Source organism: Aequorivita capsosiphonis DSM 23843 (genome assembly GCF_000429125.1).
Taxonomy (GTDB): Bacteria; Bacteroidota; Bacteroidia; order Flavobacteriales; family Flavobacteriaceae; genus Aequorivita; species Aequorivita capsosiphonis.
In genome coordinates this window covers 1-57,671 of the sequence record NZ_AUBG01000017.1, presented here as the reverse complement: position 1 = coordinate 57,671, position 57,671 = coordinate 1, and the positions used below count along the sequence as shown (strand labels likewise).

General features: G+C 37.5%; 53 protein-coding genes and 1 other RNA gene (1 of these 54 running past the window's edge). 23 read left to right on the top strand and 31 right to left on the bottom strand.

Annotation, left to right across the window (positions count from 1 at the left end; genetic code table 11):
* Positions 1-65, top strand: partial view of a 3-dehydroquinate synthase gene (gene aroB, locus G440_RS0114845; RefSeq protein WP_026452037.1) — the 3' portion only. It extends 1,006 nt beyond the left edge of the window; 65 of the gene's 1,071 nt are visible here — the last part of the coding sequence; the start codon falls outside the window, past its left edge; its stop codon occupies positions 63-65.
* A gap of 76 nt (positions 66-141) precedes the next feature.
* Positions 142-435: a hypothetical protein gene (locus tag G440_RS0114840; RefSeq protein WP_026452036.1), complete on the top strand. Its 294-nt coding sequence runs from the start codon at positions 142-144 to the stop codon at positions 433-435.
* 71 nt (positions 436-506) lie between these two features.
* Here G440_RS0114840 and G440_RS0114835 read toward each other — a convergent pair whose 3' ends face one another.
* From G440_RS0114835 to G440_RS20050, 5 genes are all read right to left on the bottom strand, one after another.
* The gene (locus G440_RS0114835) at positions 507-1,055 is read right to left on the bottom strand and encodes a type 1 glutamine amidotransferase domain-containing protein (RefSeq protein WP_026452035.1); all 549 of its coding nucleotides are present in this window, start codon (positions 1,053-1,055) and stop codon (positions 507-509) included.
* 113 nt (positions 1,056-1,168) lie between these two features.
* Complete coding sequence (locus tag G440_RS0114830) at positions 1,169-2,116, bottom strand: YihY/virulence factor BrkB family protein (protein WP_026452034.1); 948 nt, start codon at positions 2,114-2,116, stop codon at positions 1,169-1,171.
* On the bottom strand, positions 2,116-2,631 hold the full coding sequence (locus tag G440_RS0114825; RefSeq protein WP_026452033.1) for a DinB family protein: 516 nt from the start codon (positions 2,629-2,631) through the stop codon (positions 2,116-2,118). Before G440_RS0114825 ends, G440_RS0114830 begins: the two co-directional genes overlap by 1 nt.
* A gap of 72 nt (positions 2,632-2,703) precedes the next feature.
* The gene (locus G440_RS0114820) at positions 2,704-3,183 is read right to left on the bottom strand and encodes an Lrp/AsnC family transcriptional regulator (RefSeq protein ID WP_026452032.1); all 480 of its coding nucleotides are present in this window, start codon (positions 3,181-3,183) and stop codon (positions 2,704-2,706) included.
* A 36-nt stretch (positions 3,184-3,219) separates the two neighbouring features.
* The gene (locus G440_RS20050; protein WP_034259645.1) at positions 3,220-4,380 is read right to left on the bottom strand and encodes a M14 family zinc carboxypeptidase; all 1,161 of its coding nucleotides are present in this window, start codon (positions 4,378-4,380) and stop codon (positions 3,220-3,222) included.
* A 303-nt stretch (positions 4,381-4,683) separates the two neighbouring features.
* Between G440_RS20050 and G440_RS0114810 the strand changes: the two genes are divergently transcribed.
* Positions 4,684-5,103 carry a helix-turn-helix domain-containing protein gene (locus tag G440_RS0114810; protein WP_026452031.1) on the top strand — a complete coding sequence of 140 codons (420 nt, stop codon included), beginning with the start codon at positions 4,684-4,686 and terminating at the stop codon, positions 5,101-5,103.
* Between the two features lie 43 nt (positions 5,104-5,146).
* Entirely contained in the window at positions 5,147-5,521 is a 375-nt protein-coding gene (locus tag G440_RS0114805; RefSeq protein ID WP_026452030.1) for a hypothetical protein, read from the top strand.
* Here the strand turns inward: G440_RS0114805 and mscL are convergent.
* The 4 genes from mscL to lon form a co-directional block, all read right to left on the bottom strand.
* The gene (gene mscL / locus G440_RS0114800) at positions 5,518-5,946 is read right to left on the bottom strand and encodes a large-conductance mechanosensitive channel protein MscL (protein ID WP_026452029.1); all 429 of its coding nucleotides are present in this window, start codon (positions 5,944-5,946) and stop codon (positions 5,518-5,520) included. The two genes, G440_RS0114805 and mscL, sit on opposite strands and share 4 nt — an antisense overlap.
* A gap of 70 nt (positions 5,947-6,016) precedes the next feature.
* Positions 6,017-6,712, bottom strand: coding sequence for a (d)CMP kinase (cmk, locus tag G440_RS0114795; RefSeq protein WP_026452028.1), 696 nt, complete (start codon positions 6,710-6,712; stop codon positions 6,017-6,019).
* Between the two features lie 29 nt (positions 6,713-6,741).
* Positions 6,742-7,761, bottom strand: a complete 1,020-nt coding sequence (gene porQ, locus G440_RS0114790; protein WP_026452027.1) for a type IX secretion system protein PorQ — start codon at positions 7,759-7,761, stop codon at positions 6,742-6,744.
* Between the two features lie 205 nt (positions 7,762-7,966).
* On the bottom strand, positions 7,967-10,417 hold the full coding sequence (lon, locus tag G440_RS0114785; RefSeq protein ID WP_026452026.1) for an endopeptidase La: 2,451 nt from the start codon (positions 10,415-10,417) through the stop codon (positions 7,967-7,969).
* Between the two features lie 234 nt (positions 10,418-10,651).
* Here lon and G440_RS0114780 point away from each other — a divergent pair, with 234 nt between their 5' ends.
* Entirely contained in the window at positions 10,652-10,960 is a 309-nt protein-coding gene (locus tag G440_RS0114780) for a GIN domain-containing protein (protein ID WP_026452025.1), read from the top strand.
* On the top strand, positions 10,957-11,379 hold the full coding sequence (locus G440_RS0114775; protein ID WP_084426829.1) for a GIN domain-containing protein: 423 nt from the start codon (positions 10,957-10,959) through the stop codon (positions 11,377-11,379). The genes G440_RS0114780 and G440_RS0114775 overlap by 4 nt, the downstream gene beginning before the upstream one ends.
* 75 nt (positions 11,380-11,454) lie before the next feature.
* Here G440_RS0114775 and G440_RS0114770 read toward each other — a convergent pair whose 3' ends face one another.
* From G440_RS0114770 to G440_RS0114760, 3 genes are all read right to left on the bottom strand, one after another.
* A complete protein-coding gene (locus G440_RS0114770) occupies positions 11,455-12,843 on the bottom strand; it encodes a DUF6252 domain-containing protein (protein WP_026452023.1) in 1,389 nt (462 codons plus the stop codon).
* Between the two features lie 49 nt (positions 12,844-12,892).
* On the bottom strand, positions 12,893-14,212 hold the full coding sequence (locus tag G440_RS0114765) for an MFS transporter (protein ID WP_026452022.1): 1,320 nt from the start codon (positions 14,210-14,212) through the stop codon (positions 12,893-12,895).
* A 99-nt stretch (positions 14,213-14,311) separates the two neighbouring features.
* Positions 14,312-15,130 carry a M48 family metallopeptidase gene (locus tag G440_RS0114760; protein ID WP_026452021.1) on the bottom strand — a complete coding sequence of 273 codons (819 nt, stop codon included), beginning with the start codon at positions 15,128-15,130 and terminating at the stop codon, positions 14,312-14,314.
* A 222-nt stretch (positions 15,131-15,352) separates the two neighbouring features.
* On the opposite strand from G440_RS0114760, the gene G440_RS0114755 reads away from it, so the two are divergent.
* The 4 genes from G440_RS0114755 (at position 15,353) to lpdA (ending at position 18,315) form a co-directional block, all read left to right on the top strand.
* A complete protein-coding gene (locus G440_RS0114755) occupies positions 15,353-15,871 on the top strand; it encodes a hypothetical protein (RefSeq protein ID WP_026452020.1) in 519 nt (172 codons plus the stop codon).
* A 1-nt stretch (position 15,872) separates the two neighbouring features.
* Positions 15,873-16,370, top strand: coding sequence for a peptide-methionine (R)-S-oxide reductase MsrB (gene msrB, locus G440_RS0114750; RefSeq protein WP_026452019.1), 498 nt, complete (start codon positions 15,873-15,875; stop codon positions 16,368-16,370).
* On the top strand, positions 16,354-16,758 hold the full coding sequence (gene msrB / locus G440_RS0114745; RefSeq protein WP_026452018.1) for a peptide-methionine (R)-S-oxide reductase MsrB: 405 nt from the start codon (positions 16,354-16,356) through the stop codon (positions 16,756-16,758). The genes msrB (G440_RS0114750) and msrB (G440_RS0114745) overlap by 17 nt, the downstream gene beginning before the upstream one ends.
* A gap of 180 nt (positions 16,759-16,938) precedes the next feature.
* The gene (lpdA, locus tag G440_RS0114740; protein ID WP_026452017.1) at positions 16,939-18,315 is read left to right on the top strand and encodes a dihydrolipoyl dehydrogenase; all 1,377 of its coding nucleotides are present in this window, start codon (positions 16,939-16,941) and stop codon (positions 18,313-18,315) included.
* A 111-nt stretch (positions 18,316-18,426) separates the two neighbouring features.
* Here lpdA and aroQ read toward each other — a convergent pair whose 3' ends face one another.
* From aroQ to G440_RS0114715, 5 genes are all read right to left on the bottom strand, one after another.
* Positions 18,427-18,858, bottom strand: a complete 432-nt coding sequence (gene aroQ, locus G440_RS0114735) for a type II 3-dehydroquinate dehydratase (RefSeq protein ID WP_026452016.1) — start codon at positions 18,856-18,858, stop codon at positions 18,427-18,429.
* 39 nt (positions 18,859-18,897) lie between these two features.
* Positions 18,898-19,494: a porin family protein gene (locus tag G440_RS0114730; RefSeq protein ID WP_169718966.1), complete on the bottom strand. Its 597-nt coding sequence runs from the start codon at positions 19,492-19,494 to the stop codon at positions 18,898-18,900.
* Between the two features lie 108 nt (positions 19,495-19,602).
* On the bottom strand, positions 19,603-20,172 hold the full coding sequence (locus tag G440_RS0114725) for a porin family protein (RefSeq protein WP_026452014.1): 570 nt from the start codon (positions 20,170-20,172) through the stop codon (positions 19,603-19,605).
* Between the two features lie 524 nt (positions 20,173-20,696).
* Complete coding sequence (locus G440_RS0114720; protein WP_026452013.1) at positions 20,697-21,269, bottom strand: porin family protein; 573 nt, start codon at positions 21,267-21,269, stop codon at positions 20,697-20,699.
* 246 nt (positions 21,270-21,515) lie between these two features.
* Entirely contained in the window at positions 21,516-22,067 is a 552-nt protein-coding gene (locus G440_RS0114715; RefSeq protein ID WP_026452012.1) for a porin family protein, read from the bottom strand.
* Positions 22,068-22,224: 157 nt separating this feature from the next.
* Here G440_RS0114715 and xerD point away from each other — a divergent pair, with 157 nt between their 5' ends.
* Both xerD and G440_RS0114705 read left to right on the top strand, forming a co-directional pair.
* Positions 22,225-23,121 carry a site-specific tyrosine recombinase XerD gene (gene xerD, locus G440_RS0114710; RefSeq protein WP_026452011.1) on the top strand — a complete coding sequence of 299 codons (897 nt, stop codon included), beginning with the start codon at positions 22,225-22,227 and terminating at the stop codon, positions 23,119-23,121.
* Between the two features lie 347 nt (positions 23,122-23,468).
* Positions 23,469-24,422: an aldo/keto reductase gene (locus G440_RS0114705; protein WP_026452010.1), complete on the top strand. Its 954-nt coding sequence runs from the start codon at positions 23,469-23,471 to the stop codon at positions 24,420-24,422.
* Between the two features lie 118 nt (positions 24,423-24,540).
* Here the strand turns inward: G440_RS0114705 and rny are convergent, their stop codons facing one another.
* The 4 genes from rny to G440_RS0114690 all read right to left on the bottom strand — a co-directional run bounded on the left by rny (position 24,541) and on the right by G440_RS0114690 (position 26,916).
* Positions 24,541-26,106: a ribonuclease Y gene (gene rny, locus G440_RS0114700; RefSeq protein WP_026452009.1), complete on the bottom strand. Its 1,566-nt coding sequence runs from the start codon at positions 26,104-26,106 to the stop codon at positions 24,541-24,543.
* A 56-nt stretch (positions 26,107-26,162) separates the two neighbouring features.
* Positions 26,163-26,271, bottom strand: a non-coding RNA gene (gene ssrS / locus G440_RS21015) — 6S RNA.
* A 53-nt stretch (positions 26,272-26,324) separates the two neighbouring features.
* Positions 26,325-26,615, bottom strand: a complete 291-nt coding sequence (locus G440_RS0114695) for a cell division protein ZapA (protein ID WP_026452008.1) — start codon at positions 26,613-26,615, stop codon at positions 26,325-26,327.
* A 10-nt stretch (positions 26,616-26,625) separates the two neighbouring features.
* On the bottom strand, positions 26,626-26,916 hold the full coding sequence (locus tag G440_RS0114690; RefSeq protein WP_026452007.1) for a hypothetical protein: 291 nt from the start codon (positions 26,914-26,916) through the stop codon (positions 26,626-26,628).
* Between the two features lie 150 nt (positions 26,917-27,066).
* Between G440_RS0114690 and G440_RS0114685 the strand changes: the two genes are divergently transcribed.
* Together G440_RS0114685 and G440_RS0114680 are read left to right on the top strand one after the other, a co-directional pair.
* Entirely contained in the window at positions 27,067-28,758 is a 1,692-nt protein-coding gene (locus G440_RS0114685) for a M23 family metallopeptidase (protein ID WP_026452006.1), read from the top strand.
* Positions 28,759-28,767: 9 nt separating this feature from the next.
* Positions 28,768-31,227, top strand: a complete 2,460-nt coding sequence (locus G440_RS0114680; RefSeq protein WP_026452005.1) for a TonB-dependent receptor — start codon at positions 28,768-28,770, stop codon at positions 31,225-31,227.
* A 640-nt stretch (positions 31,228-31,867) separates the two neighbouring features.
* Here the strand turns inward: G440_RS0114680 and G440_RS0114670 are convergent.
* Positions 31,868-33,016 (bottom strand): cysteine desulfurase family protein, encoded by a 1,149-nt coding sequence (locus G440_RS0114670; protein ID WP_026452004.1) that lies wholly within the window; start codon positions 33,014-33,016, stop codon positions 31,868-31,870.
* A gap of 303 nt (positions 33,017-33,319) precedes the next feature.
* On the opposite strand from G440_RS0114670, the gene G440_RS0114665 reads away from it, so the two are divergent.
* Positions 33,320-34,204 carry a hypothetical protein gene (locus G440_RS0114665; RefSeq protein WP_026452003.1) on the top strand — a complete coding sequence of 295 codons (885 nt, stop codon included), beginning with the start codon at positions 33,320-33,322 and terminating at the stop codon, positions 34,202-34,204.
* A gap of 189 nt (positions 34,205-34,393) precedes the next feature.
* Here the strand turns inward: G440_RS0114665 and G440_RS0114660 are convergent, their stop codons facing one another.
* A complete protein-coding gene (locus G440_RS0114660) occupies positions 34,394-34,939 on the bottom strand; it encodes a Smr/MutS family protein (RefSeq protein WP_026452002.1) in 546 nt (181 codons plus the stop codon).
* A 263-nt stretch (positions 34,940-35,202) separates the two neighbouring features.
* Here G440_RS0114660 and G440_RS0114655 point away from each other — a divergent pair, with 263 nt between their 5' ends.
* The 3 genes from G440_RS0114655 (at position 35,203) to G440_RS0114645 (ending at position 37,841) form a co-directional block, all read left to right on the top strand.
* A complete protein-coding gene (locus G440_RS0114655) occupies positions 35,203-37,128 on the top strand; it encodes a T9SS type A sorting domain-containing protein (RefSeq protein ID WP_026452001.1) in 1,926 nt (641 codons plus the stop codon).
* A gap of 3 nt (positions 37,129-37,131) precedes the next feature.
* Positions 37,132-37,434 (top strand): DUF2752 domain-containing protein, encoded by a 303-nt coding sequence (locus G440_RS0114650; RefSeq protein WP_026452000.1) that lies wholly within the window; start codon positions 37,132-37,134, stop codon positions 37,432-37,434.
* 65 nt (positions 37,435-37,499) lie between these two features.
* Positions 37,500-37,841 (top strand): CCC motif membrane protein, encoded by a 342-nt coding sequence (locus G440_RS0114645; RefSeq protein ID WP_026451999.1) that lies wholly within the window; start codon positions 37,500-37,502, stop codon positions 37,839-37,841.
* A 152-nt stretch (positions 37,842-37,993) separates the two neighbouring features.
* On the opposite strand, the gene rocD is transcribed toward G440_RS0114645, so the two are convergent.
* Positions 37,994-39,238: an ornithine--oxo-acid transaminase gene (gene rocD / locus G440_RS0114640; protein WP_026451998.1), complete on the bottom strand. Its 1,245-nt coding sequence runs from the start codon at positions 39,236-39,238 to the stop codon at positions 37,994-37,996.
* Between the two features lie 145 nt (positions 39,239-39,383).
* Between rocD and rlmD the strand changes: the two genes are divergently transcribed.
* From rlmD to G440_RS0114625, 3 genes are all read left to right on the top strand, one after another.
* Positions 39,384-40,793 (top strand): 23S rRNA (uracil(1939)-C(5))-methyltransferase RlmD, encoded by a 1,410-nt coding sequence (gene rlmD / locus G440_RS0114635; RefSeq protein WP_026451997.1) that lies wholly within the window; start codon positions 39,384-39,386, stop codon positions 40,791-40,793.
* Between the two features lie 415 nt (positions 40,794-41,208).
* Positions 41,209-41,706, top strand: coding sequence for a DUF6452 family protein (locus G440_RS20780; protein ID WP_026451996.1), 498 nt, complete (start codon positions 41,209-41,211; stop codon positions 41,704-41,706).
* Positions 41,669-42,403, top strand: coding sequence for a DUF6048 family protein (locus G440_RS0114625; protein ID WP_245574868.1), 735 nt, complete (start codon positions 41,669-41,671; stop codon positions 42,401-42,403). Before G440_RS20780 ends, G440_RS0114625 begins: the two co-directional genes overlap by 38 nt.
* Before the next feature lie 624 nt (positions 42,404-43,027).
* Here G440_RS0114625 and G440_RS0114620 read toward each other — a convergent pair.
* Complete coding sequence (locus tag G440_RS0114620) at positions 43,028-44,185, bottom strand: THUMP domain-containing class I SAM-dependent RNA methyltransferase (protein WP_026451994.1); 1,158 nt, start codon at positions 44,183-44,185, stop codon at positions 43,028-43,030.
* A gap of 233 nt (positions 44,186-44,418) precedes the next feature.
* On the opposite strand from G440_RS0114620, the gene G440_RS0114615 reads away from it, so the two are divergent.
* Both G440_RS0114615 and G440_RS0114610 read left to right on the top strand, forming a co-directional pair.
* Positions 44,419-45,150: a class I SAM-dependent methyltransferase gene (locus tag G440_RS0114615; protein ID WP_026451993.1), complete on the top strand. Its 732-nt coding sequence runs from the start codon at positions 44,419-44,421 to the stop codon at positions 45,148-45,150.
* On the top strand, positions 45,150-45,818 hold the full coding sequence (locus G440_RS0114610; RefSeq protein WP_026451992.1) for a ZIP family metal transporter: 669 nt from the start codon (positions 45,150-45,152) through the stop codon (positions 45,816-45,818). Before G440_RS0114615 ends, G440_RS0114610 begins: the two co-directional genes overlap by 1 nt.
* A gap of 406 nt (positions 45,819-46,224) precedes the next feature.
* On the opposite strand, the gene G440_RS0114605 is transcribed toward G440_RS0114610, so the two are convergent.
* From G440_RS0114605 to G440_RS0114570, 6 genes are all read right to left on the bottom strand, one after another.
* Positions 46,225-48,645, bottom strand: coding sequence for a helix-turn-helix domain-containing protein (locus G440_RS0114605; RefSeq protein WP_034259640.1), 2,421 nt, complete (start codon positions 48,643-48,645; stop codon positions 46,225-46,227).
* 326 nt (positions 48,646-48,971) lie between these two features.
* Positions 48,972-50,024, bottom strand: a complete 1,053-nt coding sequence (locus G440_RS20040) for a metallophosphoesterase (protein WP_026451989.1) — start codon at positions 50,022-50,024, stop codon at positions 48,972-48,974.
* Positions 50,025-50,253: 229 nt separating this feature from the next.
* Positions 50,254-52,635 (bottom strand): S9 family peptidase, encoded by a 2,382-nt coding sequence (locus tag G440_RS0114590; RefSeq protein ID WP_026451988.1) that lies wholly within the window; start codon positions 52,633-52,635, stop codon positions 50,254-50,256.
* A 289-nt stretch (positions 52,636-52,924) separates the two neighbouring features.
* Entirely contained in the window at positions 52,925-54,937 is a 2,013-nt protein-coding gene (locus G440_RS0114585) for a M13 family metallopeptidase (RefSeq protein ID WP_026451987.1), read from the bottom strand.
* A 105-nt stretch (positions 54,938-55,042) separates the two neighbouring features.
* Complete coding sequence (locus G440_RS0114580; RefSeq protein WP_084426826.1) at positions 55,043-55,966, bottom strand: serine hydrolase domain-containing protein; 924 nt, start codon at positions 55,964-55,966, stop codon at positions 55,043-55,045.
* A 283-nt stretch (positions 55,967-56,249) separates the two neighbouring features.
* Positions 56,250-57,206 (bottom strand): serine hydrolase domain-containing protein, encoded by a 957-nt coding sequence (locus tag G440_RS0114570; RefSeq protein ID WP_245574867.1) that lies wholly within the window; start codon positions 57,204-57,206, stop codon positions 56,250-56,252.
* Positions 57,207-57,671 lie beyond the last annotated feature (465 nt).

Here is a 57,671-nt window from a genome sequence, read left to right as displayed (position 1 = left end):
AAATAGATTGCGTTATTGATAACGAGTTGATTTACAGTGCTTTCAATTACTATAAAAATTTCTAAAAAAGTTATTGAAATAATTTTTATGTCTTCTAATTTTGAATAGTTTTATAACCATAAATTAAAGATTGATATTTAAATGAAGCGTATTATTGTAGATTACCGAAAGTTGACCCCAGAGATACTTTCTTTATTAGTTGAAAAATATCCTGACGGGTATGATGATGATCATGTTATAACTTTTAAAAATGCCAAAAATGAAACTGTGGAGGCAGTTGAGGTGAAAACAGAAGACACTATTTATCTGGTGAAAGTAAGTTCCCGTCTTGAAATATCGATGGCCAACTTTGACGAAGATGATTATGTGGAGGCAGACTTCAACGAGCCAATAAGCGAAATTCCTGAAAAAAATAAAATGGAGGAAGAGGAGTAATTCAATCCTAACAATATTAAAAAAGAGGCTTTGCAAAGCCTCTTTTTTAGTTTAAACAAATTATATAGCTATTAAGCGTGTTGCCTTTTGTGCTTACCCTCTTTAATTTCTTCAATTAGTTTTGAATTAAAAGCAGGTAAATCATTTGGATTTCTACTAGTAACAAAACCCTGATCTACTACCACTTCTTCATCCACCCAGTTCGCACCTGCATTCACCAAGTCGTCCTTAATGGAACTAAAAGAAGTCATTTTTCTTCCTTTTACCACATCTGCCGAAATCAGTGTCTGAGGGCCATGGCAAATTGCTGCAACCGGTTTTTTCTGTTCAAAGAAATGCTTTACAAACGTCAGGGCGTCTTTATTTCTTCTTAATTTATCTGGATTTATTACACCGCCCGGAAGCATTAATGCATCGTAATCTGAGGCCTTGGCATTTTGAATGGTAGCGTTAACAGTATATTCATTGCTCCAATTACCATCTTTCCAAGATTTTATATTTCCTTCATTTTCGCTGATTATTTCAACGGTAAAACCTTCTTTTTCCAAAGCCTCTTTCGGCGACTTCAATTCAGATTCTTCAAATCCGTCGGTAGCTAATATTGCAATTCTCTTTTTCATATTCTTTTATTTTTAGTTTTTTAAGTAATTAATTAAAGATACCATGCCCATGGCTGGTTATCAAGATTTTGATATTAAGCTTTTACTAAAATTTGTTAAGAAACATATGAGAATCAATTATTTTCTAAGGCTTGCGCTTTTTTTTTATCCTTTTCCACTTTTTCTTTATAGGCTCGCAGTTCTTCCATCTCCAATTCATAAGAAAGGGTGGCATTGCTGGAAGGCTTAATTTTTATGTTTCGCTCAAGCGCCCAATGGACGGTAAATTCAGCCCCAAAGAATAAGATTAAACAAGTATAGTAAACCCATAGCAAGATTAAAACGACGCTTCCCGCAGCACCATAAACGGATGCAGGATCCGATTTGGAGAAATAAAAGCCTATAAGGTATTTACCAACTAAAAATAGCAAGGCAGTCATAGAGGCTCCAATTAGATTCGTCTTCCATTTAATCTTTACATCGGGAAGTAGCGTGAAAATTGCAGCAAATAGAGCGGTGACGATTAATTGTGAAATAATAAAATTAATAAATTGAATAAATCCTGGAGAAAATTCTGTAAAGTAGTTACCGATAAAATCACTCAAGGCATTGATGGCGGTACTTAAAACAAGCGATATAAGCATTAATAACCCAATAATTAGCACCATTCCAAAGGAAACAGCACGTCGTTTTAATGTATCCCAGATATTGTTCTTTTTGGAACGGACGCTCCAAATATCATTTAAAGCTTTTTGAAGTTGAAAAAAGACACCAGTAGCACCAAATATTAAGACACCGATTCCAAAAATTATAAATGGAATCGAACTATTTGAAAGAGCAGAATTAATAATCATGGTCTGAACAAGATCTGCACTGCCCTCTCCTATCATGCCAGCTATTTCTCCACTAATCCTACCTTCTACGGCTTCCCGTCCAAAAAAAACTCCTGCAAAATGTACTATAATAATAAGTAGTGAGGGTAAGGAAAAAAGTGCATAATATGCTATTATCGCACTTTTTGCCCAAGGGTCATTTTTGTCCCAGCTTAAATATGTTTCTTTTAAAAGATTTAAGAATTTCATTAGAGGTAACGTTCTTTAATTATATTACAATGATGTATTTCGTGGCCACAAACTACAAATCCAGTGGCTCTCACCGACATTTCACTAGCGTTTGCCATACCAACACGCTTCAATTGATTTTTGTTAAAACTTTTAAAGAGGGAAATTGTGGCAGATCTCACTACCATATAATCACCCAAAAGAATTGTTAGGGTCCTATTTGAGGCTTGTGCGTTAACTGCAAAGGTATTTTCATCAAATCCCATCAAGTTTGCTTTATCGCTTCGTGCAAAATACAATGCTCTGTAGGCAAAAACACGTTCCGTATCCATTATATGTTGCAAAATATCTTTTGGAGTCCATTTCCCCTCAGCATAGCGATAGTCCAATTTTTCTTCAGGTATAGCTTTAAAAAAAGATTGTATGTATTCCATTCCTTGAGCTAGGGCCTCATTTAAAGAGGAGTCTTCAACTAAGTCTACATATTTTTTATAAAAAGCATTGTATTCTGAAGGTGTCATTTCTGAAGACTTCATAAAAGTTTTTTTCTAAAGATAAAAAAGCCTTTGCTGAAGGGCAAAGGCTTTTGATTAATATTATAAGAAATTTTAGATCTCCTTAAATATAGAATGTAGCAACCTCTTTTTGTCGTTAATGCTTTCTTCCATTGAAATCATAGTTTCCGTACGGCTCACACCTTCTATATCATCTATCTCATAGATAATTTCCTTAGCGTGCGCTGTATCTCTTGCTCTGATTTTACAAAAGATATTAAACTTTCCAGTAGTTACGTGAGCCACTGTAACGAATGGAATATGACTTATTCGCTCCAGCACAAACTGCGTCTGTGAAGTTTTAAAGATAAAAATCCCAACATAAGCAATAAAAGAGTGACCAAGCTTTTTGTAGTCAACCTGTAAGGAAGAGCCTGTAATAATTCCAGCTTCTTCCATTTTTTTTACGCGAACGTGCACCGTTCCTGCAGAGATTTCTAGTTTTTTTGCAATATCCGTAAATGGGGTTCGGGTATTGTCAATCAAAAGATCAAGTATCTTATGATCTGTCTCATCTAATTTAAATTTAGGCATGTTTTTATATTTTTTGCAAAATTAAGTACTTTTAAACTAAAGTAGAAGTTTATTTGCGGAAAAGATTAACGAATTGGTCGATTTACCAAATATTTTTGAAATTTTCGCTCCAATTGTTAAATTATTCTGAGAATTTGTTAAAATTTCAGCGCCGTACATTTCTTTTTCAATATATCCGAATTTATCCCTGAGCTCCCCTATTTCATCAATGACAGCCTCAAACTCAATTTTGCCTTTCTTTAACACTTCTACATATTGAATTGCAATGGATACAGGTTCCAGATTTGCTTCCGAAGTAACATTTCGCAAGATAAAGTCATTATAATTTTTTCTGTTTTCAGGAATATCCAGGTACTTCTTATAATTTTCACCATCATTTTCCGCAGCGCTAATATCAAACAAGGAAAGCAATGAATAAAAAATAAATTCCCTTGTTTTCTCCCTTTGATAATCCTGCTGATAATGCCCGGCTTCAAACAAAATTGTTGGAACACCCAATTCTTGAAAAGTATCGCCAACACAATTAGAGTTAAAGCTATCATCATATCTTCCCACTTGATTGGGAATATAATTTTGCAGGGTACCATTCATTTTGTTTATGAGCTGCATGGCAATAAGTCTAGCATGGGTTATGGATCTTTCCGTATCTGCTGACGGAGATAAAAACGAAACCGTTGATGGTTTACCATCTGCAAAACCATAAATGGAACGTTGGTCGTGTAGGTTTAAACAAAGTTGTGGTTTTAAATCGTCGAAAACTTTCCGCAGACAACGACTTTCACTTTGGGATAAGTTTTTCGCATCGCGGTTAAGATCAATTTCGTTGGCGTTTTCGCGTGTATAGGATTTCGCGCCATCAGGATTCAAAATCGGTATTAGATATAAGGTGTAGTTGGATAGAAAAGTTTCGATTTCATTTTGAAAAAAATCTTTCTGATTCAAAAACTTTAAAAAATCAAAAACCGCCTTTGTTGTGGTTGATTCGTTTCCGTGCATTTGCGACCAGCCCAAAACCACTTTATTTCCTTTACCAATTTTAACCAAAGAAAGGGGAAGACCATTTTCAGAATAACCAGCTATCGAAATTTCGTAGGCTGTTTTATAATCCTCCAATAATGGTGAAATATGTTCTAGGTTTATAAACCTACCGCTTAATTTATCCTCAAAATTATCGTGATACCAAGTGTCTATTTTCATACTTAAATTTCCAAGTTTACAAAGTTAAACAAAGGATAGTTTACAATTGTAAACAACAATATTGCACTCTCTTGATTACAATGGTAAACAAATGAAGTCCATCAAACGTAAATTGAACAAGGAATCAATAAATTTTTATCACTCTTCTATTTAATATGAATCAATTTATTAAAAACTAGTGTTTTGCAACAACTTACCTAAAGCTTTAATCTATATTAAATAGAAATATATAGCTTCTATTATATATGATATTGAATAATATTTTACATTTGTAACCGTTATCTTATCTAATTAAATGTTACAATGGTAAACAGCGCTAGTTTTGTAAAACGACTGGAGAAAATCCTTGAATATTATCAATTAACGGCCACGGCTTTTGCGGAGGAGATTGATTTTAACCGCTCCACTATTTCACATTTATTGTCCGGAAGAAATAAACCGAGTTTGGAATTTGTGATAAAACTTCTTGAAAAATTTCCGGAAGTGGAAATGAATTGGCTGCTTTTTGGAAAAGGAAACTTCCCTGCTACTTCAGAAATAAAACCTGTAACTCCAGCTTCCAATCAAAAATCAAACTCGAGTGCAGGGAAAGCCTTAAATTTATTTTCGGAAGAAAGTAAGGAAGGAAAGAAAAGAAATACAGAAAACAATCAAAGTTCTAAGGAAGTAGCTAAAATCGTTATTTTTTACAAGGATGGCAGTTTTAATATATACGAAAATTGATCCATCTCAGTAATTTTTCGGAAATTCGCATAAAATTCTAGAAATGCGTTTTTTTATACTCTTGTTTAGTTTGCTTTTTTTAAGTAGTTGTTATGAAAAGGAGCGTAACTGCTCAGATTTTAAGACGGGAACCTTCGAATTTGAGGCGCTTTCTGGGACGGAAGTATTTAAAACAACGATTACCCGCAATGATTCCATTGAAGTGGACTTCTATCAAGGAAAGACCGACTCCTCTTCCATCAGGTGGGTTAATGACTGCGAATATGTTTTAACAAAGATCAACCCTAAGAATCAGGCTGAAAGGAAGGCTATCCTAATCAAAATCCTTACTACAAGCAAAGATCATTATACTTTCGAGTTTAGCGAAGTTGGAAAAGTCAAATCCAGCAAGGCAACAGCTAAAAGAGTGAAGCCTTAATCTCGCTTCTTTTTTAACAGCGTATTTTGCTCCTCCATCAATTTTTCAATATTGGATAGAAGTTGAATGTTTTTAGGGGTTTCCACCGTTTCGTCCTTCGGATCATCTGATCTCTTTTTAAAGTGGTTGATGGTCCTTATAACAACGAAAATCGTAAAGGCAATAATAAAAAAATCAATTAAGGCTTCCATTAATTCCCCATAACCTACCGCCACCTCCTCTGCAGAATCGGATGCGTGACGAAGTATATATTTTTTATTAGAAAGGTTTACACCATCTGTGAGCAGTGATAATGGTGGCATCACAACCTTTTTTACAATCGTGCTAATAACATTATTAAAGGCAGTACCAATAACGATTCCCACCGCCATATCGATCATATTGCCTTTTATGGCGAAATTTTTAAACTCTTGAAAAAAGCTCATTGTTTTAGGGTATTTAAGAAAAGTCAATTATAAAAACAATTTAAGATAAACCAAAATTTACTGCATAATTTTAGACCCGACCTGCAATGCGATCTTTTGCTAATTGTAGCACCATGTGAAATTGATCTTCCAGATTCATGTTAGAATTGTCAATTTCAATGGCGTCAACAGCTTTGCGTAAGGGGGAGTCTTCTCGATTGGTATCCATATAGTCGCGTTCCTGAATGTTTTTAAGCACATCATCATAAGCTACTTTATCACCTCTTTCCAGTAATTCCTTGTATCTTCTTTCCGCACGTTTTTCTGCAGAAGCATTCATAAATATTTTCAATTCAGCCTTTGGAAAGACAACTGTGCCAATATCTCTTCCATCCATGGCAACAGCTTTTTCTAGTCCCATTTCCTGTTGTTGGGCAACCAATTTTACTCTTACTTCGTGAATAGTAGCAATCGGACTTACAAATTCTGAAACTTCAAGATTTCGGATTTCATTTTCAACGTTCTTTCCATTTAAAAAAATATGTGCTTTATTCCAGGCAGCTTCCTTTTTAAACTTCAAATCGATCGATTTAAGCGATTCAATTAGTTTTTCCTTATCAAAGTGTGTTTTGGAAATGATATTGTGTTGCATCGCATAAAGTGCCACGGCACGGTACATAGCGCCAGTGTCAACATAAACGTAACCTAAATAATCTGCAATCTGCTTGGCGACGGTACTTTTGCCCGTAGAAGAATATCCATCAATTGCAATTGTAATTTTTTTCATAAGTATTGTCCAAAAAAAATGAGGGGTTTTTACTGCAGATCAATATTTAATCCAAAAAAGCTGGAAGCTGCAGCACTACTGTATTTTGAGTAAGAATAGCTCAATCTTAATTTGTTAAGTTTTATCGCAAAACCTGCGCTTATCCCTGCAAAAGTACGCTTTTCAACAATTCGCAACTCTTCTCCTCTTCTAAAATTATAACCCAAGCGAATGTTAAAGCCGCTCTCTGGAAAAAGCTCAATACCAGCGATCATGTGCCGAAAAGCATTGTTAACAAAACCAACTTTTTCCTTAGTAATGTTTCCTTCTAAATCGATTTCTTCCCGTGCAGGATTTGAAAAGCCTATATTCCATTGTTGCATATTTTCCAAGGTAAAATGCCAGCGGATAGGAATGTTTTCAAGTGTTTGTGAAATTCCGAAGATAACTTCAAATGGCAACGGTTCATATTCAATGTGATACGGAGTAAACTGTGTTCCAATGTTACGAGCGACTCCAGTGATTTGTAGATCCCAATCTTCATAAACATACATAACACCAATATCTATCGCGCCACCAAAAGATGAGTATTGCTCTAGTGTTGAAGAAATAAATTTTACATTCACGCCAACATGAAAATTAGTAAAAGCAATATTTCGGGCATGCCCAAATGATAGGGCTACTTCACCTCCGCTAAAACTACTAGTTGGGTTTCCTGTTTCATCATAACCATCAAATTTTCCGTAATTAACATAGGTAACACCTGTATGAAGCACTTGTGTTCTTCTATCCCAAAGATAGGCGTAGCTTGCTGTTCCGTAGTTTACATCGCCTATATAGTTTGTGTAGTTAAGCGAAAGTTGGTTGTCCATTTCTGGATTTATACTCGCTGGGTTAAAAAGTGCCTGGGTTGGATCGTAATCATAATTGGTAACAACCTTTCCACCCAATGCGGCCATTCTAGGGCTGTTTACCAGATTAAGAAATTGATAGGTCGATCTACCTCCTACCTGAGCCACTAAAAGCTGGGAAATTAATAATGAAACAACTAAGAAAACCTTTTGGGTCATAGAGGCGAGTTACCGTAACTAAAGTCTAAACGAATGCAAGTATAATTTATTTTTGCAAAGGAAAGAAACATCTAAGATTAATTTTTAAATCACCTTAGAAACCTCATAATGTATATTTAGGTGATAAACATAATTTATAATAGCAATGAGAAATGATTAATGCGCAAGAGCAATCGCACATTAATCATTTCTAAAATATATAAACTTAAAGCTTCTTTGCGTTTTTCACCTTTTCTTTCGTGAGTGCCAAATCCAACACGTCACTCATTTCTTTTACATAATGGAAGGTCAAGCCTTTTAAATACTCAGGTTTTATTTCCTCTATATCGCTCCTATTATCCTCACAGAGTAAGATTTCCTTAATTTGTGCACGTTTGGCCGCAAGAATCTTCTCCTTGATTCCACCAACGGGAAGTACTTTTCCCCGAAGTGTAATTTCGCCAGTCATCGCAATGGATTTCTTCACTTTTCTTTGTGTGAAAAGAGAAACTAATGAGGTAAGCATCGTGATTCCTGCACTTGGACCGTCCTTAGGCGTAGCTCCTTCTGGCACGTGAATGTGAACGTTATATTGGTCAAAAATATCTGGTTTGATGCCCAATTTCTCTGCGTTGGATTTTATGTATTCCATCGCGATTGTTGCGGACTCTTTCATCACCTTTCCAAGATTTCCAGTCATATTCAAGGTTCCTTTTCCCTTAGAAAGTGCAGATTCAATAAATAGGATATCACCACCTACCTGCGTCCAAGCAAGTCCGGTAACTACTCCTGCAACATCATTGTTTTCATATTTATCACGTTCCAATTTAGGAACGCCCAAAACTTCAACAATAATTTCGTTAGAAACTTTTACTTGGTATTCTTCTTCCATCGCAAGTTTCATGGCGGCATAACGCACCATTTTTGCAATTTGTTTTTCCAAGCCTCGCACTCCACTTTCACGGGTGTAGCCTACAACAATTTTTTCCAACTGCGGCTTGGCTATTTTAAGGGTATTTTTATCCATACCGTGTTCCTTGAGTTGTTTTGGAAGCAAGTGACGTTTTGCAATCTCTACTTTTTCCTCAATGGTATATCCGGTAACATTTATAATTTCCATCCTATCCCGCAACGCAGGCTGAATGGTGCTTAAACTATTGGATGTGGCGATAAACATAACTTTTGAAAGGTCGTAACCAAGCTCCAAAAAGTTATCGTAAAACGAATTGTTCTGCTCTGGATCAAGCACTTCTAACATCGCAGAAGAAGGATCTCCCTGATTGCTTGCAGAAATTTTATCAATTTCGTCCAAAACAAAAACAGGGTTACTGGTTTCCGCTTTTTTAATACTCTGAATAATCCGTCCGGGCATAGCACCAATATAGGTTTTTCTATGGCCACGAATCTCAGCTTCGTCGCGAAGTCCACCCAGACTCATCCGTACATATTTTCTTCCCAAAGCTTCAGCCACAGATTTCCCCAAAGATGTTTTTCCAACTCCAGGAGGACCGTAAAGGCAAAGAATTGGAGATTTCATATCGTTTCTCAGTTTTAGAACCGCCAAGTATTCAATAATACGTTTTTTAACGTCATCAAGTCCATAATGATCGCGATCTAAAATCTTTCTAGCCCGGTTTAAATCGAATTTATCCTTGCTGTATTTATTCCAAGGAAGATCCAAAAGTAAATCGAGATAATTCCGTTGAATACTGAATTCAGCAACCTGCGGGTTCATTCGTTGCAATTTGGAAAGTTCTTTTAAAAAGTGCTTTTCTACATCCTCACTCCATTTTTTAGTTTTGGAGCGCATTCGTAAATCTTCAATTTCTTCTTCCGTAGAAGATCCACCAAGCTCCTCTTGAATAGTCTTCATTTGTTGCTGAAGAAAATACTCACGCTGCTGTTGGTTGATATCGCTTTGAACCTTAGACTGAATGTCATTGCGCAAAGAAAGCTTTTGGATCTCCATATTCATATAACGGAGGGTTTCTAGGGCACGATCTTTTAGATTGTTGATTTCCAGTAGGGTTTGTTTCTCTTCAACCGGAACATTCAGGTTTGAAGAAACGAAGTTTATAAGAAAACTAGGGCTTTCAATATTTTTGATTGCAAAGGCAGCTTCCGATGGAATGTTTGGACTTTGTTTAATTATCTGAAGCGCCATTTCTTTTATGGATTCGATAATAGCATTAAATTCCTCGCTTTCCTTCTCCGGACGAGCTTCAGCAACCTCTCTAATAGTAGCCGTCATATAAGGCGAAGTTGTCAAAACTTCAGTCAGCTCAAAGCGTTTCTTCCCTTGAATAATCACAGTGGTATTCCCATCAGGCATTTTTAGAACACGAAGAATTTGAGCCACGGTACCAACTGTATTGATATCAGCTATTCCTGGTTCTTCTTCATCTTCATCCTTTTGAGAGACAACACCTATTATTTTATTCCCTTTATTTGTTTCATTGATAAGTTTTATGGATTTGTCCCGTCCAGCAGTAATAGGAATAACAACTCCCGGAAATAAAACGGTGTTACGCAATGGTAAAATGGGAAGTATTTCTGGTAACTCCTCTTTATGCATTGCATCTTCGTCTTCTGCAGACATCAATGGGATAAATTCTGCATCCTCATTTAAATCCTGAAATGACAACTTGTCTAATGATGTAAGTTTTGAATTCGCCATATATTGGTTTAGGACATTGTGTCACAACTATTGAACACCCAATGTCTTATTATTAAAATGTTTTTATTTGTTTTGTGAAAGAACACTGACTATCAAATGTTTTGCAGGCTCTTTTTCTATATATTTCAAGTTTTGTGCCAGTTATAATTAGTTCTTTAAGCCCTACCTGTAACATTTCATATTAAACATAGTCTTTATAGGAAAGGACAAACATTAATCATTAATAACTAGACTATGAACATATTAATCAAAGCTCCCTTAACCTTGCTTTTTATTTTTGCAAGCGCTCTCTTGAGCGCTCAAAAAAATAACTCTACCAGCATTGTAGGCAGCGGAAATATAATTACAAGAACGGTAAACACAAAAGCCTATGACGTTATTGATGTTTCAGGTTCTATGGAAGTATCTCTCGAAAAGGGAAATGAAGGGATTATTAAAGTAACTGCGGAAGATAATGTTCAAGATAGAATCGTGGTGGAATCCGATGGCAATAGACTTACAATCTCAAAAATAACACGTCACTCCGAAACACTAAAAAAATAAAGATATCGGTTCCGTTTGAAGCTATCGCTGAAATTTTCTTAAGAGGTTCTGGTAATGTTGAAGGGAAAGATTTGCTGGTAAACAATTCCATTGCATTGACTTCAAAAGGTTCGGGAGAAATAGAAGTTTCTGTTAAAGCCGATTTATTAAATGTGCAATTGAATGGTTCTGGAAAAATTAAAGTATCCGGGACAGCACAAAACGTTATCGCTAACACCAGTGGAAGCAGCAAGTTTAAAGGAAAGGAATTAATTGCAGAACAAGCTGAAGTCAACATTTCTGGTTCCGGGCGCACATCAATATTTGTGAGCAATAGTTTAACCGGGAAAATAAGAGGTTCAGGGGTCATCCTGTACGGAGGGAATCCATCAAAAAACAATGTAAAGATTTATGGTTCGGGAAAAGTGAAATCAATCTAAATACATGTTACCGTAAATTAAAAAGCCGTTCTAAATGAATTTTAGAACGGCTTTTTAATTTAATCCTTGTTTTGTTTACGGAAGAACAACTAGAAAAGTTCCACCTGTTATCTGATAAGTCGTTGGATCTTGCCCTGTAGTATCTACACCCGTAAAATTAAAGGTTCCTTCAATAATTCCATCTTCCATATTGTAATTAGTGATTACCAAACTACCAGGATTGGACACATAGGTTATTGAAGTTCCCACTACTGGAGTATACAATCCAACAATCTCGTCACCATCAACCACCTCAGTTTCCATATCGAAAGTATCTTCTGTAACAGTCAGTGGAAAACTAATTTCCAAGTTTTGATCTCCCTTGGTTGTTGAAATAGTAAGTCTTGGATATTGATTAACATTGGAAATAGTTACACTAATATCATCTGGATTATATGTAACGCTATTAACATTGGCGCTAAACGTGTTATTTCCACCTGGAATACCTTCAAAATTTGCAGTAAAGCTTCCTTCTGTTACTTCCACAACATCTGGTAATTGATTTAAAGGATCGGTTCCAGTAAAGTTAAACGTAGCTTTCAGAACGCCAAGTTCAAGATCAAATTCAGAAATTGTTATAGTTCCCGGGTTAGAAGTAAGGTTTTCAGTTCCAGATCCAGCATTGTAAACAGCAATTAACTTTGTTCCGTCGGAAATTCGCACCATATCAAAAGTACCTTCACCTAAAGAACGTGGCACGTCAATACGCAACAATTCGCCAGTGTTAGATACAGCTTCTACTTTTATCATATGTACCTCACCTACAACAGGTTCAGTAACTGAAATACTCTCAGCAATAAAATCTACTCCATCTACTTTGGCGAAAAATTCATCATTGGAATTTCCAGTGCCTCCGCCTGTATCATCAAGTTGGTATGCAATAGCATTAAAGGCACCGCTAGTTATTTCTACTTCTTCCATAACCGGATTACCACTTCCATCAAGAACTGGGTTTCCATCGGCATCTATTTTTAATCGTACGCCTCTAAAACTAAAAGTTCCCGTAACGGTTTGTTCGGCTGTATCCAGTTCCGTGATTTTCAATTGTCCCAAGCCTCCAAATGCTTCCGCAGTTACATAAGGGACTACATTTGTGGAACCGTCAAAATAAGCTCCGGCATTTTCATTGATTTGACTTGTTGCTAAATTGAAACTACCAACAGCGGCATTTGTAACACCCAAGGTTATACTTTCCCCGCCGGATTTTTCACCCGTAATAACAAGTTCATTGTCAGAGTTAAGAATCGCAGTAGCGGTAACTGCAATAAATTCCTGTCCATCAACTTGGGCTCTAAACTGGCCTTCATCGGCGTCATTTTGGTCGTCTTGAGGGAATTCACCAGTGAGAGGTTCGTTTTCACAGGCAATAAATTGAAATGCCAGAAATACCAAAAGCATTCCTTTTATAAGATACATTTTCTTCATAGATAAGTTCGTTTGGTAGGTAATAAACGCAAACTTAAACAAAAATTGTTTAATTGTTTTTATTTCTTGGCACTCTTAATAGCAAAAGTACTCCGGTTATAAAAAACAGAACTAGGAACAAAATGGAGTTACGCATGCTGCCAGTAATTTGGTCAATAAACCCATAAATCAGCATTCCTATTACGATTCCTATTTTTTCAGCCACATCATAAAAGCTGAAATAAGAGGTTGTGTCTTTGGTTTCTGGTAAAAATTTTGAATAGGTAGAGCGTGACAAGGCCTGTATGCCACCCATTACCAATCCCACAATTCCAGCCGTAATATAAAAATGAATAGGTTCTTGAATAAAAAACGCGACAATACAAATACACACCCATATTAAATTGATAACAATAAGGACGGGAATGTTTCCAAATTTCCCAGAGGCACGCGAGGTTAGCATCGCCCCTCCCACAGCCACCAATTGAATAATCAAGATACTCACAATCAAACCCATTGTTTTTGACTCATCATCGCCCCAGTTTATTTCTTGTTCACCAAAATAGGTTGCCACTAACATCACGGTTTGCACGGCCATACTATAAACAAAAAACGCGACTAAGTATCTTTTAAGCTGGATGTTTTCAGAAAGGGAATTGTAAACTCCTTTTAATTCGCGAAATCCATTAAGCAGTATTTTGGTTGTTACTTTTTTTCCAGTTTTGTTCCCCTTCGGAAGAAAATAAAATGAATATTGACTAAACAATATCCACCAGATTCCAACACTAACGAAGCTCCATTTCATGGCTAACATGCTAGCAGCGCCACCTTCCCCAAAACCAAAATATTCCGGCAGCATTACCATTGCTAAATTAAAAAGCAGCAAAAACACACTACCTAAATATCCCAAGGCATAACCGCGGGCGCTCACTCTGTCCTGCTGCTCGGGAAAAGCAACATCCGGTAGATAGGAGTTATAAAAGACCAGACTTCCCCAAAACCCGACCAACCCGAAAAAATAAAATAGAAGACTAATATAAATATGCTCCAGGCTAAAAAAATAAAGCCCCATACAAGACAAAGCGCCGAGATAGCAAAAGAACTTCATAAAATTTTTCTTGTTCCCTACATAATCCGCGATCCCAGAAAGCAATGGCGAAATAAATGCAACCAAAAGAAATGCTGCGGCAGTAGTATAACTTATCAAAGGTGTGCTTCGGATGGCTCCACCAAACACGGAAACGGTTGTTACGTCTGTCGCTTTAAAAAGTGCTTGATAATAAATAGGAAAAATAGCCGAGGCGATTACAAGGCTATAAACCGAATTAGCCCAATCATAAAAAACCCACGCATTGAGCAGTTTTTTACTTCCTTTTAATAGATTCGGCATAGTATAATTGGTATTTTAAAGGACACTAAACTAATAAAAAAATCCCGCGTTAAGCGGGATTCTAAAAAATTCATTTAAAAAAATGTCACCCAATACTTCCTATCTCTTAAAAGTGGTAACTCCAAACTTTCTTGCCTCAGCCTTTGCTTCTGGAACCCAAGCTTTGATATTTTGAATTCTTGTGCTGCTCGCAGGGTGCGTACTTAGAAATTCTGGCGGTGCACCTTGTTCCTGCGCCTGCATCCGTTGCCATAACTCGGCCGCGGCAGCTGGCTCATAACCGGCAATTGCCATTAAAATTAAACCAATATGATCGGCTTCGGTCTCGTGGCTTCTACTAAAAGGAAGCATGACTCCCAAATTACTTCCCAAACCGTAGGCGGTGTTGAAAATCTGTTGATTTTGAGCATCTCCCGCCAACGCAATATTTCCAGCAACTGCTCCCAATTGTTGTAATTGGCCAGCACTCATACGTTGTTGCCCGTGATTTGCCAAAGCGTGAGCAACTTCATGGCCCATCACTGCAGCCAATCCGGCTTCATCTTTTGTTATAGGTAAAATACCTGTATAAACCACAATCTTTCCGCCGGGCATACACCAAGCATTTACTTCCTTACTATCAACTAGATTGTATTCCCAACGATAGTCCTTTAAGTAACCTGCGTAACCATTGGCTGAAAGATATCTTTCCGCAGCACTTGCTATTTTTTGACCTACATTTTTTACCATTTGGGCTTGAGAGGTGTTTTTCACGACCTTATTTTCCGACAAAAATTCGCTGTACTGCTGAAATGCCATTGGTAAAATCTCTGAATTCGGAACCAGGGCTAAGGTTTGTTTTCCCGTGAATGGATTGGTGCTACAAGCAACAACCACTGCTCCTAATAGTAATATTAATAACGATTTTTTGATTTTCATTTGTAATTGGTTTTGTTAAATGTTAAAATTAGATATATAATGTTTATCCCAATAATAAAATTATACTAAAGTTTGAAGGACCAAAAAAGATACCAAAAATTTAAACTTTAGTGTTTCTTTAATATAGCGCTACAGAAGAAGACTTTAAATTTATACCTTATAAAATTCTTGGAACGACTTTTGTAAATTATAAAACACTTATTAACTTATAAAATATTTATTATGAAAAATATCCTACTTTTTTTGGCGCTCTCCTCTACCATTCTATTTACTTCTTGTGAAGGTGACCCAGGACCTCCGGGACAAGATGGAGGTTTATTATTTGCACAGGTTTTTGAAAGTACCGTTAATTTTCAAGTAGATTCACAAACTGGGCTTCCTACAGCTGTCATTGGCTTTCCTATTGAGGTTTTTGAATCTGATGTTGTTTTAGTATATCGGTTAGAAAAACAAGTAGACGTTAATGGCGGAACATTTGACTCATGGTCACCACTGCCTCAAAATTTCTTCTTCTCTAATGGAGATATTCTTCAGTATATTTTTAATCATACCCTCTTTGATGCAGAAATTCAAGTTGATGGAAATTTTGACACTACTACCAGTGGTTCAGATTTTCTCAACAATCAGACATTTCGTGTAGCAATAATTCCTGCCGAATACGCAAAATCAAACCCTTCTATGGAAGATATTTTAGAAGTGATGCGTACAAATGGTAACCAGATAGAAAAAATAGAGCTTTAATATGAAGTTTATAAGTGCCATTATTATTTTTAGCAGTTTGCTTTTCAGTTGCAATATCCCTGCACAGAAAAGCAAATTGGAAAGACAGGAAAGCTTTAAAATTTCTAAGACAGATGCCGAGTGGAAAGCCCAGCTATCTCCTTTGGCATATAATGTGCTTCGCCACGAAGATACTGAACGCGCATTTTCAAGTGAGTTAAACAACAATCACGAAGCAGGAACTTATGTTTGCGCTGCATGTGGCACTCCGGTATTTGAAAGCAATCATAAATTTGACAGCGGAACAGGCTGGCCTAGCTTTGACAGAGAAGTTAAGGGCAATGTAAGTTTTTCAAAAGACAGAAAGCTTGGTTATAGCCGAACAGAGGAACATTGTTCTTCCTGCGGCGGCCATTTAGGGCATGTTTTTAATGATGGCCCAAGAGAAACAACAGGAAAAAGGCATTGTATTAATGGTGCTGCATTAAATTTTATACCGAAAAATGGAAAATCAGAATAAGTATCCAATAAATAAATCAGAAGCGGAATGGCGCGAGGAGTTAGGCGAGAAACGCTACCATATTCTCCGAGAAAAAGGAACGGAGTACCCACGAACTGGCCAATACAATCTCGCCTTCGAAAAAGGCACTTATGTTTGTGGCGCTTGCCATACCCCACTGTTTAAAAGCGACAATAAATTTGAGAGTAGCTGCGGCTGGCCCTCATTTGATGATGCTATTGAAGGGGCGATAGAATTTGTGACCGATAAAACCCACGGAATGATCCGCACCGAAACCCTCTGTGCCAACTGTGGAAGCCATCTTGGGCACGTTTTTGAAGATGGTCCCTCTGAAACTGGACAGCGTTATTGTATCAATTCGCTTTCCTTGGATTTTAAAAAGAAATAACATCTACAAATCACAAATTTCCAGTACCAATTAATCCCAAAAACCAAATTCCAGAGGTCGGTTCTTTGGAATTTGGATTTTGGCATTTGTTATTTGCTTTTTGTTATTTGGAATTTCATTTAATTCCTTTTGAATTTCGTAATTTCGTAGCTTCGAAAAACACAGACTTAAATTCAGAAAATGAGCAAATACGATGTAATAGTTTTAGGAAGTGGCCCAGGAGGTTATGTTACCGCCATAAGAGCTTCACAATTAGGCTTAAAGACAGCCATTATTGAAAAAGAAAGCCTTGGTGGCGTTTGTTTAAATTGGGGATGTATTCCCACAAAAGCACTTTTAAAGAGCGCACAAGTTTTTGACTATCTAAAACACGCAGACAGTTACGGTCTTACCGTAAAGGAATTTGATAAAGACTTCGGAAAAGTGGTTGAACGAAGCCGCGGTGTTGCAGAAGGCATGAGCAAAGGGGTTCAGTTTTTAATGAAGAAAAATAAAATTGACGTTATTAACGGCTACGGGAAACTGAAAACCGGTAAAAAAGTGGACGTTGATGGAAAGGAATATTCCGCAGACCATATAATTATTGCTACGGGGGCGCGCTCTCGCGAATTACCAAATCTAAAACAGGATGGTAAAAAAGTTATTGGCTACCGCGAAGCTATGACTCTAAAAAAACAACCAAAAAGTATGATAGTTGTGGGTAGTGGCGCTATAGGCTCTGAGTTCGCTCATTTCTACAATTCCATGGGAACTGAAGTTACTATTGTAGAGTTTTTACCAACTCTTGTTCCCTTGGAGGACGAAGACGTTTCAAAACAATTTGAACGTTCTTTCAAAAAAGCGGGAATAAAAGTTATGACCAATTCTTCAGTTGAAAAATTGGATACTTCAGGAAAATTGGTGAATGCCACTGTAAAAACTAAAAAAGGGGAAGAGATTCTTGAAGCCGAAGTTGTTCTTTCTGCTGTTGGTATTGCTTCCAATCTTGAAAACATCGGGCTAGAAGATGTTGGTATTGCTACCGACAAAGGAAAAGTAATGGTTAATGATTACTATCAAACCAACATTCCAGGCTATTATGCAATTGGAGATATTGTTCCGGGTCCTGCCCTAGCCCACGTGGCTTCTGCCGAAGGAATTACTTGTGTTGAAAAAATCGCAGGTCTTAATGTAGAACCAATTGACTACGGAAATATCCCCGGTTGCACCTATGCAAGTCCAGAGATTGCCAGCGTTGGTATGACTGAAAAACAAGCAAAGGAAGCTGGTTATGAACTTAAAGTTGGGAAGTTCCCTTTCTCAGCCAGTGGAAAAGCGAGCGCTTCAGGCGAAAAAGACGGCTTTGTAAAAGTAATCTTTGATGCTAAGTATGGCGAATGGTTAGGCTGCCATATGATTGGTGCCGGCGTTACCGATATGATTGCGGAAGCAGTATTGGGAAGAAAATTGGAAACCACGGGCCACGAAGTGCTTAAAGCAATTCACCCACACCCAACGATGAGTGAAGCAGTTATGGAAGCTGTTGCAGATGCTTATGGGGAAGTGATACATTTATAAGGGCCACAGCCCCCTCCGCCCCCAAAGAGGAAATTTCACTGTTATAAAATAAAAAAGCTCCGAAAGGAGCTTTTTTTATTGAGTTTAAGTAAGAGTTCCCCCCTTTGGGGGTCAGGAGGCTTGGGGGCTTGGGACTAAACTTAACAACGCCAATTCATAACCCTGTAATCCGAAGCCAACAATAATACCTTTGGCATTAGGCGAAATATAACTTTTATGTCTAAAGTCTTCACGCGAAAAGGTGTTTGAAATATGAACCTCTACCACTGGGGTTGTTATGGCTTTTACGGCATCAGCTATTCCCACAGAAGTATGGGTATAAGCAGCGGCATTCAGAATGATTCCGTCATAATTATATCCAGTTTCTTGAATTTTGTCTATTAGCTCCCCTTCAATATTCGATTGAAAATGCGAAAGTTCTATCTTTGAAAATTTCTGCTGCAACTTTGCAAAAAAATCGGTGAAAGTTTCGTTTCCGTAAATGTTGTTTTCTCGGTTCCCGAGCAAGTTAAGATTGGGACCGTTAATGATGATTATTTTCATATTTCAAATATAAATGAAATATAAAGTACCAAGGTTTATTTAGAAAAAATATCCGGCCGATAATTGAAGAACATTGCTTTTTGTTTTTGAGTCTTTTAAATCAGCATCATTTATATTTGATATTCCAAAATTATAGCGGATTCCAAAAAATAAATCTGAAATCAATTTATAGGAAGCCCCAAAACCGAAAGCAAAGTTCAAAGATTTGTAGTTATCGGTAATATCTATAGTCTCTCTCCCTCCTTCACTCGTTAAAGTTGCATTATATTTTGCAGATGCTAAATACTCCATAACAGGACCAGCTTCAGCGCTTAGGCCATCTAGGATATAATATTTCCCAAGAACTGGTACTTGTACATTATGCGTACCGATTCTGCCAGCGCCTGAATTTATATTGGTTCCTTGATATGAATAAAGTAATTCAGGCTGTATTGAAAACATTTCGGTTAGAGAGATTTCAATAATCCCGCCCAAATGAAATCCAACCTTTCCGTCGTATCCAGAATATGGGTCATTGGTACTCCCGCTGAATTTTGAAAGATTCATTCCGGCCTTTACGCCGTAAACCACATTTTGTGAAGTGGATGTAGTACTAATAAAGAAAGTCACAATAATTATTAAGTAGAATTTTTTCATAATAGACTGTTTTACAAGCATAAACTAATGTAATATTAATAAAAAATAGCAAATAAAAAAAGCAGAAACCAATAGGCTCCTGCTTTTTCAATATCTATTTAAGTTGTTTTAGAAGGAATATCCCGCTGAAATTTGAAAGACGTTACTTTGGTTTTTATAATTATCTTCGTCCATATCATTTACATCCAATAATCCTTTGTTATAGCGAAGACTAAAGAACACTCCCATATTAAGTCTATAGGTGGCCCCGACCGCTATGGCAGCGTCAAAAGATTTATAAAAATCTTTAGCGTCTTCATCACCTGCCTTTGCTGAGACTAAAACGCCAAAAGAGGGCCCTAATTCGGCACTCAAGCCTTCAATAATATAATATTTGGCCAAAACAGGAACACGGATATAGTCTAATTTAATATCATTACTCGCAGAACCAAAGCTAAAATCCGATCCTTCGGAAGAGTATAATATCTCTGGTTGCAAGGCAAAGTTGCCTTTTAATGGAATCTCTGCTAAAGCACCAAGGTGAAAACTGGTTCTAGAGCCCAAACTTCCTAAGCCATAACTATCACCTCCAAGTGAAGCTACATTAAGACCGAGTTTTGCTCCCAATCGAATTTCTTGGGATTGTGCAGTGGTACACGTCAAGGCTACAACTGCAATAAAGAGTAAAATTTTTTTCATAATGGTTAAGATTTAAAAATTTATAATTAAAGACACTATTGTCGTTTCTAAATATAATAAACTTCTTTCAGACTAGAATGCTTTCTGTTTTAAAACATTACAATGTATAATATAAGGGTGAAAATGTTTAATTTAAAAAAATGATTGAATTTTATTAATGAACAAACCTATCTATCTTCTATAGAATGAGCAACCCCGACTTAGTATTTGGTAGCTATTATTTAGAATTTGGTGAAAGCAAAACCCCTTAAAACCATAAGATATTTATTGCGAATGTTTCCATATGACGGCTTCGGTGCATTTGTTTAAATTTTGCTCCTGGAAGCATTATGCCGGTATATATTCAGTGTAAGTAAAAAAAGAGAACTCATCCAAGCCTAGCCTCATAAGCCAAATTATACGACATGCGGTTTTCTAGACTAAAATCAAATAAACACTACTCTAATCGAACAATAATAAGTTTTTTTAACAAAAAAGCCACCCGGAAATGGTGGCTTCATATATTTAATTTTTGAATGCTATAATTACAGAAAAGAATAGCCTAAAACTACCGAGGCAAATTTGTGTGTTCCCCTAGCTCGAGGATCGTCTGTGATATCGGTGAAACCTAGATGAATCCGACCCTCAACTTGAAACCCATCTAGAAATTCATAACCAAAACCTGCTACACCGGAAATATCAAGATCATTAGCTTCAGCCGTTATTCCAACTCCTTGATAGACTGCTCTTAAATCAGAATCTATTAAGTAACCAAATTGCGGTCCAATTTGAAAGCTCAAACCTTCACCTTCCACTAAATAATACTTAAAAACAATCGGTAAGTTGATATAGGTTAAATCAAACCTTCCATTCGCTTTTGTTATTGTTGCTCCTTGTTCCGAATAAAGTAAATCTGCTTGTACCCCAAACTTTTCTGAAAAATTTATTCCCACAAAAACACCTGCTTGAAGACCTTTTTTATACTGTAGGTTTAGAGCGTCTAGATCTCTTATATTGGAAAAGTTAATACCAGCTTTAATTCCAAGATCTATATCTATTTGTGAAAATGCGGTGGTTCCCATAAACATAATCATCACTGCAGCAATCAATTTTCTCATAATAACTAGGTTTTGAGTTTTAGTTAAAACGCAAATATAAGTTAATCTTACATTCTAAAATGTATATACTTTATGTTAAGTATTATTTTTAATGATATTAATCAAACCTACTAAGCGACAGCATAATTAGAGTCTGGCCGAAATTGGATTGGTTTAAAGGAGCTTCGTTCGAAAAAATTCAAACCTATAACTCATAAAAAAAGCCATCCAAATTGGACGGCTTAGATAATTATTATATTAAGTTGGTTATAAGAAAGAGTATCCTAATGCAACTGAAAATACACTATTCTTTCCATCAGCTCCATCTATTTTAGAGACATCTGTAAGTCCGAAGTTATAACGAGCATCTAGACGAATTCCAAAAGGAAAGTCATATCCTGCGCCCACAACACCTGAAAGGTCGAAATTTTCAGCCTTAGCATCAGTTACAACATCTCCAAGGTCAACAGTTATCTTGTCGTCAACAATAAAACCAAATTGCGGTCCAGCCTGTATGTTTAAGCCTTGAAATAAATAATATTTCAGCACAACTGGAACGTTAATATAGGTAAGATCAAAATCTCCAAAATCAAAGTCACCTCCTTGTTGTGAATAAAGCATATCTGCTTGAATCCCAACTTTATCAGTAAACTTTATTCCTGCGAATATACCCGCTTGAAAACCAGTTTTGTTTGAAAGTCCACTTGCATCTGAAATATTAGCAAAGTTAGCCCCAGCTTTTATACCAAGATCAATTTCCTGTGAAAAAGCAGTTGTTCCCATAAAGATTGCGACTACCGCTATCATTAGTTTTTTCATAATACTAAATTTTAAATTTTTTTATTAACCGACAAAGATACCTTTATTGTGGAAGCTTAAGATATATTTAGTTTTTTGTTAACTATTTCCGTACACCCATTTAAATTTTGCACTGTAAATTTGTTTGTTTAATCGTTATTAGTAGTAATATAGCACTGTGAATTGGCAACAGACTTTAAAGGACTATCAAAACTACCTCCGCCTAGAGCGTGGCCTGTCAGAGAATTCCATTGTCAACTACTCTTTAGATGTAAAGAAACTGATGCGGTGGCTAGAAAATAATGAAGTAAAACACTCTCCTATCACTATTTCCGAAGAAACCTTGCAGCAATTCATTTATGATATTGCGAAAAAAGTGAATCCACGCTCACAAAGTCGGCTGATTTCTGGATTGAAAGGATTTTTCAACTACCTGATTTTTGAAGATTTCCGAAAAACGAATCCCTTAGAACTTATTGAATCCCCAAAATTAGGACGAAAACTGCCTGACACCCTTGCAATTGAGGAGATTGATAAACTTATTGCAGCCATCGACCTAAGCTCCAAACAAGGCGAACGCAATCGTGCTATCCTTGAAACCCTTTATGGTTGCGGACTCCGTGTATCGGAACTGACTGACCTAAAAATATCAGATCTTTATTTTGACGAAGATTTTATCAAAGTAACAGGAAAGGGCGACAAACAGCGCTTGATTCCCATTGGACCAACCACCGTAAAATATATCAATATTTATAGAAAGGAAATCCGTGTACACCAAGATATAGATTCGCAAGCTAAAGACACCCTGTTCTTAAACAGACACGGAAAATCACTAACGCGAGCCATGATTTTTACCATTGTAAAACGTTTGGCCAAAGAAGCAGGAATTCAAAAAAATATTAGCCCCCATACTTTCAGACACTCTTTCGCCACACATCTTTTAGAAAACGGCGCAGATCTACGTGCCATCCAACAAATGCTTGGCCACGAAAGTATTACTACTACTGAAATTTACACCCATATTGATAGAAAGCATTTAACGGAAGTTATTAATCTGTATCACCCTAGGAAGTGAGTTCTCAGGGATCAGTATTCAGTATTCAGTATTCAATGGGCAGTAGGCAGTAGGCAGTAGGCAGTAGGCAGTAGGCAAAATTCCAAAAAATAAATTCCAAATTCCAAACTGGCCGTCTTTCATAAGCATCATCCTGAAAAATACGTTTTTGAAATTATTCCTCCTTACGATAAACTTTTAAACTCCTCAACACTTAAACTCTTCTAGTGCTACGGCCACCATTACTCCTAGACTCCTAGACACTTTCCACTTCCATTGGGTTAAATAAAACCCAAACTCCCTCAAATCCTTTACTCTGGCGATACTCTTTCGTAATTTCAAAATTATATTCTTAAAACGAAAAAATTATGAAAACACTTAAATTCCAAAACGGAGATACCATGCACGCCATAGGCTTAGGAACCTGGAAAGCAACTGGAAATGAATTAAAAAAAGCAGTCAAAGACGCTATCTATGCGGGATATCGGCACATAGATACTGCTAAAAATTATGGAAATGAAGAAATTATTGGTGAAGCTCTTGCCGAAATATTTGCCGAAGGTGAAATATTCCGCGAAGACCTATTTATAACCTCAAAACTTTGGAATGATGCCCATGCTGAGGGCCAAGTAATCCCAGCATTACAGGATTCATTAAAAAAATTAAAACTCGATTATTTAGACCTTTACCTTATTCATTGGCCCGTTGCCTTCAGAAATGGAGTCGATTTTCCAAAGAAACCAGATGACTATCTAACTCCTGAAGAAGCACCGATTATTGACACTTGGATGCAGATGGAAGAAGCTAAAAAGGATGGAATGGCAAAACATATTGGCGTTTCTAATTTTAGTGAAAAGAAATTAAAAGATCTCGTTTCAAAGGCAACAATAAAACCTGAAATGAACCAAGTGGAGCTTCACCCTTTATTACAACAGGATTCTTTATTAGCCTATTGCAAGAGTGAAAACATTCTGGTAACCGCCTATTCTCCATTAGGCTCTGGAGACCGTTCCAAGGCCATGAAAGCTGATGACGAACCCAATATGATGGAAATTGATACTTTAAAGGAAATAGCGCGAGACCGCAGCGCTATTGTTCCACAAGTGTTGATTGCTTGGCACAATCACAGAGATTGCGCCGCCATTCCAAAATCAACCACTAAAGATCATATAATCGCCAATTTTCAAGCGGCAGATGTTTCGCTAACCGATTCGGATATGAAAAAAATAGCCAAACTAGATCGTCACTATAGATATATCAACGGAAAGTTCTTTGAGGAGCCTTCCAAAGGTTATGAAAACCTTTATGATGAAGCCTCCTAATAACAGCCCCCTCCGCCCCCGAAGGGGGAACTCCACTGTTATAAATAAAAAAAGCTCCCTTCGGAGCTTTTTTTATTAAGTTAGAGTAAGATTTCCCCCTTCGGGGGCTAGGGGGCTTTTACTTCGCAATATTAACTGCGCGTGTTTCCCGAATAACAGTAACCTTAACTTGTCCTGGATACGTCATATCAGTTTGTATTTTTTGTGAGATCTCAAAAGAAAGTTGCGCTGCTTTTTCATCGCTCACTTTTTCACTTTCCACCATTACACGAAGTTCACGTCCAGCTTGGATTGCATAAGCTTTATTAACACCTCCAAAACCGAAAGCAATATCTTCTAAGTCCTTCAAACGCTGGATGTAAGAGTCCAATACTTGACGTCTTGCTCCAGGTCTTGCACCGCTAATAGCATCACAAACCTGAACGATTGGTGAAAGTAATCCTGTCATCTCAATTTCGTCGTGGTGAGCACCAATAGCATTACAAACTTCTGGTTTTTCACCAAATTTTTCAGCCAATTGCATTCCTAAAAGTGCGTGTGGCATTTCGGTTTCGGTTTCTGGTACTTTCCCAATATCGTGAAGCAATCCTGCGCGTTTGGCTAGTTTAGCGTTTAAGCCAAGCTCCGCAGCCATAACACCACACAGTCTCGCAACTTCGCGTGAGTGATGCAAAAGGTTTTGACCATAAGAAGAGCGATACTTCATACGTCCTACCGCCTTGATAAGCTCAGGATGTAAACCGTGAATTCCTAATTCGATAACCGTACGCTTTCCTACTTCAATTATCTCTTCTTCAATTTGTTTCGTAGTTTTTTGAACCACTTCTTCAATTCTCGCTGGGTGTATACGTCCATCCGTCACTAATTTATGAAGTGATAAACGGGCAATTTCCCTTCTAACGGAATCAAAACAGGAAAGAATAATAGCTTCAGGAGTGTCATCAACAATAATCTCAACGCCAGTTGCGGCCTCAATAGCACGAATATTTCGACCTTCACGACCAATAATTCTACCTTTTACATCATCACTTTCAAGATTGAAAACAGAAACACAGTTTTCTACCGCCTCTTCGGTCCCTATGCGTTGAATAGTATTGATAATTATTTTTTTTGCTTCCTGTTGTGCAGTCATTTTAGACTCTTCCACAGAATGCTGAATGTAAGCCATTGCTTGTGTTTTAGCTTCATCCTTAAGGCTCTCCATCAATTGTGACTTCGCATCTTCTGCTGAAAGACTGCTTATAACCTCCAATTGCTCTACTTGACTTCTGTGAAGTTTTTCAACCTCCGTTTGTTTTTTGTCGAGTACAAGTATTTTTTCATCAAAATCCTTTTGTTTAGATTCTAGACTTGCAGAAAGTTTCTTTGTTTTTGCCAACTCGCCCGAGGCTTGTGATTCCTTATCTCGAGTTCTTTTTTCTGCGTCAGAAATTTTCTTATCACGGCTTAATATTACTTTTTCGTGTTCCGATTTAAGTTCTAAGAACTTTTCTTTGGCCTGAAGTATTTTATCTTTTTTGATAGTTTCAGCTTCAGATTTCGCTTCTTTCAGTATTGATGATGCGCTTTTCTTTGCTCTTAAAATCATTTTGGAAGCATTGCTGCGTTCCAACATTTTTGCAATAAAAAAACCAATAGCAATACCAACGATGGCGCCGATTACACTAGTTATTATGATGTCCATTTTTTCGTTGAATTATATGTATAAAAAAAGCCTACATCAATATATTTATTTTGAATAAACTCCTTAAAATGAATGTTTAGGGCTAACAAGCTGGTCAAGTATCCGTTCAAAGACGGCTCGCTTTTACAACTTTAACTCACCCTTTTTAAAGAATTCGTGTTGAGTTTACCAAAAATTAGTATTAATGTAGGCAGTAACCTTATTTAATTTAAAGAACGTTATGATAGCTGCTCCTGCAGTAAACGATTTAAAGTCTTTAGCTTTTCCTCTGTTTCTTGCGTGACGCTAGTGGTATCAATTTGTTTTTGCTCTACCTGTGCGGCAAACTGTAAGGCACACATGGCCAATACATCCTGCTTGTCGCGGACGGCATAACTTTTTTCGAACTTTTTAATCATTTCTTCTATCTTTTTTGAAGCCAACCTAAGGCCTTCTTCCTGCGACGGATTGATGGTCAGAGGGTAAACCCGGTCTGCTACTGATAGTTTAATTTTTAATGGTTCGGCCATTGTTATATTTTTATTCGGAAATACTAGTTATACACTGGTCAATTTCCCGAATGAGCGCGTTTATCTTGAGTTTAGTTTCTCGTTTATGTTGGTTGCTGCCAAGTATTGAATTTGCCAGCCTTAATGACTCACACTTTTCAGACCAAGACTCAATTTCCTTTTCGAATTTTGGCTGTTTTAGTTTTAAAACCTTGAGTTCTTCTTCTAATTCCGCATTGGCGTTTTTCAATTTCTCGTGCCTTGTGAGCAGCTCGCCAATCCTATTTTCAAGAGAATCAACTATTTCAGAAAGATTACTCATTAAATTCTGTGTTCAATACTTCTAACACAAAGTTAGCATACCATCGTTAATACGCAAACAGTTTTTCATAATTTTTTGAAATATTGAAAAAGCCCTGCAATTAATCACACATCCCTCCATTTAATTGCAACGTATTCTTAATTTTGCAGCATGAAGAAGTTTTTATCCTTTTGCCTGCTTTTTAGTGGGTTTGCATATAGCCAAAGCAATATTCCCACAGATTACTTTTCAAATCCGTTAGAGATTGATCTGATTCTCTCAGGCAGTTTTGGTGAGTTGCGCTCCAATCATTTCCACAGTGGTTTGGATATTAAAACCAAACAGCGGGAAGGGCAACCCGTTTTTGCGCCTGCCGATGGTTATGTTAGTAGAATAAAAGTTGGAAGTTTCGGCTACGGGAAAGCTCTATATATTCTTCACCCGAACGGCTACACCACTGTATATGGTCATTTGCGAAGCTATGCTGGGGCTATTGAAAAATATGTTAAGGATACACAATATGAAAAGGAGACCTACGAAACAGAGCTTTTCCCAGATAAAACCTTGTTGCACGTTAAAAAAGGCGATTTAATTGCATATACCGGCAATACAGGCGGTAGTGGCGGTCCGCATTTGCATTTTGAAATCCGCGATGCAGCCCAAAGACCCATGAATCCACTTCTCTTTGGAATTGAGGTGCCAGATTCAAAAACTCCAATTGTCAGCGCAATATTCGCCTATCCCATTGGGGAAGATGCGCACGTCAATCAAGGCCAAAACAGAACGAAGCTACGTTTAATAAAGCAAAAAGATGGCAACTTTAAAACCGAAGATATAACCGCTTATGGTAAAATTGGCTTCGGAATTACCACCTATGACCAACTGGATGGTGCTTCAAATAAAAACGGAAGTTATAAAATAGAGACGCGATTTAATGGTGCTGAAAAATTTGAAGTGATCTTCAATAAGTTTGCGTTTTCCGAAACTCGATACCTAAATCGTTATGTAGACTATGAATACTGGGAAACCAACAAAAGTAGAGTTCAAAAGTTATTTAGGGAGCCAAACAATCCGCTAAGCATAATTACCAAAGAAGATGATAACGGTTTTGTAACCGTAAAAGACAGCCTGCATTCCATATATTCCATAGAAGTTTCAGACTTTAAGGGTAATAGAAGGTTTATTTCGGTGCCAATTGAAGGTGCTAAAATGGAGATTCTGGAACCGAAGAATATTGTTAAAACAGACGACTATATTTATGCAGATCATTCCAACTCCATAACCAAAGGCAAATACAGCATTTATATACCTGCGAACAGCCTATATGAAGACACCTATCTCAATATAAAAAATGAAGGAGATACCTTAATTTTCCATGAAGACGTGATCCCTATTCACACCAATATTTCAATCACGGCAGATATTTCAGCATATAAAGATGTAGATAAAGACAAGCTATATATAGGAAGATTGAATTACAGGGGACTCCCCTATTACAATTCAACGAAGCGAATAAACGATAAACTCGTTACAAAGACTAGAACCTTTGGCACCTATGTAATTGCTTCAGATACGATTCCGCCAGAAATTAAACCCGTTAATTTTTCAGAAGGGAAATGGATTAGCAACCAAAACTTTCTTCAGGTTAAAATAACGGATGACCTTAGCGGTATAAGCTCATATAGAGCAACTATCAATGGAAAATTCGTTTTAATGGAATATGAGTACAAAAAAGACGTTCTAACTTATAATTTCAATGATAATGTGAATTTAGATTCTGAGAATAATTTGAAAGTTATTGTAACAGATAATGTTGGAAATAGTGCTACATTTGAAGCAAAATTTTTCAGAAAACACCCCTAAGCCTTGCTTTTGAAAACAACTAAACTATCGCTCACGCTCCTTTTATTTCTTTTCGCAACCGTTGTGTTTGCTCAAAAAGCCGTCATAAAAGGAATTATTCTTGACGAAAACAGCTTGCCGATCGCTGGTGCAAACGTACTGTATAATGACACGGGAACTATTTCAGATTTCAATGGTTTCTATCTGTTGGAAATCCCTTCAAACCAAGATATTACCATTACGTTTTCACACGTTGGTCATAAAAAAGTACAAGTAACGGTGAATCTTTCACCAAACGAAGATTATGAGCTAAACCCAGTTATTAACACGACAATCGAGCAGATAAGTGAAGTAGTTATTTCGGGTCGTGAAAATAAGCGCGTTCAAGGTGTTACTACTATTTCCCCTGAAGTGATCCGTAAAATGGTTGGTGCAAATGCAGGGGTTGAAAACTTGCTAAAATCACTTCCCGGAGTTAGTGGAAATGATGAATTGAGCACCCAATACGCCGTTCGTGGCGGAAACTATGACGAAAACTTGGTCTATGTAAACGACATAGAAGTATATCGTCCGTTTCTGGTTAGAAGCGGGCAGCAAGAAGGTTTAAGCTTTGTAAATAGCGACCTTACTAGTAACGTAGATTTTTCCGCAGGTGGATTTCAAGCGAAATATGGCGACAAGCTTTCTTCAGTTTTGGACATCACCTACCGCCGTCCAGTTAGCTTTGGGGCAACAATAGATGCAAGTCTTTTGGGGGCAAGCGCTTCTGTGGAAGGAGTTTCAAAAAACGGCCGCCTCTCCGGAATTATGGGAATTCGCTATAGAGATAACAGTCTTTTTGTAAATTCAAAACAGACAGAAACCAATTATAGACCGAAGTTTGCAGATGCACAGACTTATTTAACCTATAAGTTTAGCAATAAATTTGAACTTAGCTTTTTAGGAAATATTTCTTTAAACGAATACAAATACAAACCATTAACCAGACAGACAAATTTCGGTACCATTACCGATCCTATTGCTTTGCTTGTTTTTTATGAAGGGCAGGAGGAAGATAAATACAGCACGTATTTTGGAGCATTAAAATCTACTTGGGTAGTTTCAGATAACTATACGGCTAAATTTATTGGCTCGCTATACCAAACTACAGAGCAGGAACATTTTGACATTCTCGCTGAATATCGTTTAGGGGAAGTGAATACCGAAATTGGAGGCGAAGATTTAGGTGAAGTAGAATTCACCCGCGGAATAGGTGGTCAACTCACCCACGCCCGGAATGACTTGGATGCGCTGATTCTTAACCTAGAACATAAAGGAAACCTTTCCATTGAAGAAAATAATTTTGAATACGGCATCAAATACACCCGCGAGGATATTAGAGACCGCGTTCAGGAATATGAAATTATTGATTCTGCTGGGTTTTCTATAAGACCACCAATATTTCCACCGAACAATCAACCTTATCAGGCAGACACTTCGCCAATAGTGCCTTATACAGATGTCCGTGCGCTTAACGACACTCAAATTGATCGTTTTTCAGGATATGCGCAATGGAGTAGAAAAACGAATCTTGGCAATAGTGAGCTTTGGTTAAACGCCGGAGTTCGCGCCCACAATTGGACGGTAAGCGGAAAAAACATCGAAAGCAATACGCAGACTGTTTTTAGTCCACGCGGACAAGTAGCCTTAAAACCAGACTGGGATATGGATATGCTTTTCCGTCTTTCTGGTGGTGTTTACAACCAACCGCCTTTTTATCGAGAATTGCGTGACTCATCTGGTACCGTTCGTCCAAATGTAAAAGCGCAAAAATCCATTCATATTGTATTTGGAAACGATTACAGTTTTAAAATGTGGGATCGTGCTTTTAGGTTAAACTCCGAACTCTACTACAAGCATTTGACCGATGTAAACCCATATTCCTTAGAAAATGTACGCATTCGTTACCGAGCTAATAACAACGCCGTTGCCTATGCCTACGGACTTGATTTGCGATTAGCGGGTGAATTCGTCCCTGGGACAGAAAGCTGGTTGAGTTTTGGCTATTTAAAAACAGAAGAAAACATCGATGATCGCGGCTATATATTTCGGCCAACAGATCAACGCCTGAAATTTGGAATGCTCTTCCAGGATTATATTAAAGTAATCCCTTCTATGAAAATGTATCTAAACTTAACTTATAACACAGGACTTCCGGGCGGCTCCCCTAGTTATGCCGATCCATATAAATATCAAGTGCGTTTACCGGATTACAAACGCGCAGACATCGGGATGAGCTATGTAATTGTGGACGACACAAAACTAAGAGACAGTGGCTGGTTAAAGCCTTTTAAGGAATTGACTGTTGGCGCAGAGATATACAACATTTTTGATGTACAAAACTCAATCACAAACACTTTTGTTAGAGATGTTTACACCAAAGTGCAATACTCCATCCCAAACTATTTAACGCCACGTGTATTTAATGTAAGACTTACTGCGAAGTTTTAAGGGGAAGGAAAGGTTTCAGGTTCAAGATTCAAGGTTCAAGGTTCAAGGTTTGAAAATTCAAAATTCAAAAAGTATTGACGTTCATTAATTCGTCATCCTACTTTGGCTGGTACGCGTTTTCAATTTCATCTTCATCTTCATATTGAAAGTCACGTGCGCTCCTTCCCCTTTCAGTAATTTTAAAATAAAAAGACGAATAATTTTTCAGGGAAGGTGCTTTGCCCTTCGAAGCTTTTCAGCGAAGAAGTGGCAGGTGGGAAACAGTTTAATTATATCGCTAAATTTATAATCCAGCTGCCATGCCTCCGGCAGGTAAAACGGAAGGGGTTTCAGGTTCAAGGCTTCAGGTTCCAATTTCAAAGTTTGGAAATTCAAAATTCCAAAAGTATTGACGTTCCTTAATTTGTCATCCTACTTTGGCTGGTAAGTGTTTTCGGTTTCGCTCCTACGGCGGGCCGGCGTTTTCGATTTCATTAATGCCTTAACTCTGCGTTCTCCGGGCTTTTGCGGTGGATAAAACCACAGAGGCACAAAGCACACAGAGTTTTTTTACAGTTGGCGGGTTGCAGGTTGAAAGTTCAAAACTCCAAAACCAACGATCATCTTCGATTTCGTTTTCGATTTCATTTTCATCTTCTCCTTAATTCTCAACAAACTCCTTCAAAACATCAATCACATAATCAATTTCTTCCTTCGTATTAAAACTGGAAAAAGAAAAACGGATGGATGGTTTTTTAAGGTCTTCTTCCGAAAGGATGGCGTTTAGAACGTGTGAACCACCTTCGCTCCCACTTTGGCAAGCGCTTCCTTTGGAACAGGCAATTCCTTGTAAATCCAATTGAAACAAAAGCAACATGGCTTTTTCAGCAGAAATTGGAAGGCAAGCATTTAACAAGGTATAGGTGCTGTTTTCATTGTTATCACAACTTCCGTTGAACTTTACGCCGGGAAGGTTCTGTAAAAGCTGCGACTTAAAGTAATCTTTTAAGTCAGTTATATAAGTACGCTCCTGTTCAAGGTTTTGATAGGATATTTTTAAGGCCTCAGCCATTCCTGCAATCGCGTAAACGGCTTCGGTTCCTGCACGCATTCCTCGCTCCTGTTCCCCACCGCGAATCAAGGGTTGTAACCGCGCATTTTTTCTGATAAAAGCAAAACCAGCCCCTTTTGGTCCGTGGAATTTATGGGCTGCCGCTGCGGCAAAATCAATTGGAATCTCTTTAAAATCCAATTCATAATGACCAACAGATTGTACGGTATCGCTATGAAAAAAGGCATCGTATTTTTTACATAAAAGCGCGGTCTTTTTTAAATCAAGCACATTTCCCACTTCATTATTAACGTGCATCAAGCTCACTAATGTCCTTTTTGAAGTATCTGCCAATAAACTTTCCAAATGCGCATAATCTACGTGTCCGCAGGCGTCTAGTTTTACAAAATCCAACGCAATATCGTATTCTTTTTGAAGCCATTCCAAAGTATGTAGCACGGCGTGGTGTTCTATTTTGCTGGAAATAAAACGCTTTACACCAAGGTCCCTAACGGCGCTTGTAAGTATCAAATTGTCTGCTTCCGTTCCCCCCGAAGTAAAGATTATTTCACTTGCCGAAACGTTTAATGATTTGGCAATCTCTTTTCTAGCATTCTCAAGTATCGATTTAGAAGACCTACCGTAAGAATGTGTAGATGAAGGATTTCCATATTCATTTTTTAAAACATCAGTAATGGTTGTAATCACTCCTTCCCTTAACTGTGTGGTCGCGGCATTATCAAAATATACTTTTTTCATTCGAGGATTTTTTTATACAAATAGATTTAGGATCCTTTCAATTTAACGCGTTTTTAGCGGTACTATTTAAGAGTACAAAAATACATATTAAATCAGTTTTGCCAGTCTTTCAGTTTAAAAGAAATGCGTTACTTTGTATGTATTTTATTCACCACGAATACACGAATTATATTTTTTGATAGTTTTGCAGCATCTTTTTATAAGTGTCTCACGAAGCTTAAGGAATATGAAATTTTTGCAATGGTGCTTTATGCGGCATATCAAAAACATTCGTGGTAAATCATCCCGCAAACAAAACTAAATATGAATAAATTCCTTGCCCTTTTTTTCTTCGCTAGTATCTTTCTTCAAAGTTGTGATGACGGTGACATTATAGTAACGACTTTTAATTTTGACGATGTCGATCTACAAAAATGCGGCACCCTGGGAAACTATGTTTTTTATAAGGTAAACCCAGAAGCTAAAGAAAGTCTTTCCTTGAAATTGTCTGTTACCGACAGTTTATATAAGGAAGACGGCGTAAAAGAGTATCCACTAAACGGTACTACCTTTTTTATGAACTACAGAAATTATGACGGCGCCTTAGGCAACGATTACTTTTGTAGTAGCATTCCGCCAACCACGCCAAGCGTTACCGTAGATTATCTGGCCCAGTCTGGAACGGTGATTGTAACCACTACCTTTATATATGACGATAATGATGGCGTTCCCAAGGAATTTGAATTCGATGGCGATACCGATGGCGATGGCATCCCCGATTATTATGACGAAGATGATGACGGCGACAATGTGCCTACCATTCGCGAATTAAATAATGAGGACGACGATGACGATCCAATGACCAATCCCAAAGATACCGATGGCGATGGAATCCCAGATTTTCTAGATAATGACGATGACGAGGATGGTGTTTTAACCCGCAAGGAAGACGCAAATATGAATCGCGATCCTACGGACGATAAAACAGATCCAACAGTTGGTGCAGACTACTTAAACCCTGCGGTTTCAAACAGCTATGAAGTGAACCAATATCGATTACATAAATACACCATCAAGAAAAACGTACAGATAACCGTAAAAAACCTGGTACTTGAAAGTGGCGAAGAACAAATAACCATTGAAACCTTAGATATGGGAACCATTGAAAGCGTGGAAGTTATCAATAAACAAGTTACACCCTCTCTGTAATGGCGAATGAATAATTTGAGCCACCACTCGCTACCGACTGTCGGTATTGATATTGTGCCATTAAGATCGGTGTTTATCGAGCAATCTCACGTCTCACACCTAATCTAAAATGTCTAATGAATAACGACGAATTTATAATGTGAGCCACTACCGTCTACCGTCTACCGTCTAAAGATTACCAACTATAAACTACTGCTTCTCCTGAAAAATATAAACCTCCGTTGCGCCTCGGCCGTATTTTTTATAATCGGCATCGTAGAATTTTAGATTTTCGTAGCGGTTAAAAAGATATTCCAATTCGGTGCGGAGCACGCCTTCGCCAACTCCGTGAATAAAAACTATTTTTTGGATTCGTTTTGAAATGGCAAAATCCAGCTGTCGTTTAGCAGTTTCCAATTGGATGTTGAGCATTTCGTAATTGTCCAAGCCGCGGGTTTTGGGAACTAATTGATTGATGTGTAAATCTACCTCCATCGGCGGCAGGCTGCGTTCCTTGGGTTTAATGCGGACGGTTTTTCCCGGTTTTTTATGTTCTTTTTCTGCAATTATTTCAGAAACATCCATCCGTGCCAAATCGCTTTTTTTAAGCGAACCATCTACTACGATAAGTTCATGTTCACTGAAGTCAATCTCGAAATCGTCGGTTGTCAAAATAGTTATGGTGTTCCCTTTCACTTCAGTAACAACCCCTGAAATAGCATCATCCAACACCGAAACTTTATCTCCTTTTTTCATAGTTACTTCTTAATCCTGATTTTAAACAGCTTGATTACACTGAGACCTCAAAAATATTCTTTTAATCCAAGATTCTAAAAAACATAGGACTTTCTTTAAAATACTAGCTATTTTTCGGTAAAACAGCCAACATAATAACCTCTAAACGAAAATTTTAAGTATTTTGCAGCGAACCAGCCAATATCTTAAATATTATTTTTAAATTTAAACCGTGAATACAAAGGTCTTACTGGCTCAATCTCGGGTTTAAAAACCGTAAAAATATGAAAAAACCACTACTCTTTTTAGCATTACTTTTAACTTCTGCCGTTGCATTTGCGCAGTTGAGCGTTCGGCCCACACCGGGACCATCAAGTACTGACTCTTATATATATGTAAAGGATCAGATTCTTTATGTTAAAAATGAAATTAATCTCGAAAAAAATAGTGCTGGAGATGAAGAGGCTAGTGTCTACCTTCGTAATGGCGGACAATTGATTCAAGGGGGTACTACATCTACAAATACAGGCGATGGCTTCCTTTCCGTCCAACAAAATTCACCGGTAACAAATGCCTTTGCGTATTATGACTGGTGCTCTCCAGTTGGAAATCCAACAATTGCAACCTCTGGAAATACCAATTTCGGTCTTGGGAGTATCTATGAAGATCAAAACGGTTCAACCCCAGGCGAAGGCACAAAAGCAATTTTAAGCGCAAACATACCTGGTAGAGATGGATTTTCAAGTCCACTTACTATTTCGAGACGTTGGTTATATATTCTAACTACACCTGGAACTGAAGCTGAAGCTAATTACCAAAGAATTAATGCTTCGCCAGGCGCGTCTCCTGGATTTGGGTTTACGATGAAAGGGGTTAATAAAGGAACTGAAGCTTCAAATGATCCTGAAGCAGCACTGGATCAAATCTATGAATTCCGAGGAAGACCAAATAGTGGTGATTTTGTAATTCCGGTAGACGGCCCTAGTGTTGGTCAAGATGCGAAGATGACTCTTTCTGGCAATCCTTACCCTTCTGCACTTGATATGCAACAAGTTTTTTCAGACACCGATAATGTAGCATTAAATTCGATATTTTATTATGACGAGGACAGATCGGTCATGTCTCATTATTATAGCGACAAACCTTTTGGATATGGAGTTTGGATTAAGGGAAGTGGCGGAAATGGTTCGTTTACAAAAGCTACCTTTTATATTTGGAAAGCAGATGGTACCCACGGTGGGGATCCTGGGACTCCATCAGTAAGACCAAATAACCCTGGACAGTATGCTCCAATAGGGCAAGGATTTAGACTTGTGGGGAACTCTAGCGGAACTGTTACAATCAAAAATTCTCATAGAGTTTTTGAAAAAGAAGGAAGTAATTCGGTTTTCTATCGACCCACTGCCGTTAGTACAAATGACGAGGAGGCTAACATAAACGATCCTAACGCAGACATTTCCGCAGAATATGAGGTGGAAGACACGCGTACCCCACAATTACGCCTATATGTAGTTTTTGATAGTGCGCTCACTCGTGATATGCTCCTTTTATTCTCCGATGAAACGACAGATGGATACGACCGTGGTTATGATGGTTTAAGCCCTGCTGGCATGAAATCCGATGTGTTCTTTCCAATTAGTGGTGCTGATGGTGTAAAACTTCCCTATGTAATTCAAGGCACCAATTATAATGAAGACAAGCAAATTCCTATTACTCTAAAATTACATCAACCAAGTCACGTAGATTTTCGTGCTGTAGAGGAAATAAACAAACCTTATCAAAGAGCTTATCTTTTTGACAATTACGAAAACACCTACACCCTATTGCACCGCGGAAACCTATCTGCAGGTATGACGCTGCCAGCTGGAGTTTACGAGGATCGTTTTTATATTGTTTTCCGCAATCCAAATTTAAGAAGTGATGTTCCAGAAACGCAACTCTTGGCAAATGAGGCCGCTAAGAAAAATGTGAACTTCTTCCAAAACAATCCTGCAAAGCAGTTGGAAATCCGCAATCCAGAGGGCTATACCCTAAAATCTGCGGAGGTTTATGATATGGCGGGTAAATTGGTAATCAATGAACGGAACTTGGGCGACAATACTACATATTCCTTCTACACCGGTAATTTAAGTGATGGTGTCTATTTGGTAAAACTTACCACTTCAGAAAATATTACCTTAGACTATAAAGCTATAGTTCATAATAAATAACAAATGCTTTTGTTATTAGACGGCCTTGAAAAGTATATGATTCCTTGTGTGAACAAGAAAATCTTTGGGGTGGAATGTTTGGGCTGTGGCATGCAGCGTGCAACAGTTCACCTTTTTACTGGGGAATTTGCGGCGGCATTTAAGGTTTATCCGGCCATTTATTCCATCTTCTTCCTGTTGACAGTAATCTTCGTTAACTTCTTTGTAAAATTCAAATTCGATTATCAAGTTAAAATTGGACTTATCATTTTAAACGCCCTTGTAATGGTGGTGAGTTATTTTATAAAAATGAGTCATTTTACGTAACCGAAGCATCTAGGCTTTATAATTTTTGGTATTTTTAGAGCATCAACTAAAAACACTAAAATTTTATGGAACAACAAAAACTACCCAACTCAACCTTAATCCTCGTCTTTGGAATTATTTCCATCGTTACTTGTTGCTGTTATGGTATCGGAATCATTTTCGGAATTGTCGCTATCGTTATGGCCGGCAGCGCAACAAAGATTTATATGGAAAACCCAGAACTTTATACAGGCTTTCAAAACGTAAAAACAGGAAAGATACTTTCAATTATAGGAATAGCTTTAAGCGCAATTTACTTGGCCTATACCATTTATCTTTTCTCAACAATTGGAATGGACGGAATTATGAATATGAACGAAGAAATCATGGAGCAAAATACGGAATGTAAAAACGCTCTTTATAACTAAAAAAAACGGCCTCGATAAAAATCGGGGCCGTTTTCGTATGTAATAATTATTAGTTCTCTGTGATCCCGATAGCTATCGGGACTGTGTAATAACCCGTATAGATATAACACGAAGTTTCACCAAGGCAACACAAAGTCTCACAGAGGAAAATATTATTTTTCGAATTCCTTCAGTGTATTGATAATAATAGAAACACAATCTCTCAACTGCTCTTCGTTCATCACCAATGGCGGTGCAAAGCGAATAATGTTTCCGTGGGTTGGTTTTGCAAGCAATCCATTATCACGAAGTTTTAAACAGATGTTCCAAGCGGTATCGCTGTCTTCACTATCATTAACAACAATCGCGTTCAACAATCCTTTTCCGCGGACCAATTTTGTGATCGTACTGGTTTCGATATATTTATTTAATTCACTTCGGAATAATTTTCCAAGTTTTTCAGCATTCTCCGCCAATTTTTCATCCCGAACCACGCTTAACGCAGCCATTGCTACTGCAGCAGCCACAGGATTTCCACCAAAAGTAGAACCGTGATTACCAGGCTGGATAACTTCCATAATGTCATCGTTTGCCAAAACAGCAGAAACTGGATATGCTCCACCGCTCAAGGCTTTCCCTAAAATTAAAAGATCTGGTTTTACATTTTCGTGATCAACCGCCAAAAGTTTTCCAGTACGGGCGATTCCTGTTTGCACTTCATCGGCAATAAAAAGCACGTTATGTTTTTCACATAAAGCTTTTGCCTTGCTTAAATAGCCTTCCGTTGGCACATAAACTCCCGCTTCTCCTTGGATAGGCTCCACTAAGAAACCTGCGATATTTTTGTTGCTCTCTAATTGCTGTTCAAGCGCTTCAAGATTATTGTAATCAATTTTTATAAATCCTTTAGTGTAAGGTCCAAAATGCTTTCTGGCTACAGGATCGTTGCTAAAAGAGATAATAGTAGTTGTTCTTCCGTGGAAGTTATTGGCACATACTAAAATTTCAGCTTCGTTTTCGTCTAATCCTTTCTTTTCATAAGCCCATTTTCTACAGATTTTCAAAGCAGTTTCCACCGCTTCGGCACCTGTATTCATTGGAAGTAATTTATCAAAATTAAAAAACTCGCAAGCAAATTTTTCATATTTCCCTAACACATCATTATGAAATGCACGTGAAGTAAGCGCTAGTGTTTGTGCTTGCTTGGTCATTGCATCCACAATTGCTGGATGGCAGTGCCCTTGATTTACCGCTGAATAAGCCGAAAGAAAATCATAGTATTTTTTTCCTTCCACATCCCAAACATACACACCTTCTCCCCTGTTTAAAACCACAGGTAGCGGATGATAGTTATGGGCTCCGTATTTGTTTTCCAATTCGATAGCTCTTTCTGAAGCTGTTTGCTCTAAAACTGACATAAGTTGTAATAATTTGATGTAAAAAATAAATGATTCCTGATTTATGGAGCGGAATCCTCCCTTGGCCGCAAATTACTAAATAAATCCCACATTTTTTGAAGCCTTAACAGGATTTAAACATAACAATTGTGCTACTTTTGCGCTTATGGCAAGAAGAAACAACAAAGTTATTTTTAAAGACCTCGAAGTGATTGATGCAGGCGCCAAAGGCAAAGCTGTAGCAAAGACGCCAGATGGTAGGGTTCTTTTTATTGACAACGCAGTACCGGGAGACATTGTAACGGTACAGACACATAAAAAACGAAAAGCCTATTATGAAGGCTCGGCGATTTCCATTACAAAGGCTTCCGAAAAGAGAGTTGAACCCGTTTGTCCGCACTTTGGTACTTGCGGCGGTTGCAAATGGCAAAACATGGGTTATGAGCACCAATTGTATTATAAACAAAAGGAAGTAGAACAAAACCTGCAACGTATTGGTAAAATTGAATTACCCGAATGTCAGCCTATTTTAGGTTCTGCCAAGCAATATTTCTACCGAAATAAAATGGAATTTTCTTTTAGCGACAGCAAGTGGCTAACTTTAGATCAGATTAAAAGTGGAAAGATCATAGAAGACCGAAATGCACTTGGCTTTCATATTCCTGGCATGTGGGATAAAATTTTAGATCTGGATGTTTGTTATCTGCAAGCCGAACCGAGTAATGCAATTCGTGATTTTGTAAAGGCGAAGGCAGAGGAATTGAATCTAACATTTTTCAACACTAGAAATCAGGAAGGTTTTTTACGCACCTTGATGTTACGTACCACTTCTACTGGGGAAGTAATGGTATTGCTTCAGTTTTTTCACGAAGATGAAGCCAATAGAAAGTTATTATTGGACGCTGTTGCAGAAGAATTTCCGCAAATCACTTCCCTTTTATATGTAATCAATTCCAAAGGAAACGATACTTTATATGATCAGGATATTCAACTTTTCTACGGAAGAGATCATATTTTTGAAGAAATGGAAGGGTTGAAGTTTAAGATAAACGCTAAATCTTTTTACCAAACCAATAGCGAGCAAGCTTACGAACTTTATAAGATCACCCGTGATTTTGCTGGCCTAAACGGGGAAGAATTGGTTTACGATCTTTATACTGGAACGGGAACCATTGCACAATTTGTCGCTAAAAAAGCGAAGAAGGTGATTGGTATTGAATCAGTTCCCGATGCTATTGAAGCAGCAAAACAAAATGCCCAATTAAACGAAATTGACAACGTTGAATTCTATGTGGGCGATATGAAAAAAGTTTTTAATCAAGAGTTTATCAATACCCACGGAACCCCAGATGTTGTGATTACAGATCCACCTCGAGACGGAATGCACGGCGATGTGGTTGCCCAATTATTGAATTTAGGAGCAGGAAAGATAGTGTACGTTAGTTGTAACAGCGCAACTCAAGCCCGCGATTTGGCCTTGTTGGATTCAAAATATAAAGTTGTAAAAGTGCAACCCGTAGATATGTTTCCACAAACGCATCACGTAGAAAATGTTGTACTTTTGGAGAAACGCTGAGTTTAAAAAAATGGACGTAGGACAAAAGGACGTAAGATCCTCCTACGGCGGACAAGCGTAGGATTGTTTGATCCTATCAAATGATAAATACATAATATTTAGCACCCGTCTTTTTTAGTCAATCATCTAACTACTTTTATAATAATCAATAATTTATATATAAAAATAAATAAACACCTAAACCAAGATTTACTAGTGTGACAAGGAATTAGAAACAGACTGAAAGTCTGTTACATTCGTGATATTAAAAACCATGCTGATCGCGCATCTGTTTTCTACAGTTTATCATTTGTTTAAATTAGTGCCATTCGTGGCAATACTTTGGGTCCAAGTTAGATAAAGTTCGCGATCTCGGGCCAGTCTGATTGAAGAACTTACATCCTATGTCAACTAGTCTTACGTCAATTTAAAAATTATGTTTAAACGAATTATTTTTCTTATCCTTATCGTATTCGCTTTCAAAGGCTGTACAAAGGATGATATATGCCCCGAGGGGGAAGCCACAACGCCAAATTTGGTAATCACTTTTAACAATATCGCGAATCCTCAAATTCGGAAAAAAGTGAATGTTTTGAGTGTACTTACCAATAATACAGATTCGATTCCAGTTCAATATTTAATAAGTACAGACTCTATCATTGTTCCCCTAAACACAAATTCAGACACCACTAGATATCTTTTTGTTCGAAATAGAATTACACCAACTGATACGATAAAGACGTATGATGAATTGATTTTTACCTACAATAGAGAAAACGGCTATGTGAACCGTGCTTGTGGTTTTAAAACTGAATTTACAAATCTAAATGCAGATTTTGAAAATGCAAACCCCGCAAATTGGATTGAAGATATTATAGTAAATAGAGATACCGTAAATGATGAAAATAGCGCCCACATTACTTTGCTACATTAGCCTTTTTTGCGGCATTCAAACAATGATGGCGCAGGAAAAGACTGAAACCAACAATGATTCCGTTCCTAAAATTGAAAAGTTTGGATTGCGGGTCGGTGTAGATTTATCCAAACCTTTACGAACCTTAATTGAAGACGGCTATTCGGGTTTTGAGATTATTGGAGATTTTCGAGTGACCAAAAGGTTTTACGCCGCCGTAGAGCTCGGAAATGAAAAGAAAGATTGGATTGAACCTTATGTCTCTTCCAAAACCAGCGGCAGCTATGCCAAAATAGGCTTTGATTATAACGCCTACGAAAACTGGTTGGGAATGAATAATGCCATTACTGTGGGACTGCGCTATGGTTTTTCAAGCTTTAAACAAGAACTTTTAAGTTATCGGATTTATACCGATAATCCTGCATTTCCTACGGAAACAATATATGAACCCATTGAGTATAGCGGTTTAACTGCTCATTGGGCCGAATTAATAATTAGTATAAAAACGGAGATCGTTAATAATCTCTATCTTTCCATAAACGCGCAGCTTAAAAACAGAATCTCAGAAACCCAACCCGATAATTTCGCAAATCTCTACGTTCCCGGTTTCAACAGGACTTATGATTACAGTAAGTTTGGCGTAGGTTATGGATATTCTATCTCCTATTTAATTCCTATTTACAAGAAAAAGAGCCTTGTTAAAGTTGGTGGAGATTAATAATGAATAATGTCTAATGCGTAATGAATAATGTAGTGAATGTTTAATACTACTCAATCTGCGAACTAATGCTCTGTGTTCTCTGTGCCTTCGTGGTGAAAAAATACCACAGAGAGGCTCAGAGGACACAGAGTTAAGATGAAGATGAAATCAAATCCTTGATTAACTGTTTTGGAGTTTTAAATCTGAAACCTTGAACACCAACCAGAGCCCACTTGCAACTGAATACTGCAACTGAATACTGCAACTGATCACTGCACACTGTTTACTGACCACTGACAATACCCCTTCCGTTTTACCTGCCGGAGGCATGGCAGCTGGATTGAATATTTAGAGATTCATTAAAGATATTTCACAGCTGCCACTTCTTCGCTGAAAAGCTTCGAAGGGCAAAGCACCTTCCCCTGGGAAATTATTGGTCTTTTTTATTGACCATGATTATAAGGGTAAGGAGCGCACGTGATGTTGAAAACGAAATCGAAAACGCCTGCCCGCCGTAGGAGGGAAATCGTAAAACCAAGATGATTCATGGATTGACAGTTTTGGAATTTTGAACTTTAAACCTTGAACCTGAAACCATATACTGCCCACTGCAACTGAACACTGAACACTGCTCACTAAAAACTACTGCTTACTCGCCTTCCTACTTCCTTCATACATTTCATAGCGCACCAACTTTGCTTCCAGTTTTCCGTTAAAAAGTTTGATTTTTCTGGAAGGTCGTAGGCCTACGAATTTAAGAGCTTCCATATTTGAAGTAATCATCCAAGCTTGAGTGCCTGGATAGTTTCGTTTTAAGGTGTTGCCTATAGAACTGTAAAATTGTTCAACGTCGCTTACGGAGATTCGCTCATCATACGGTGGATTAAAAACCATATATAAAGATTGATCGCCTTCTTTTTCACTTTGGAAGAAATCCTGCTCCTTTAATTCTATAAATTCCTGAAGATTGGCACTTTTAATGTTTTCTTTCGACTTCTGTATGGCAACTGGATCATTGTCATAACCATAAATTTTATATGGGAAATCACGAATTTTTTTAAGAGCAGCTTCCTCTATCTTTTCATAAAGATCCACATCAAAATCGGGCCAATTTTCAAAACCGAATTCCTCCCGATTTAAGTTTGCAGGAATGTTACAGGCAATCATTGCGGCTTCCGTTAACATGGTTCCTCCACCACACATGGGGTCTAGAAAGTTACATTGCCCTTGCCATCCCGAAAGCATAAGAATACCAGCAGCCAAGACTTCATTAATCGGGGCCAAGGTAGTTTCAACTTTATAGCCACGTTTGTGCAGAGATTCTCCAGAACTATCTAAGGAAACGGTGCATATATTTCTATCTATGTGAACATTTATTCGAAGTGTAGGATGATCTAAATCAACATCGGGCCGTACTCCTTCCCTATCGCGAAAACGATCTACAATGGCATCTTTCGTTTTTAGCGCAATATATTGCGAATGTGTAAAGACATCCGAAAAAACCGTCGCATTTACCGCGAGGCTTCCCTTAACATCCATATAGTTTTCCCACGGCATCTCATATATTCGCTTGTAGAGATCGTCTTCAGTGAAAATATTAAAAGCTGTTATTGGTTTTAATATTTTAATGGCAGTACGGCAACATAGATTTGCTTTATACATAAAACCTGTATCACCTTCAAAGGAGACATTACGTATACCAATCTCAACGGAGGAAGCCCCCAATTGCCTTAATTCTTGTGCAAGAAGCTCTTCCATGCCAAAAAGGGTTTTGGCCACCATTTTAAAATTCTCAACCATAATATGAAGATTCGAATAAATAAATAATAATTGCGTTGTCCGGTCAAAAATCGTCAAGACTTTAACGATAGGCTTTAAGCTAGGGTTCTTTTAAAACTTTAGCCTATTTTCAGCGAAGCCGAAGGGCTCTAACCGACATTAAATTTATTAAATAAAACTTTTTGTGAAATTAAAAATCTTCCATTTAACAAAGGCACAAAAATACAGTATTTTTGCAGGGTGAAACGATAACTATGGGAAAAGAAAATGAGATTTGGTATGCGTCTTGGTTTAACACACCTTACTATCATATTCTGTATAAAGACAGAAATCATAGAGAAGCGGCCGTATTTATGAATTCGCTCACCACACATTTAAATCTTAAAAAAAACGATAGCATTCTTGATCTTGCCTGCGGAAGAGGAAGGCACGCAAAATATTTGTACAGACAAGGCTTTGATGTTACGGCAATAGATCTTTCTGAAGAGAGCATTGATTACGCCAAACAATACGAAAAGCCTCGACTTCATTTTGCAGTGCACGATATGTGTGTGCCCTATCCGAAACAATTTGACGCTGTTTTAAATCTGTTTACAAGCTTTGGATACTTTGAAAATGAAATTGACAATCTTAGAACGATAAAAGCAATAAAAGCCGAATTGAAGTCATCTGGCCATGGCGTTATCGACTTTTTAAATACCGAATTGGCAATAGCAAATTTAGTTCCCTCCGAAAAAAAGACTATGGAGGGCATCGAGTTTCATATTGAAAAATATGTAGAAGATGGATACATCATTAAAAACATCCGCTTTAATGACGAAGGAAATGATTATTTTTATACCGAACGGGTAAAGGCATTGACTTTGCAGGATTTCGAATTGTATTTTAAAGAAGCTGGCATTACGCTAAAAAATGTTTTCGGCAATTATAAACTTGAGGATTTCAACAAAGAAACTTCCGAAAGACTAATTCTAATCTTCAATTAATGAATTATTTATTGCTCTTTTTGGCAGTAGCCGTAGGATACTTAGTGGCACTATTCTTAAGAAAAAAAGAAATGCGTAATATGGAAGTTTTTCTGGCCTTTAGCGGCGGATTTCTTCTATCGATTACCGTTTTTGAGTTGTTACCACACGTATTTGAAGACCATTCCAAAAGTATTGGTGTTTATATTATGCTTGGGATACTTTTGCAAATATTTCTGGAGTTCTTTTCCAAAGGCGCAGAACACGGACACATCCATTTACATTCTGAAACAAAACATTTTCCATGGATTTTATTTGTCAGCTTAAGCATTCACGCATTTATGGAAGGTTTCCCTATTTCGGAAAACAATAATTTACTGGTTGCCATCATCATACATAAAGTTCCAGTTGCCATAATTCTATCCTTCTTTTTTATTACCGCAGGATATAAAAGATCCACTACCCTATTATTTCTTTTCTTTTTCGCGATCATGACGCCGTTGGGCAGTTTTATTTCAACACATTACAATTTTGTTCACCAATATGAAACTCAAATAACCGCAGTTGTAATTGGGATATTCCTGCACGTTTCTACCACTATTCTTTTTGAAAGCTCCAAGAACCACAAATTCAATCTTTCAAAGATGAGTGCTGTGATTTTGGCGGTAGTGATTGCGTATTTTATATAAGCTTAGACTGTAAATTAGTCGTGTCTGACTAAGATGTAAGTCCACTTGCTCCTCCGCTAGCCTACTCGCCGAAGTGGGTACGAAGGCCGTAAAACTTCTGTCTAATGCGGACGCTGAAGATGTAAGACATAAGGCCTTCCCTAGAGCCAGCCAGAGATCACAAACTTTACCCTAACTTGAGCTAAAATTACGGCCACGAATGGCACTAATTTTCACTAATCCGCCTGCCGGCGTGCAGGTAAATTCTCTCTTGAAAACGGTGGCGCAAACAGACCTCAATAGATCTCACGAATAAAACAGACTTTTAGTCTGTTTCGAATGGACTTTGAATATTATGTAAAACGGTTTAATTAAATACAGAACTAGCTATTTATTAAATTATTAAGGAAGTGGTTATATAATAGATTTACTTCTCAAGTCCCATAACATTATTGACCATCCTCAAATCATTATACGAGAACTTGTCGTCAATCTTACTCTTTAAATCACTGAAACCATCATAAGGTACGGTTTCCATAAGGTTCTTAAGTTCTATATACTTCTCCTCTGGCATTAAATCGGTTATTTTCACTTCTCCCGAGGCTAAAAATGTAATTAGATGTCCCTCAATAGTGCCGACGGTTAAATCCCGTTCGGCAGCAATTTCAGGAATACTCTTTCCACTTTTGAATAATTCATAGGAAGTTTTTTGGGTGCCACTTTTCTTAGGAACCGGCTTGGATGTTTTTTTTGGTTCAATTTCATTTTCCTTACAGTAATCCTTTATAACATCAAGGATTTCAGCGCCATACTTTTCGAGTCTGACTTTGCCGATATCAGATATTGCTTTTAAATCTCCATCATTTGTGGGTAAAACCTGACACATTTCATACAAAGCTTTCTGCGTAAAAACTTGATAAGGTGCAACGTCCTCTTCCTCAGAAAGAACTTTCCGAAGCTCTCTCAGGATTTCAAATAATTCTTTATGTTCGGTTGATGCAACGTAATCTTCTTTGGATCGTTTTGGTTTATCTACTTCTTGAAGCGAAGCTTTAGCGCGTAAGTCAAGATATTTTACAGTTTTAAAACCTTCCTTTAAGCCTTTAAAACAAAAAAGTTTACCGGCCAACAGATTCTCCAAAGTGTCTAGATGATTTGTAATTTCCTTTTTTAAGGCTTTATTGTCAGTAGAAAAACTCAATTCGTCCAATGGTTTTTTGACGAAGTTTTGCGTATGTTTTTCAAAATAGACAACAGCTTTTTTAAAGCGCTCCTGGATTATTGGATTGTTTTCCGGAGCTTCTTCATCACTTAAATTTTTAAGTTGTGCTTTAAAGCTCGTGTTGATTTTTAAAAGCTCCGTTACTCCTTTTTCCTTCAGAATAGTTAATTGTTCCAGCAAATTTCCGTTGATGCTGCCCTTATTTTTATAGAAGACATCGATAATTCGGCTAATAGGATATAGAAAAGAGTGAAAAGTAAATAGCTCATCAATTAGATTGAGCTGATAGGCTTTTTGGGAAATTTCCAAAATGGAAGAATCTGGCTGATTTTCTTCCGCATTCTTGCTAAAGGAAGCGACTTCGTGATTATTGATAATACTTTTTTGAGTGAGCGGCCCAGTTAAAACAATTCCTTCCAAAGTTTTGCACCGACTTAAAGCTACATAGGTCTGTCCGTGGGCAAAAGCTTCCTGTGCATCGATAATTACTTTATCAAAAGTGAGGCCCTGACTTTTATGAATGGTTATAGCCCAAGCCAAACGCAATGGAATCTGTGTAAAGGAACCAATTTCATCCTCCATTATTTCCTTGGTATCTGGCTTGATGGAATACTGAATATTTCTCCATATTTCTGGGCTTGTCACTATTTCAAAATCATCGCCTGGACAACGCACCAAGACTTCATCTTCATCTAAATCGACAATAGTTCCAATCTTTCCATTGAAATAACGTTTTTCGGGAGAACTGTCATTTTTAACAAACATAACCTGCGCCCCAACCTTAAGCTCCAGTTCTGAATGTGTGGGATAGGTATATTCTGGAAATTTACCAGCAACTTCTGCTTCGTAAACAAAACTTTTCTTCTTTAGCCTATTTAATTCCACGGCATTTATTCTATCTGCGCGATTATTATGTGTTGTAAGGGTAATAAACCCAGCGTTGTCATTGGCTGAAAAATTTGGAATATAGCGCTTGTTAAGGGTTTCAGAAGATTCAGGACTTAAGCAGTCATTTCTAATTTCGTTCAATATTTTTATAAAATCCTCACTTTCCTGCCGGTAGATGTGTTTTAGTTCAATGCTAAGTGCATTTGAATTTTGAAAAGCATTACTTCCGAAGAAAAAACCGGTACTGTAATGTTGTTTTAAAAGCCACCACTCATCATCCTTAATCACGGGCGAAAGCTGCTGCAAATCGCCAATCATCAAAAGTTGGGCGCCACCAAAAGGCTTGGTTCTATCGCGAAACCGTCTTAAAACCTGGTCTATTCCATCCAACATATCGGCGCGAACCATACTTACTTCGTCGATAATCAGCAAATCCAAAGACTTGATAATATTGATTTTCTTTTTACTGAATTTTTTCGAAAAGGAATTGCCTTGCGCATTTGCGGTTTCGGGTAAGATGGGACCGAAAGGAAGTTGAAAAAACGAATGTACCGTTACACCGCCTGCGTTGATAGCTGCAACGCCAGTAGGCGCAACTACTGCTAACCTCTTTAAGGATTCGTTTTTTAATTTATGCAGAAACGTAGTTTTTCCTGTCCCCGCTTTCCCGGTCAGGAAGATATTTCTGTCGGTATTATTGACAAAGTCCCAGGCCAGATTTAATTCTGGATTATCCATAACTACCACAAATTTTTAGATTGATACAGTCTGTTGTTTAAATATATTGAAAATGTTTTGAAATCGAAATAGGAAATAAATATTTAAGGACATTCGGAATAATTAGGGCAAATGCCCCCTGCCCTATTTGGGGCAGTGAGCACCGCGCTTTCCACTATATTTACCTGCCGTAGGAAGGTCTTTTTGTTTTTTTTTTTAAAAAGCCAAAAAGGATACCGCTGCAATCGCTTTCGCAAAAGAATTATCTTTCTGACTAAAAACAGCAATTGGAATTTTACCAAAGTTATTCTGCGATTTCCACAGATAGGAGATCAAATAAGCTATTCCTAAAATTTTATGCGACTTCCTTCCTTGGTTCCTCTAGAAAAATTATTATTTATTATAAATAATATCTCGCCGTTCTCCCCCTTTTTAATTCTCGAATCCACCCCAAATATTCTATTGTCGTATAAACTGACTATACTGTCATGCGTTGTGTGCCCCACTATAATGTGCATTGCATTAGTTTGTTTTAGAATATTCGAAATTTGCTCGTCGTCCAGATCGTTTTTAAAATAGCCTCGATACCAGATAGGACCGGTACTTCCGTAATAAGTTTTATAGAAATCAGTGGTTTTCATATCCTCTTTACTTCTGCCATTGGACTGCCGCATGGTATTGTTTATGGCTTCAATATCAAAATCGACCTGAGCTAAAAATTCTTCCGAGATTCCTCCATGAAGATAAATGTTGTCGTTTATTTTCAAAATCGTTGGTTTGGAGCGGAGCCATCTGCCCAGCACGGTGTCTTCGCCATACAATTCATTATAATCGCGGTTCAGCAATTTGGAAACGGCCAGGTATTTTTCGTTTACATATCTAAAATCCTTTAGAAATATCATATATTCATGATTTCCAAAGATGAAATGCACATCGCCTCCTTTTGCTTTTGCTTGGTGTTCCAATTTATAGGTGAGCCAAAGCATTTGATTCACTTTGGGGCCGCGATCAAAAATATCGCCAACGATTACCAAATGTCCTTTGCCGAAATTCCAGTTTAAATCTTTATCGATTATTTTATTGTTTTTTAAAATTTCAACAGCCAAATCGTATTGTCCGTGAATATCACTTAGGGCAGCCACTTTCATTACATTGTTGAAAACTGATTTTTCTGGTTTATAAATGGTGTCATAAGCGTTGTTCTGTAGTTTTTTGGAAACAACTTTCCCGTCGATTATATTTTTTTCTATAAGTTGATTATCCTTTATAAAAATATATGGACCATCATTCAGCTTGGTAATTATGCTGTCATTAATCACTTGCTCACTTTTCACTTCTTGGCCAAAGACAGTTAAAAGTGAAGCGATTGAGAGAATTAGGGTTAAGATTTTCTTAATCATTTTGTATGTTTTATTGCCTTTTATATTTAATGACCTTAGTTTTTAATAAGTTGCCGTCAAATATATTTTCCAAAAATAGAGAAGAAAAATAATCAAAGGAATTAACCGACAAACTATCATTATAGCGATAGTTGTATCATTTGGTTAATTGCTGTACTTAAACCTGGGTTACCAAAATACTTTGGGGATATTTTACTAAGGTCTTAGCATTTAAGCAACTATCATCATTTTATTCCTCAGCGTGTTTTTGCAACAAACTTTCCTGAAACAATTTAAAAATACGTGTATATTCATCTGTCCAACTGCTGGGCTCAACAAAACCGTGTCGTTCCACGGGATAGACGGCCATTTCCCAATTGTGTTTTCCCAGTTCAATTAAACGTTGCGACAGGCGCACCATATCCTGAAAGTGGACATTGTCATCTACCATACCGTGCAGGATCAAAAGGTCTCCTTTAAGTCCTTCAGCAAAGTAGATGGGTGAACTTCGGCGATATGCTAAACTATCGGTAACTGGAGTATTTAAGATGCGTGCCGTATAGCCGTGGTTATAAGCTGCCCAATCGCCAACCGAACGGATGGCAGCACCGGCGTGGAAGGTCTCTGGTTTTTTAAACATGCCCATTAAGGTAATAAACCCGCCATAGGAACCACCGTAGATGCCAACCTTATCCTTGTCAATACCGTATTCGTCTATTAGATATCTTGCACCGTCTACCTGGTCTGTCAAGTCTTTGCCACCCATATGGCGATAAATACCGGTACGCCAATCGCGGCCATAACCTGAGCTGCCACGATAATCGATATCGATTACCGTATAGCCGTTATCCACCAAGAGATTGTGAAACATGTATTCTCTAAAATAGGTGCTCCACCATTGGTGTGCGTTTTGTAAATAACCAGCGCCGTGCACAAATATAACGGCGGCTTTATTCTTGACTTCAGATTGTGGCTGGTAAAGGCGCGCATAAACCTTCGCTCCGTCTCGAGCTTCGAAGGTGACGATTTCTGGATCTTTCCAATTGTATTTTTTAAAGGCTTCGGTCGTTGATCGTGTTAACTGTTTTGCAGGCTCGACCTTTTTTGAAAACATCGGATTGTCCTTAAGATATAACTCGGTAGGCTTGTTGGAGTAGGAAAACAATATAGCCATCTTTTTTTCGTCTGGGCTAAGAGTAACATTGTTGTTTCCTGTTCTATTGGTTAATTGGACGAAGTTTCCACCATTGATAGGCATGCTGTAAAACTGACGATCCCCCGGATGTATCTTGTTTGCCGTAAAATACCAGTGCTTTTTATCGTTGGAAATATATGGGTTATATATTTCAAAACCTCCAGATGTTAAGGCCTCCGTTTTTTTTGTTTTGACATTCGTGGCATAAAGGTGAGAATATCCTGATTTTTCAGATTGAAACCAAATACGTTTGTTGTCCGGCATCCACCCTAACGAACCACCTCTACTGTTTATTCCCGGCCCAGCTATCCACGCCTTATCGTGTTGGTGGTCGATGTTCGTCACGGTACCGTTCTTGATGTTCAGCAATACAAGCCATCGATCTTTGTAATCGTTAGAAGAAATATCTATAATTGCGCTCTTCCCATCTCCACTCCATACCGGGGCCGAAATGTAGCCTATACGGTCAGGGTTCTTGTAAGTTTTATTAGGATAATCTTTAGTGTACTCCGGCACATAATCAAGGCCCTCAAGGTTCTTCAATGATACGGTATCTACTTTTCTGTTTACAATATCGTAGATAAACATTTTGTATTCGGCCGGTGCATCGCCTACCTTACTGCGAGTTTTCTGATCTTCAGTATAGCCTGATTCAGTGACGTAATGCGGCACAATCGCACGTTCTTTCTTCTCCTTTTTCACAGTAAGGTAGGTTACATACTTTCCGTCGGGACTCATTTGCATGTTGCTGACCGTTTTATCGTCTATATATATAGGAAAAGGACGTTTTAAATCATCTCTTTTTGCGAGGCTATCATGTTTATCTTTTTTCTGTTTGCGCTCTCGCAACACGTCAAAAAGCGCCAGTTGGTCTTTTTGGAGCCATGAATCTTTGGTGTTTTCCTCTTCGGTCTTTTCCTCTTTATCTGTAAAGTTTGTGATTTGAGAAATAGTACCTGAAGCGATGTCCCAGGTGAAGATATCCTTGTTTCTTTTAAAAGCAATCTTGGTTTGATTATCTGTAAAATGCGGATTCTCTTCATCCGCGTTGGTATGGGTAATACGGGTTTTTTCATTCGAGGAGAGATCGACAAGAAAAATATCTCCGTTTTTCTCGTAGACTTTCTTGGTCTTGTTTGAATTAAATTTGCCATACGGCGATGGCAAGTTATATTCGGTATCATAATCTACTTTGCTTATTGCATCATTCTTAAGACAATAGCCGTACAATGAGTCGCTGTAAACATCATCAGGATTCCAGTCAAAATAGATGGTCTGCCCGTCTGTTGCCCATTGAACGTTCGAAGGAAGGTTACCTACAAAGTGATCACCTTGCATAATCTCTTTGATAGTTAAAGGAGATTTATTGAATTTTTGGGCAAGCAAAGGCATCGAACAAAACAAAAGAGTAATGGTTAATACGAGGATTTTTTTCATGTTTTGTCTGTTAAGTTTATAATGTTTCAGTTTCTGAAGAAGTCAATATCAGTTCAAAAGTAGCGAAATACTGGCTCTTATGGTTTAATATAGTATTGGAATTGGCCTTTACCTTAGATATGGATTCATATTAGATGACATATAATCCTTAAATACAGCAATAAAGCACTTTCAGGTTTGAAGATTAAATGAATAGAAATAAATCGTACTAAAAGTCTTGAGCGAAGTCGTAAAAGGAACTGTTATTATACTTATTTCGTTTTTGTTTTACTTACTATTCAAGTATGTTTTACCAAATCGTTATTCTATCTTTCTTCGGTAAAAACATGGAATCTTGAGGTTTTACATCAAATGCTTTGTAAAAAGGGGTCGTGTTCATTAATGGTCCGTTCACGCGCCAAACCGGTGGAGAATGTGGATTGTTGTTGATCCACAAACGTAAAAACTCGTCTTTCATTTTTACTCTCCATATTTTGGCAACAGAAATAAAGAAACGCTGATCTGGAGTGAAACCACCAATTTTCGTAGAATCTTGGCCTTCTTTGGTCATTTTAAAAGCATCGTATGCAACAGCTATTCCTGCAATGTCTGCCGTATTTTCACCCACGGTCATGGCACCTTTAATATGTATGCTGTCTAAAACCGTAAACGTACTGTACATATCGATGACTTTTTGTATTCTTGATTTGAAATTTTCATAATCATCTTTTGTCCACCAATTTTTTACGTTTCCATCCTTGTCAAATTGTGCGCCTTGATCGTCAAAAGTATGTGTTAACTCATGCCCGATAACCATACCTATACCTCCATAGTTAAGGGCATCATCTGCATTGTTATCAAAATAAGGAGGTTGTAAAATTCCTGCCGGAAAAACAATTTCATTCGCTGAGGGATTATTATAGGCTGTAACCGTTGAAGGTGTAGTATACCACTCCGACTTATCAACCGGTTGATCCAATTTTGCCAATTTTAGTTCATATGCTGCTGTTGCGGCGGATACAACATTCTCAAAGTAAGTGTCTCTCGCGATATTTACGTGATTGTAATTCTTCCACTTATCTGGGTATCCTATTTTTTTAGTGATCGCAGCCAATTTTTCTTTAGACTTTATCTTTGTACTATCGCTCATCCACGCTAAATTATCTATTCTTACCGCGTACGCCTTTTGCAGATTATTCACCAAGTCTAACACACGTTCCTTAGCTTCTTCCGGAAAGTACTTTTTTACATATAATTGTCCCAATGCTTCGCCTAGATAGTTGTCAACCGAACTGGCCATTTTTTCGCCACGTGTTTTTTGAACAGCCTGACCAGAAAGTACTTTAGCATATTCAAATGAGGCATCTACAAAATCTTTGCTTAGCGCATTAGCATATCTATTTATGGTATTTGCTTTTTGGTATAATTTCCAGCTATCAATAGGAACCGTCTTTAATAGTTTGTTGAGTGTGTCATAATATGCAGGTTGACCCACATCAATAGAATCAGTTTTGGCACCCAAATTATTCAGCAAATCGATCCAACCTATATTTTTATGGCTGTTCGCAAGAGCTGTCACAGCTATTTTATTGTAGTTCGCTTTTATATCTCTAAGTTCAACTCTTGTTTTATGCGAAACGGCGAGCTGTTTGTCAAGGTCATAAACCAGGTTAGCATCCTTTTTGGCTGCTTCGGCAGTGCTACCCGTAAGTTGAAATAATGTGGCAAGATATTTTTTATATGCTTGTTGTATTGCAAGAGTTGATGCATCCTTGTTAAAATAGTAATCTCTATCTGGTAAACCAAGACCCGTTTGATATACGTGAGCAATATTGATACTGCTATTTTTATCATCTGGTGACACGCCAAAAGCAATAATAGAAGAATTGTTCATTTTTGTTTCAGCAGCGACAAAATTCATAAGGGAAGATATATCGCTAATACCTTCAATTTTTGCAAGTATTGGTTTAATTGGATTATAACCGCGCTTGTTTATGGTTACCGTATCCATTCCAGAGGCGTAAAAATCGCCTACTTTTTGCCCAACACTTCCATCAGAATTATCGCTTTGCGAAACACTATCCAATATACCTTGTAGACGTAATCGTTGTGGATAGTTCATAAACATATACGCACCAACTCCAGCTTGACTTGAGGGTATTTGTACAGAATCGTACCACTTGTGATTTACATATCTAAAAAAATTGTCACCGGGTCGCAATGTTGAATCGATTCCTGTTATAGGAACAATTTCTTTTTTGGGAGGATTAGAGCACGCAGTTATGGCGAAGATCGTAATGAGAAGGATTACTGAGTTTTTCATGGCTTGAATAATTTCTTTAAGATGAATTGCAAAACAGCTCAAAATGGGTGAATTTAAAATAATATGCTTGGTCGCATTTGTGTTTTATCGAAACAAGTTACAAATTCAATTTGCAACATCTTTGTTTTTTATCAGTGTAAGTTCAAGTACCAATGCTTCTAAAACATTTTTTCTTAATATTCTTTCATCCCGCTCCAAAATAAAAACGGCTATTGAAGTGTCCATTTCTGGAAAATATAAAACCACGGTTCCCCAAAACCCACCGTGCCCATAACTCTTATAACCCTCTACATTTCCTATCGACAAACCTAAACCGTATTTGTTATCCTTTCCATCTTTGGTCTCGATTGTCTTGAAAATTTGATTCAGCGTGTTTTTGTCTTTTATGATATTATCATTAAACAAGTTGTAAGAAAATTGAGCCAATTCCTTTGTAGTCGTTGCAATTCCACCACCTCCATATAAATCCCAAGAAATATCGTGATTATAAGAATCCCAATTTTTTTCTCCCCAGTATTGGTGAACTAATGATTTTGTTTCCTTGTTTTTTGGCTCTAAAGTTGGAAACCAAGTGTTTGAAAAATGGAATTGGTCATATTTAAGCAAGGCTTTCATTGATTCATAGAATGGTTTTTTTGTTACGTTTTCAATAATTTCTGTACATAACAAATAATTGGCATCGGTATAATTAAAAGTATCATCTGGTTTACCCAATGGATTGCCATCTTTAATGGTAAGTTCTAGCTGTTCATCTCTTGTCCATCTATGTTTTTGATTCTTATCGACCCAATTTAAATAGACATCGTCGGCATAACCTTCAATCCCACTTGTATGTGATAATAAATGCTTAATTTTTATAAGGTCTAAATCATAACCATCAGATTCAAATAATTGGATTGTTCTATCGGTTAGATGATTTTTGATAGCCTCTTCTATCGAAAGTTTGTTTTGTTCCTGAAGTCTCAAGATTGTTGCAGAAATATATGTTTTTTTACTGCTCACAATTAAAGCGGGTTGATCAGGTGTTATTTTATTTTAAGATTAAAGTCTGAATATCCTTCACTTCCACTCCAAGATATTCCTTTTTTAGGAGATTCTATATGCACCATAATTCCAATGGATTTAGGGTTCGAGAGGTAAATAGAATCAATTATGGTTTGATATTGGACATACTTGTTATTTCGTGAACTCTCAGTTTTTCTGGTAGCACAGCCTCCGAAAATTAAAAGTAAAACTAGCAAGTACAAGTATTTCTTTAAGCTCATAAGTCTCGTTCTAAATGTTACATAACGTAGCTGCTTCTATCGTCAAATTACTTCTCAGATTTCTTATCGGCTATCAATTCCTTAAAGAAATCGGCTACTTTCGTTGCACCTGTTTGCCCGCCTTCATCGATATTTGATAAAATCACAACGGAATAATGATCGTCCATAAAATCCATTAACTCGGTATGAATTCCATACCAGCCTCCACTATGTCCAAGAATTGTCTGGTTATAGCGTTGATCGACATCAATTCCATAACCCAAATGGGTGTTGTATCCTTTCACTTTTGGGGCAAACATTAATTCAGTGGTTTCTTTCCTTAAAAGTTTATAGTGTCTCAAAGCTTTTGAAAAATTAAACAAATCGTTTAAAGTTGAATAATGAAATCCCGCTGGCGATGCTTTTGTTAAGTAGTAGTCGTTCTTTTTTAGGACCTTGCTTTCTCCGAACATCGAGGTGTACCCGCTCGCCTTGTTTTTTACAATAGAATCAACTTTCAGCGCTTTCGTGTGAGCCATTCCGGCAGGTTTAAAAATGTAATCTTTTAAATAATCATAATAGTTTTCACCCGATATTTTTTCTATGATCAGACCGAGAACTACAAATCCAGATGCACTATAATCGTATTTTGTTCCTGGTTTTGACAAAAGCGTATCGTTCACAAAAAGCGGAACAAAATCGGTCACTTTTTCATAATTTGAAGGATTAATACTATCCAGATCAGAAACATAAAAATTATTTAGTCCGGAAGTATGCGTCAGTAATTGATGAATGGTTACAGAGTCTCTTACCAATTGATTAGGGTAATCCGGTAAATATTCGCCAATAGGAGTGTTCAATTTTAGCTTTCCTTGCTCATATAGCTGCAGCGTAGCCACAGCCGTAAACATTTTGGTAATGGAAGCAATGTTGAATTTGGTATCTATCTTGTTCTTTACATTGAACTCAACACTTGCCAGTCCATAGGCTCTCTCTTCAATTATTTTGTCGTTTTGCGCAACCAAAATGGTTCCCGAGAAAACATTTGAATCTAAATTGTCCAGGTAGGAAGTAATTTCAGCGTTTTTGTCGTTGTGCGATTGGCCTAAAGCTAAAAGCCCGAAAAATAGCGTAATGGCAGTTAGATAGATTGTTGATTTGATAGTTATATATTTATTTCAATATTGCTGAATATGTGAATATACATCAAAAAAAGTATCTAGTAGGCAGTAGCGGTAAACACTTTACAGTGGCAGTTTGCAGTGGCAGTATATCGTTTTTAGGGAATATTTTAAAAGAAGGCGGCTGTATAATTTAAAACGGATGGGGCGGTATCATGTTTTATTGAACAATAACTATTTCTTTGCACCGCCCCTACCACCACGATGTGGGAGCGCAGGACATTTTTTGAGTTTGTTCCATAAAAAAAGACCCTTCATTAAATATCATGAGGGATTGATAGAATGTAAGCAGGTTGCAGCGGCAGTATA

Bases quoted from the DNA above. Each gene is read 5' to 3' on its own strand.
- G440_RS0114660 (WP_026452002.1), bottom strand. From the start codon at position 34,939: ATGAAAAAAGGAGATAAAGTTTCGGTGTTGGATGATGCTATTTCAGGG.
- G440_RS0114780 (WP_026452025.1), top strand. From the start codon at position 10,652: ATGAACATATTAATCAAAGCTCCCTTAACCTTGCTTTTTATTTTTGCA.
- G440_RS0114820 (WP_026452032.1), bottom strand. From the start codon at position 3,183: ATGCCTAAATTTAAATTAGATGAGACAGATCATAAGATACTTGATCTT.
- G440_RS0114720 (WP_026452013.1), bottom strand. From the start codon at position 21,269: ATGAGAAAATTGATTGCTGCAGTGATGATTATGTTTATGGGAACCACC.
- G440_RS0114835 (WP_026452035.1), bottom strand. From the start codon at position 1,055: ATGAAAAAGAGAATTGCAATATTAGCTACCGACGGATTTGAAGAATCT.
- mscL (WP_026452029.1), bottom strand. From the start codon at position 5,946: ATGAGCTTTTTTCAAGAGTTTAAAAATTTCGCCATAAAAGGCAATATG.
- G440_RS0114805 (WP_026452030.1), top strand. From the start codon at position 5,147: ATGCGTTTTTTTATACTCTTGTTTAGTTTGCTTTTTTTAAGTAGTTGT.
- rny (WP_026452009.1), bottom strand. From the start codon at position 26,106: ATGGACATCATAATAACTAGTGTAATCGGCGCCATCGTTGGTATTGCT.
- lon (WP_026452026.1), bottom strand. From the start codon at position 10,417: ATGGCGAATTCAAAACTTACATCATTAGACAAGTTGTCATTTCAGGAT.
- G440_RS0114770 (WP_026452023.1), bottom strand. From the start codon at position 12,843: ATGAAGAAAATGTATCTTATAAAAGGAATGCTTTTGGTATTTCTGGCA.
- G440_RS0114610 (WP_026451992.1), top strand. From the start codon at position 45,150: ATGAATTATTTATTGCTCTTTTTGGCAGTAGCCGTAGGATACTTAGTG.
- G440_RS0114665 (WP_026452003.1), top strand. From the start codon at position 33,320: ATGAATAAATTCCTTGCCCTTTTTTTCTTCGCTAGTATCTTTCTTCAA.
- G440_RS0114840 (WP_026452036.1), top strand. From the start codon at position 142: ATGAAGCGTATTATTGTAGATTACCGAAAGTTGACCCCAGAGATACTT.
- G440_RS0114730 (WP_169718966.1), bottom strand. From the start codon at position 19,494: ATGAAAAAATTCTACTTAATAATTATTGTGACTTTCTTTATTAGTACT.
- G440_RS0114755 (WP_026452020.1), top strand. From the start codon at position 15,353: ATGAAAAATATCCTACTTTTTTTGGCGCTCTCCTCTACCATTCTATTT.
- G440_RS0114695 (WP_026452008.1), bottom strand. From the start codon at position 26,615: ATGGCCGAACCATTAAAAATTAAACTATCAGTAGCAGACCGGGTTTAC.
- G440_RS0114585 (WP_026451987.1), bottom strand. From the start codon at position 54,937: ATGAAAAACTCAGTAATCCTTCTCATTACGATCTTCGCCATAACTGCG.
- G440_RS0114645 (WP_026451999.1), top strand. From the start codon at position 37,500: ATGGAACAACAAAAACTACCCAACTCAACCTTAATCCTCGTCTTTGGA.
- rlmD (WP_026451997.1), top strand. From the start codon at position 39,384: ATGGCAAGAAGAAACAACAAAGTTATTTTTAAAGACCTCGAAGTGATT.
- G440_RS0114615 (WP_026451993.1), top strand. From the start codon at position 44,419: ATGGGAAAAGAAAATGAGATTTGGTATGCGTCTTGGTTTAACACACCT.
- G440_RS0114825 (WP_026452033.1), bottom strand. From the start codon at position 2,631: ATGAAGTCTTCAGAAATGACACCTTCAGAATACAATGCTTTTTATAAA.
- G440_RS0114590 (WP_026451988.1), bottom strand. From the start codon at position 52,635: ATGAAAAAAATCCTCGTATTAACCATTACTCTTTTGTTTTGTTCGATG.
- G440_RS0114690 (WP_026452007.1), bottom strand. From the start codon at position 26,916: ATGAGTAATCTTTCTGAAATAGTTGATTCTCTTGAAAATAGGATTGGC.
- G440_RS0114725 (WP_026452014.1), bottom strand. From the start codon at position 20,172: ATGAAAAAAATTTTACTCTTTATTGCAGTTGTAGCCTTGACGTGTACC.
- aroQ (WP_026452016.1), bottom strand. From the start codon at position 18,858: ATGAAAATAATCATCATTAACGGTCCCAATCTTAACTTGCTCGGGAAC.
- G440_RS0114810 (WP_026452031.1), top strand. From the start codon at position 4,684: ATGGTAAACAGCGCTAGTTTTGTAAAACGACTGGAGAAAATCCTTGAA.
- cmk (WP_026452028.1), bottom strand. From the start codon at position 6,712: ATGAAAAAAATTACAATTGCAATTGATGGATATTCTTCTACGGGCAAA.
- lpdA (WP_026452017.1), top strand. From the start codon at position 16,939: ATGAGCAAATACGATGTAATAGTTTTAGGAAGTGGCCCAGGAGGTTAT.
- rocD (WP_026451998.1), bottom strand. From the start codon at position 39,238: ATGTCAGTTTTAGAGCAAACAGCTTCAGAAAGAGCTATCGAATTGGAA.
- G440_RS0114765 (WP_026452022.1), bottom strand. From the start codon at position 14,212: ATGCCGAATCTATTAAAAGGAAGTAAAAAACTGCTCAATGCGTGGGTT.
- G440_RS0114760 (WP_026452021.1), bottom strand. From the start codon at position 15,130: ATGAAAATCAAAAAATCGTTATTAATATTACTATTAGGAGCAGTGGTT.
- G440_RS0114625 (WP_245574868.1), top strand. From the start codon at position 41,669: ATGATGAAAATAGCGCCCACATTACTTTGCTACATTAGCCTTTTTTGC.
- G440_RS0114830 (WP_026452034.1), bottom strand. From the start codon at position 2,116: ATGAAATTCTTAAATCTTTTAAAAGAAACATATTTAAGCTGGGACAAA.
- G440_RS20780 (WP_026451996.1), top strand. From the start codon at position 41,209: ATGTTTAAACGAATTATTTTTCTTATCCTTATCGTATTCGCTTTCAAA.
- G440_RS20050 (WP_034259645.1), bottom strand. From the start codon at position 4,380: ATGAAAATAGACACTTGGTATCACGATAATTTTGAGGATAAATTAAGC.
- G440_RS0114620 (WP_026451994.1), bottom strand. From the start codon at position 44,185: ATGGTTGAGAATTTTAAAATGGTGGCCAAAACCCTTTTTGGCATGGAA.
- porQ (WP_026452027.1), bottom strand. From the start codon at position 7,761: ATGACCCAAAAGGTTTTCTTAGTTGTTTCATTATTAATTTCCCAGCTT.
- G440_RS0114705 (WP_026452010.1), top strand. From the start codon at position 23,469: ATGAAAACACTTAAATTCCAAAACGGAGATACCATGCACGCCATAGGC.
- G440_RS0114685 (WP_026452006.1), top strand. From the start codon at position 27,067: ATGAAGAAGTTTTTATCCTTTTGCCTGCTTTTTAGTGGGTTTGCATAT.
- G440_RS0114655 (WP_026452001.1), top strand. From the start codon at position 35,203: ATGAAAAAACCACTACTCTTTTTAGCATTACTTTTAACTTCTGCCGTT.
- msrB (WP_026452019.1), top strand. From the start codon at position 15,873: ATGAAGTTTATAAGTGCCATTATTATTTTTAGCAGTTTGCTTTTCAGT.
- G440_RS0114670 (WP_026452004.1), bottom strand. From the start codon at position 33,016: ATGAAAAAAGTATATTTTGATAATGCCGCGACCACACAGTTAAGGGAA.
- G440_RS0114650 (WP_026452000.1), top strand. From the start codon at position 37,132: ATGCTTTTGTTATTAGACGGCCTTGAAAAGTATATGATTCCTTGTGTG.
- G440_RS20040 (WP_026451989.1), bottom strand. From the start codon at position 50,024: ATGATTAAGAAAATCTTAACCCTAATTCTCTCAATCGCTTCACTTTTA.
- msrB (WP_026452018.1), top strand. From the start codon at position 16,354: ATGGAAAATCAGAATAAGTATCCAATAAATAAATCAGAAGCGGAATGG.
- G440_RS0114605 (WP_034259640.1), bottom strand. From the start codon at position 48,645: ATGGATAATCCAGAATTAAATCTGGCCTGGGACTTTGTCAATAATACC.
- G440_RS0114715 (WP_026452012.1), bottom strand. From the start codon at position 22,067: ATGAAAAAACTAATGATAGCGGTAGTCGCAATCTTTATGGGAACAACT.